The organism is Pseudomonas sp. GW821-FHT09D08 (genome assembly GCF_059416305.1).
This window is the reverse complement of sequence record NZ_JBWKOX010000003.1, coordinates 1-57671: the sequence shown is the minus strand read 5'-3', so window position 1 is coordinate 57671 and position 57671 is coordinate 1. Positions and strand designations below refer to the sequence as shown.

Here is a 57671-nt window from a genome sequence, read left to right as displayed (position 1 = left end):
TCCATGAAGAATCACCGTTTGCTTTTGATGATGGTGCCCAGGCCTTGCAGGTAGGCCACCAATGCGTCCATTTCGGTCTTGCCCTTCACGGCTGCGGCTGCACCGGCGATGTCTTCGTCGGTGTAGGGCACGCCCAGGGTGCGCAGGACTTCCATCTTCTTCGCGGTGTCCTTGCCGTCGAGCTTGTTTTCCACGAGGAACGGATACGCCGGCATTTTCGACTCAGGCACCACGTTGCGCGGGTTGTACAAGTGCGCACGTTGCCAGTCATCGGAGTAACGCCCGCCGACACGGGCCAGGTCCGGGCCGGTGCGCTTGGAACCCCACAGGAACGGGTGGTCCCACACGCTTTCACCGGCGACCGAGTAGTGGCCGTAGCGTTCGGTTTCGGCACGGAACGGGCGGATCATCTGCGAGTGGCAGCCGACACAGCCGTTGGCGATGTAGACGTCGCGGCCTTCCAGTTCAAGGGCGGTGCGTGGCTTCATGCCTTCGACCGGCTTGTTGGTCACGTCCTGGAAGAACAGCGGAACGATCTGGGTCAGGCCACCGATGCTCACGGCGATGACCATGAAGAAGGCCAGCAGGCCGATATTCTTCTCGACGACTTCATGCTTCATCAGTGGGCTCCCACAACGGCGATCTTGGCGGCGGCTTCGGCTTCTGCCGGGTCCGAGGCACGCACGGTGCGCCAGACGTTGTAGGCCATTAACAGCATGCCGCTGGCGAAGAACGCACCCCCCAGGGCGCGGACGATGAAACCAGGGTGGCTGGCTTGCAGCGCTTCGACGAAGGAGTAGGTGAGGGTGCCGTCATCGTTGATCGCACGCCACATCAGGCCCTGGGTGATGCCGTTGACCCACATCGAGGCGATGTAGAGCACGGTGCCGATGGTGGCCAGCCAGAAGTGCGCGTTGATCAGCCCGACACTGTGCATCTGCACACGGCCGAACAGTTTGGGGATCATGTGGTACAGGGCGCCGATGGAGATCATCGCTACCCAGCCGAGGGCGCCGGCGTGTACGTGGCCGATGGTCCAGTCGGTGTAGTGGGACAGCGAGTTGACGGTCTTGATCGCCATCATCGGCCCTTCGAAGGTCGACATGCCGTAGAACGCCAGGGACACCACCAAAAAGCGCAGGATCGGGTCGGTGCGCAGCTTATGCCAGGCGCCCGACAGGGTCATCATGCCGTTGATCATGCCGCCCCAGCTCGGGGCCAGCAGGATGATCGACATCGCCATGCCGAGGGACTGGGCCCAGTCCGGCAACGCGGTGTAGTGCAGGTGGTGCGGGCCGGCCCAGATGTACAGGGTGATCAGCGCCCAGAAGTGCACGATGGACAGGCGATACGAGTAAATAGGCCGTTCGGCCTGTTTCGGCACGAAGTAGTACATCATCCCCAGGAAACCGGTGGTGAGGAAGAAACCCACGGCGTTGTGGCCGTACCACCACTGGATCATCGCATCCGTCGCCCCGGCGTAGGCCGAGTAGGACTTGAACAGGCTGACCGGCAACGAGGCGTGGTTGACGATATGCAGCATCGCCGTCACCAGGATGAAGGCCCCGTAGAACCAGTTGCCCACATAGATGTGCTTGGTCTTGCGCTTGACGATGGTGCCGAAGAACACCACTGCGTAGGTCACCCAGACGATGGCCAGCAGAATCGCGATCGGCCATTCCAGCTCGGCGTATTCCTTGGTGGTGGTGTAGCCCAGCGGCAAGGTGACGATGGCGCCGACGATGACCGCTTGCCAACCCCAGAAGGTGAAGGCCGCGAGGCTGTCGGAGATGAGTCGCGTCTGGCAGGTTCGCTGCACGACATAGTAGGAGGTGGCAAACAATGCACATCCGCCGAAGGCGAAGATCACCAGGTTGGTGTGCAGCGGGCGCAGGCGGCCGAAGGTTGTCCATGGCAGACCGAAATTCAATTCCGGCCAAACCAGTTGCGAGGCGATGAACACCCCGAGCCCCATGCCAAGGATCCCCCAGACCACCGTCATGATGGCGAACTGGCGGACTACCTTATAGTTATAAGCAGTCGGACTGATTGCTGTGCTCATTCTAAGGTTCCACGGTTTAGGTTTTTTTATAGGTAAAATTCGGCCGCAAGTATGTAGAAAGCAAGGGGCCATTGCAACGCAAGGCTGACCTGTGTCAATGCGTTCCACGCCAGATTCTGCGCCCTTTCCATGTTTGGCGTAAGGATAAAATCCGAAATAGAAAGCTGATCGAGTGGACAGGAAATTTCGGGGGTCGCAACGACTGTCGTCGCGTACGCCAGGATCGGTCCGCTGTGCAAGCAAGCGTAGACCCGAATGGCAGGAGGGGAAAGGTGTGCTTTGGAAGGGTGCGACACTTGGTCGCGTAGCGCGGTAGAGCTGCCGCCCCAGATTGGGGCGGCAGTCAGGTGTTACTGGGCTGGGCTTTCTGGCGTTGCGCCATCAGCGTTATGGGACAGGCTGTAAACGTAGGCGGCGAGCAGGTGCACTTTGTCGTTGCCCTGCAGCACTTCCTGGGCAGGCATCTGGCCTTGGCGGCCGTGGCGAATGGTCTGCTGCAACTGTGCGAGGCTGGTGCCGTAGATGTAGCCGGCGGGCAGGGTCAGGTTCGGCGCGCCCATGGCTTCCATGCCGTGGCCCTGCGGACCATGGCAGGCCACGCAGGTGGTGTTGAATGCGGCTTGCCCTGCGGCCAGGTCGGCGGTGCTGTCGGCCGGCAATGGCAACTTGGCCAGGTCGTGGCGCACATAGGCGGCGACGTTTTTCACGCCGTCGTCGCCGAGCATGTCACCCCAGGCCGGCATCGCCGCGTGGCGACCGTTCATGATGGTGGTCTTGATCGCTTCGGCCGAACCGCCCCAACGCCAGATGTTGTCAGCCAGGTTTGGAAAGCCGAATGCGCCCTTGGCATCCGAGCCGTGGCACACCGCGCAGTTGGAGGCGAACAGACGGCCGCCCATTTTCAGTGCCTGCGGGTCTTTGGCGACTTCTTCCACGGGCATGGCCGAGAATTTGGCGAAGATCGGTCCGAACTTGGTGTCGGCCTTGGCCATCTCCTTGTCCCACTCCTTGGCCGAGGTCCAGCCGTCTTCATAGCCCGGCAACACGCCTTTCCAGTTGCCCAGGCCCGGGTAGAGGACCAGGTAGCCGACCGCAAACACCAGGGTGCCGGCGAACAACATGAACCACCACTGGGGCAGGGGGTTGTCGTATTCCTCGATACCGTCGAAGGCGTGGCCCATGGTCTGGTCGACACTGCCCTTGGTCTCGCCCTTGCGGGTACCGATCAACAGCCAGGTCAGGCCGATCAGGCTGCCGAGGGTCAGTACGCAGATCCATGTACTCCAAAAGGTAGTCATGGCCGGTTGCTCCTTGTTACAGGCTCTTCTTGAGCGTCGGTTGGAGAGGGTTCATCGGCGAAGGGCAGCAGGCGCGCCTGCTCGAATTCCGCATTGCGCCGGTTGTTGAATACCCACAGCGACAGGCCGATAAAGGCGATGGCGACCACCAGCGTGCCAAGGCCGCGGATGGTGCCCGCATCGAATTCAAATCCCATGGCTCACCTCTTGCTCTTGATGGCAGTGCCGAGTACTTGCAGGTACGAAACCAGCGCGTCCATTTCGGTCTTACCCTTGAGGCTGGCCACGGCGCCACTGATGTCGTCGTCGGTGTACGGCACGCCGAGGGTGCGCATCACGTTCAATTTGGTCTCGGTGTGGCTGCTGTCGACCGCCGCCGTGACCAACCACGGGTAGGCCGGCATTTTCGACTCAGGCACGACGTTGCGCGGGTTGTACAAGTGCGCGCGGTGCCAGTCGTCCGAGTAGCGTGCGCCGACGCGGGCCAGGTCAGGCCCGGTGCGCTTGGAGCCCCACAGGAACGGGTGGTCCCACACGCTTTCACCGGCCACCGAGTAGTGGCCGTAGCGCTCGGTCTCGGCGCGGAACGGGCGGATCATCTGCGAGTGGCACTGTACGCAACCTTCGCGGATGTAGATGTCGCGGCCTTCCAGTTGCAGCGCGGTGTAGGGCTTCATGCCTTCGACCGGCTTGTTGGTCACGTCCTGGAAGAACAGCGGGACGATCTGGGTCAGGCCGCCGATGCTCACGGCGAGCACCATGAGCAGCATCAGCAGGCCGACGTTCTTTTCAATCGTTTCGTGTTTCATCACTGACTCCTCAGGCCATCTGCGCGGCAGGTGCGGCTTCGACAGGTTGTGCCGAGCGCACGGTGCGCCATGTGTTGTAAGCCATCAGGAACATGCCGCTGAGGAACACCGCACCGCCCACCAGCCGCACGATGAAGCCTGGGTGGCTGGCCACCAGGGTTTCGACGAAGGAGTAGGTCAAGGTGCCGTCTTCGTTGATCGCACGCCACATCAGGCCCTGGGCGATGCCGTTGACCCACATCGAGGCGATGTAGAGCACGGTGCCGATGGTGGCCAGCCAGAAGTGCGCGTTGATCAGGCCGAGGCTGTACATCTGCTCGCGACCGAAGACTTTCGGGATCATGTGGTACAGCGCGCCGATGGAGATCATCGCTACCCAGCCGAGGGCGCCGGCGTGTACGTGGCCGATGGTCCAGTCGGTGTAGTGGGAGAGGGCGTTGACGGTCTTGATCGCCATCATCGGACCTTCGAAGGTCGACATGCCGTAGAACGCCAGGGACACCACCAAAAAGCGCAGGATCGGGTCGCTGCGCAACTTATGCCAGGCGCCCGACAGGGTCATCATGCCGTTGATCATGCCGCCCCAGCTTGGCGCCAGCAGTACCAGCGACATCACCATGCCCAGGGACTGTGCCCAGTCCGGCAGCGCGGTGTAGTGCAGGTGGTGAGGACCGGCCCAGATGTACAGGGTGATCAGTGCCCAGAAGTGCACGATGGACAGGCGATAGGAGTACACCGGGCGCTCGGCCTGTTTCGGCACGAAGTAGTACATCATCCCGAGGAAGCCGGCGGTGAGGAAAAAGCCTACCGCGTTATGCCCGTACCACCACTGCACCATGGCATCCGTCGCACCGCCATACAGCGAGTAGGACTTGGTCAGGCTGACCGGGATTTCCAGGTTGTTGACGATGTGCAGGATCGCCACGGTGATGATGAACGCACCGAAGAACCAGTTACCGACGTAGATGTGCTTGGTGTTGCGCTTCATCACCGTGCCGAAGAACACGATGGCGTAGGCCACCCAGACGATGGTGATCAGGATGTCGATCGGCCATTCCAGCTCGGCGTATTCCTTGGAACTGGTGTAGCCCAGAGGCAAGCTGATCGCGGCCAGAAGGATGACAAGTTGCCAGCCCCAGAAGCAGAACGCGGCGATTTTCGGCGCGAACAGCTGGGTTTGGCAGGTACGCTGCACCGAGTAGAAGGAGCTGGCGAACAGCGCACAGCCACCGAACGCGAAGATCACCGCGTTGGTGTGCAATGGGCGCAGGCGGCCGAAGCTGGTCCAGGGCAAGTCGAAGTTGAGCGCGGGCCAAACCAATTGGGCGGCGAGAAAAACCCCGAGCCCCATGCCGACGATGCCCCACACCACCGTCATAATGGCGAATTGGCGGACCACCTTGTAGTTATAGGCGGTACTTAAAGTAGTGTTCATGGTTCCCCATCCACGGTTCAACCCAAGCAAATGCGGCACTTGGGCTGGAGTTATAGGCAGACTGAATAGCGAGGCAAGCATGGGCAAAGAGCACAAGGCCAGTATTGACGGGGATCAATGGGCGCAGTGTGTGCGGGAACACGGTTGGCTTTGGGATGTCGCGTCGGACCGTGCTTCGGGTGATTGCGTGACGTTGATCCTGGCCCATGGCGCCGGCGCACCGATGGACTCATCCTTCATGAACGACATGGCTGCACGCCTTGCCGGGCATGGCGTCAACGTGTTGCGCTTCGAGTTTCCCTACATGGCCCAGCGCCGACTGGACGGTGGCAAACGCCCGCCCAACCCGGCGCCAAGACTGCTGGAAGCCTGGCGCGGGGTGTATGCCGAGGTGCGACGTCATGTCGCTGGGAAACTGGCCATTGGCGGCAAGTCCATGGGCGGGCGCATGGCGAGTCTGTTGGCGGACGAATTGGCCGCCGACGGGCTGGTGTGCCTGGGGTATCCGTTCTATGCGGTGGGGAAACCGGAGAAACCACGGGTCGAGCATTTGTCCGGGCTGAGCACGCCGACGCTGATCGTGCAGGGCGAACGGGATGCCCTGGGCAATCGAGGAGCAGTGGAGGGCTATGATTTGTCGCCGAGCATCGAAGTGATGTGGCTGGTGGCGGGAGATCATGATTTGAAGCCGTTGAAGGCTTCGGGGTTTACGCATGAGCAGCATTTGGAGGCTGCGGCCGTGCAGGTGACTGAGTTTCTCAGCGCCTGTTAGGGCCAATCGGGAGCAAGCCCCCTCCCACATTCGACCGCATTCCAAGGGATGTACGCGGTTAACTGTGGGAGGGGGCTTGCTCCCGATAGCGGTCTACCGGTTGAAACGCTCGACCAACGAATACTGGGTATTCGCCGTATGCGTCAGCTCTTCACTCAACTGTGCCGAGTTCATTGCCTGTTCCGAGGTCTGGTCCGCCAACAGCGCAATGGTGCTGATATTGCGGCTGATCTCTTCGGCCACCGAGCTTTGCTCTTCGGTGGCGGCTGCGATCTGGGTGGTCATGTCGGTGATATGCGCCACCGCTTCACTGATGCCCACCAATGCCTGGTCCGCCTCCATCACCCGCGCCACGCCTTCTTCGGCCTGGCGATGCCCGGTGTCCATGGTTTGCACGGCAGCGGCAGCGGTTTGCTGCAGCTTGGCGATCAGGGCATGGATCTGCCCGGTCGACTCAGCCGTGCGCTGCGCCAGTTGGCGCACTTCATCGGCGACCACCGCAAACCCACGGCCCATCTCACCGGCCCGCGCCGCTTCAATGGCGGCGTTGAGCGCCAGCAGGTTGGTCTGGTCGGCAATGCCTTTGATCACGTCGACTACGCCGCCGATCTCGTCGCTGTCCTTGGCCAGTTGGGTGACGGTAACGCCGGTCTCGCCCACGGCCACCGACAGACGCTGAATCGCCTCGCGGGTTTCCCCGGCAATATCGCGACCGCGACCGGTCAGGCGATTGGCTTCCTGGGTCGCATCGGCCGTGCGCTGCACATGGCTGGCCACTTCCTGGGTGGTCGCCGCCATCTGGTTGACCGCCGTGGCTACCTGCTCGGTTTCCACGCGCTGGCGTTCCAGGCCGCTGGAGCTGTTATGCGCCAGGGTATTGGACTGCGCCGCCTGGTCGTTGAGGTGCTCGGCAGTGTCCTGCAAGCGCGTCAGGCAGGTCTTCAGACGTGCCTCCTGGCTGAGGATCGACATCTCCAGGCGCGCCTGGGCACCACGGCTGTCGGTGTACATCTGCGCGATCAACGGGTCGGAGGTGGTCTGCTCGGCCAGGCGTAGCAGGCGCTTGAGGCCGCGCTGTTGCCAGCTCAGGCCCAGCAGCCCCAATGGCACCGACAAACCCGCCGCCAGGGCAAAGCCCCAGTGGGAGTTGAGCGACGCACCGATCATGAAGCTCAACTGGCTGATCAGGATAAACGGCAGCCAGTCCTGCAACACCGGCAGCCACTTGTCCCGCTGGGGGACGGCCGACTTGCCCTGGTTGATGCGTTGGTAGAGCGCTTCGGCACGACGGATCTGCTCGGCGGTGGGCTTGATGCGCACCGATTCGTAGCCGACCACCTGGTTGCCTTCGAAGACCGGCGTCACATAGGCGTTAACCCAGTAGTGATCGCCCGTCTTGCAACGGTTCTTAACGATGCCCATCCATGGCAAGCCTTGTTTGAGCGTGGTCCACATATGCCCGAACACGGCCGCTGGCACGTCCGGGTGACGCACCAGGTTGTGCGGGGCACGCACCAGTTCGTCGCGAGAGAACCCACTGATTTCGACAAACGCGTCGTTGCAGTAGGTAATCACGCCTTTGGCATCTGTGGTGGAGATCAACCGTTGCTGAGCGGGGAAGGTACGTTCGCGCTGGGTAACGGGCTGGTTATTACGCATGATTGTTCAATCCGCAAGGCTTTCATTGGGTATCGGCGGTAACGGGGGTTTATTTAACTTATTTTTGCAACAATCGCCCCGGAAGTTTCCAGCGTCACTATTTTCTGGGTTTTGCGGTATTGAGAATGTCGAAAGCCATACTTTGCTGAATCCTGCTCCGGGAATACTCACGTAAAAATGCCTCTCGGTCGGTGGCACCCAGATCAAGTCGGGCAAGTGCGGCAACGGCAGCGTCCGGGTTTCCGGGGGCAAACACGCAAGCATTGGGAATATGGTTAAGTGTGAACGCCTTTGAGTAGCCTGCCAGTCCCGCAAGTATTGGCTTTCCGGTGGCTGCATATTCAAACAGCTTGGAAGGAATGACCTTCAAGAATGCATTGAAACTATTGAGGTGCAAAAAAAGCACATCAGCTTGTTGATAGTAATGAATCAGCCCATGGCGAGGCATGGGAGGAATAAGCTCGACATTCTTTATGTTTCTGTTGATCAGCGCCTCGCTCAGTTTTTTCATCGTATTGCCATCACCAATGACATAGAAAAAGGCCCTGTTTGCCAGCCGTTCGGCCAGGGGGGGCAGGATTTTTTCCAGGCCTTGGCCGGTGCCGATATTGCCAGCGTAGACGATCTTCAGAGCGCGTGTCGGTTCGTCAGGCGGGTCGGTATGGAAGGGGGTTTCAAGAAATAGATCATCTACACCGTTGGTGTAGGTTGAGAAGGTCTTGTGTGGATAACGAGGCGAGAAGTAACTCAGGAAACCGGGGGATACCAGGTTTACCCGCGTCGCATACTCGAGGGTGATTTTTTCCAGGCGGGAAAACATGCATGCCAGGAGCTTGCCGAGAAAACCGGGGAAAAGCTCGGGCAGGACGTCGACAAAGATATCGCGAATATCCAGATAGAGAGGCGCGTGTTTTCTGCGCGCGATGGCGGCGCCCAGTGCGGCCGTCATCAGCCGCGAAGAGGTGGCCACGATCACGTCATACTGCTTACCCTTCACCGCCTGAAGGACGCCGCAGGCATAGTGGGCAAATCCCCAGGCCTGACCCCATGCGCTGAATCTGTGCGCGGGGAGGTCGATGCGGGTGACGGACAGCTTCGGCTGATGCGCGGTGTGGGCAGGGCCAGCCTCATATGACGGATAGCGGTTTGGTTGGGTGGTCAGTACGTCGATTTCTATTTCACCGTTACCGTGGGTGAACAAGGCATTGACTAACGCCTCGGCGCGAAATGCCGACAAATCGGGCGGAAAGTAATAGCTCAATATGAGAATGCGCTTGGTCATACGCGCACCTCGGTTTTACGCCGCAGTACACGCTCGTACAGCGCCACCAGCGTGCTTTCCTGCCGTTCCCAATTTAAATGCAGCGCGGCATTTTTTGCGTTTTGCGCCAGTGCCTGACGCAATAACGGCTCATCGATCAGGCGCTGCAGTGCGGTGCGCAGTGATTGCTCCGAGCCTGCCGGTACCAAAAGTCCTATGGAGTAGGCCCGGACAATCTTGCGAATCTCCGGAAAGTCCGTGGCCACCACGGGCAGCCCGGCGATGACATATTCAAATAATTTGTTCGAGTCGGTGGTGAAGTGGTTCAGGCAGGTATTTTCGATCGGCTGCACACCGATATCGGCTGATGCGGTATAGCTGGGCAAATCCGCCAGTGCAACGGTCGGGATAAAGTGCACTCGGTCTGTCAGGCCAAGTTCCGTGCGCAATGCCATCAAGGCAGGGGTAAGTCTGCCGCTCCCGATCAATACAAGGTAAGCGCCTTGCAACGACGCTGCCACGCGCAGCAAGCGTTCCAGCCCGCGCCCCTGTTGAAGGCCGCCCTGATAGACAACGATGGGCCAGGGGTGTTGCAAGCCCAACTCAAGGCGAATCCTCTGGCTGGACGAGGTGGCGCTCAGGCAGGGACGATTTTGCAGCACCAGCGGGCGGGCGATTCCATAGGCCCTGGCAAAAAACCTGGCCCGGCTTTGCGTGGTGGTAATGATGCCTTCGGCCCTGGGCATCAGGGTTTTTTCGACCCAACCCACCCAGCTGCGAAAGCGCGCATACCCCTCGCGGCTGGTGCTGATTTCGTGGGCGTCATACACCAGCCTGGCGCCGCTGAGCCGGGCCGCCAGCCAGGCGGTGGGCAGGGTATTGACGTCGTGGGCATGCACCACCGCAGCGCGATGCAGGGCGATGCGTAGCAGCAGCCCTGCATGTACCCAAAGCCGCGAAAGAATGCGTCGCAACGGCATCGATTGTTCGGCCGCGAACGGGCCTGGCGATTGGTGGGATCCGGCGTTGGCCGCACCCCAGCGCAAGCTGCGCGCTACGCGTACCACGCGGATGCCTTCGGCCAGCACCTCCTTGCGATGTGTTAAGCCGGGCGCATGCAGGGCGAACACGGTGACTTGGTAACCGGCTGCCTGGAGTGTCCGGGCTTGCTTCAATACGCGGGCGTCGTTGCGAAACTCATTCCAGACGATCATGGCGATACGGGGCACGGGAGATTCCTGTTGATGTGGATTGGGTTCAGCGGGTCGGGTGGAGGGCGAGAAACATCCGGTTGATGCTCGGGGCGTGGGTGTTCAGGTAAAGAATGTCCTGGGTCAGGACCTTCAGTCTGCTGAGGCTTTGACGTATCAGGATCAGCGCTATCAACGCGATGTACAGGTGGGGAGGCGTCAGGCAGAGAAAGTCGACAATGATGAAGGCGAATGCCGCCAGAAAGCCCATTGAGTAAAACGCATCGGCCACCGTGAGTGGGTGACGGCAGAGTACCGCCTGCACACGTTGGCTACGGTTGTTCAAGCCAATCAGCACAGCCGCAGCGAGCACGGAATAAGCCAGGCCGATCGCCAGGAGGGACGGGTAGAGGTAGAGCAGCACGCAGAAGACGATCAGGGTAAACATGGCGTCGGATAAACCCCGCGCAAACCTGGAAAATGTCCTGGCTGCCAGGGCCAATTGGGTTTTTAGCCGCGCAGGTTCGGCACCGCCGTCTATCAGGGCGCGTGCCCCCGCCCTTGAGTAACGGGAGGCCATGAACCCGGCGCCCAGGTAAAAAGCGTAAAGGATAACCGTCAACAGACCGAGCCCGATGATCAGGGCGGTTTGATCGAGGCCTTTCAACGGGGCTGGCAAATAGGCGGGGACCGTCTCTGAACCGAGCAGGATGACAATCTTGATCGGCAGGAAGTACGTCGTTATCAACAACACTTGTGCGCAGAAATGTGCGGTATGGGCCATCAACACCGCACGTGGAGCGATGCTCATGAGGTTCTGGCCCAGGCATACGCACCACAGGAGTGCCGACAGGATACGGTATTGCAATGCCTTAACGTCTCGGCTCACCGTGGGGTTCCCGTATCAGGCTTAGTTCGGCCGCGGTGATCAAATGCATAGCGCTCTGCGCAAGCACGCGTTGCCTGGCGTTGAATGATTTCGCCCTGAATATTTCCGGGTTGAAAAACAGTGTTTCTATCCCTTCGGCGAGCCCGGTGAAACTCTCGGGGGCCGATAGAAAACCGCAGTCGTCGTCAACAAACTCAGGGATGGCCCCGATCCGATTAGTCAAAGGGACCAGGCCCGACGCCATGGCTTCGTCACGCGATACCCCTTGTGTGTCCATGCGGCTGGGGCACAGAAACACGCCATAGTGTTTGTGCAGGTCGGCGATCTCGGATTGTTTCAAATAGCGTTTTTCGAGGGTGACGTTCGGGTACTGACGCAGCGGTGCGAGGGTTTCTTCAAACAAAGGTCCGTCACCGACCATCAGGAACTCAAGTTCGTTGAACCATGGCTTGGTCGCCAGCAGTTGAATGGTTTTGACGCTCAGGTCGTTGGCGTAGGTGCGTGACACATAGGGGCGGATCGAGAGGATTTTCTTGCGCTGCTCAGGCGGTTTTTCCTGATAGGCAAACAGCCGCGTATTGATGGGGTTGTGGATCACCCGGTATTGACCCCTCGGCAACTTGAACCCCAGGTCTTCCATGACGTCTTCGGCAAACTGGCGGGAGACGAATACCAGTTGCAGATTGGGCGGCATGGGTTGCAAAAGGCTGAGCCAGAAGCCCATGCGTCGCTCACTGTCGAGCTTGGCCAGTTGCAACAGTGTTTCGTCGCCATAGTTGTAAGCCCGGCGCCACCAAGGTTGGATTTCCGCGCCGTGTACCCAGGCAATCACCCGGAGGCGGGGCAAGTAGGGGCACACTATTTCCCACATCTGCGGATCCAGGAAGTGCACCAGCAGTGTCGTGTACTGTCCGCTGTCCAGCATGCTTGCCAGGGCGCTGCCCGGGCCGGTCACCACGTCGACATTTTCAAATTCGTGATAACTGATCGACTCGTCGGGGCGCAGACGAAAGACATCTACCGCCAGGCCCTGTTCCTGATAGGCCATGACACGGGTATGAATAAAGCCATTACGGTACAGGTCGTCATAGGCCGGGTAGTGGTTGGTCAGCAGCAGGTGCGCGGCCTTGGCGAGGAGGTGGGAGGGTTGGATTTCCCGGTGTCCTTGAACCAATGCCTTGATCGTCGTGCTGCCGCTGCCGTGGGCCCGCAGGCCCAGGCGCAGGTACGCTGTTTCGGGCGGTATACCCCAGGCCTGATTGCGATTGGCCTGCTGCATGACATGACTGATCCGTTGTTTTTGTGCATCCAGATACAGCACGACCAGTTGCAGGTTCAGGCCCGGCGTGGCATCGAGCTGCAATCTCAAGGTGTCGTCGGCCTGCTTCAACTGGGCAACGTTCAACTCGTACCTGGCGTAGTGATATTCATGTTTTCCGTCCGCGAGGGAGGAGTCGATATGCCAGGTGCCGCCTTCGACCTGCGCGCGCAGATACTTGCTGCGCAGCGGGCCGAACAGTTCGGCCAGGTCCCGGCCGTTGCTCAGCGGGCCAGTAGTCTCTGCACTCAATGGCGGGATCGCTTCACTGCTGCGCTGGAGATGCTGGAGGCTGATTCCGCTGTTCAGATCAAGGTCATCCACCACCGCAACGACGCGCTGTCGATCGATGCCCGCGGCGTTTTCGCAGTAGTTGAACGCATCGATCGCGAGGGATCGAGGGTGGGTGTAGGTGAGCGCCGGGAGGCTTTCCAGCCAGGCTCGGGCGGGCTGTTGTGCCAGCACTTCTGTCTTGATCAAGGCCCGACGTGCCGCTATCACGGTGGCACAGCGGTATTCCTGGCCTGGGTTGATCAGGCGTATATCCCGTTCGTGCGCGGCATGGTGCGCCATCTTGCCGATCACCCGGGCCTTGCTGTAGCGCGTGGCCAAGGCCAGGTCGAGCAAGTAGTGAGGGCCGTAGTAGTCCACGGCAAGCATGGCGCCAAACCAGTCGGCGCCGCCTGCCAGCTCGCCAAGGGTGAGCTTGTCCAGCTGTTTGCGCTCAATCAGCTGCAAGCGCGGGTCAACGGTGGCGGGCTGCCTTGCCGGCGCGTCGCTTACCGCGACATACAGCTTGACGCGGGGGTAGTGCTGACGCCGCAGATGCTCAATGAGCGCCTGCAATTGAGCCTCGTCGGCCGCGTCAGCGACCAGGCAAATCGCCGGCAGTGGCAGGTCATGCACGCGATGGGTCACCTTGCTCATCACGTACATCAAACGGTGGGCATAGGTGTGTTCCAGCATCACCTTTCGCAGCCCTGCCAACCGCAGCCTGGCGTGTCCAGCGGATGTGTCGAGGCGACGCAAGACCTCCTGGCCGTTGTCGCTGCAGATGACCAGGTCGCCCATCAGCACACGCAGGCCGCGAGAAAAATTGCTGACGGTCAGGGTGTTGGAACCCAGCAATTCAAAGGCACGACGGGCGAACATGGATTGCGACTGTTTGACCGAATTGAGATTGATCGCATACCGGTAGCCCTTGTAAGCCAGGTCTATCTGCGTCGCGTCAAGCGTACCGGCAATGTAACCCCGATATCGGGCCGGAAACTGATAGTTGGCTTCTGGCTGGCCGAAGTTGCGATCGTAGATTTCCAGCGGACGAAAGCCTGGCAGGGCATTGACGAAGTGCTCGAGGTCCCGCGCCCGTTCGGGATACCGGCAGTAGTAGGCGCCGGCGAAACAGAACGCATCCTTGCGCTCATACAACTCGATCGGGTTGTGCATCGCCGGTTGGCAGGCGAAGGGCAGCAGGTAGACGCGCTCATGCCCCAGCGCGCTTTTATAGCGATGAATACAGTCGATATCCGTGGTGAACACCAGGTCGAACTGTGTGGCGGTACCCAGGAACGTCTCGAAGTGCACCGGATCTTCCTTGTTCCAGAACACCGTTGGCACCTTGTGTTCCCGGCACCACTGCAAGATCTGGCGCAGCTCTGTGCCGTTCTGGGCGATCTTGTTATGCCAGCGGCCATCCTGGCCGCGCCATGCGGATTCGATAAACAACAGGTCGGGTTGGAACGATTGCAGTTCGGCCAGGCCCTGGTCCGGTGTCAGTTGCAACAGCTCGCATTCATACCGGTAGGCCTCATGGGTAAAGGTGTCCATCACACAAGCCATTTTGAAGGGCTTGGCCGTGTCATGGGGGGCGAGCAACAGCTCGCTGCGCACATGCTCTGCATCCGCCAGCGGAGTGGGGGGCGGCGTTACAAGGAAAGCGGCGGTGCCAGGCAGCGCCGGGGGGATCGCATCAGCGCCAGGGGATGCCGTGGGTGCGTTGCCTTTGCGACGTGCGCGGGCTTGTTGATACAGCTTGAGCAGGGCGCCAGGCAAAAGCAGGCATTCACGTAGCGAGCCCACCCCCACACGCAGTTGATACCCCAACTGATAAGTGGTGCTGGCCCGCGTCTTGATCAAGCGATTTTCCAGCAGGTGGCACCTGGCGTTTGCGCGCTGCAGATTGACGGTCAGGACTTCTATTTGCCCTTGCTGCCGGGTATTGCACTCGGTTGAGTACGCCAGTTCGTTCTTGAGTTGCTGAATGCGCTCAGTCGCTTCACGGTATTTCTGATTGACCTGTTCCCGCTGTTGGCGACCCGCAGCTATCTGGCCAAGCAGGTTGCGCTCGACGGACTCGAACGCCGCTTCCAGTTGGCGTAGATGCTCGACACCCAGCGAACAGCCCTCGGGTTCTGTTTTGATGGCGACCATTCCCACCCACTTGCCCAGCATTTCGACCTGGATGACCTGCAGGTACGCACTCAACAGCCGAAAGGGCTCCAGCAGGTAGAACGTGTGCTTGTGGTCAAGGAAGTCATTCACCCCGAACGGCACGGTGATGATCAGCCGGCCACGCGGCTTGAGCATCGATGCGGCTTTTTCGACGAAGGCTGCCGGGTGGATAAGGTGCTCAAGCACTTCACTGATCACGATGCTGTCAGGTTCCATGCCCTGGGTGTCCAGCGACATAAAGTCTGCATTCAAGTAGCGGACGTTGCGCTGCACGTGATCGGGTTCGGCCCTCAGGTAATCTTTGGCCTGCTCGAACGCCCTGGGGTCGTTATCCACGCCCGTGACCCTGTGGCCTTCACGGGCCAGCAACACGGGGATAATGCCCTGGGAGCAACCTACGTCGAGTACTGTCCTGCCGGTGACCTGTGCGCAGATCCAATGGATCCGCGCACGGGTTTCCTGCATGAAGTGTTCGCCCAGCTTGCCGTAATAGGCTTCCATGACGCGATCATGGGTATCGGCAAGTGGCTGTGGATTATTCATCGTCAGTTCACCAGTACGCCGGCAGCATCAATCACCACGCCGTTGCTATGTCGCGCTGACATGGATCTGAACTCGCGATGCCCGACCAGCAACACATGGATATGGGCGCTGTCCCAGGCACAGGCCACGTCGGTCAGGGAATGGCCAGTCAGGTCGTCGGGCAGTGCATCGATATTGGGCTCGACCAGCAGCAGCGTTATCCCCAGTTCGTTGGCCAACTGGCGGGCAATGCCAAGTGCCGGGCTTTCGCGCAGGTCGTCGATGTCTGCCTTGAATGCCAGGCCATAGCAGGCAATTCGCACGTTGTGCGCGCACAGCCCGGGGTGCTTGAACAAAAGGTTGGCCACCGCCACCTTGACTTGCTGGATGACCCACTGGGGTTTACTGTCGTTGACCAGGCGCGCGGTGCGGATCAACAGCGCCAGGTCCGGTGTTTTACTGACGATGAACCACGGGTCCACCGCTATACAGTGCCCACCGACGCCAGGCCCGGGCTGCAGGATATTCACACGCGGATGATGGTTGGCCAGGCGGATCAGCTCCCATGGGTCGATCTTCAACTGTGCGCAGATCATCGAGAGTTCGTTGGCGAAGGCGATATTGACGTCGCGGAAACTGTTTTCGGTCAGCTTGCACATTTCCGCGGTGCGTGTGTCAGTGACAATGCACTGGCCTTCGACAAACTGCTGGTAAAGCCGTACTGCTGCGGCTGAGCAGGCATCGGTCATGCCCCCGATGATGCGGTCATTGCTGACCAATTCCCTCAAGACATGCCCTGGCAGTACCCGTTCGGGGCAGTGGGCCACGCGGATGTCACTGGCTTGCTGATGGGTGGTGGGAAAGGTCAGGTCCGGACGCACACTGGCCAGCCATTTCACCATCAGTTCGGTGGTACCGACCGGAGAAGTCGACTCCAGAATCACGAGGTCGTGCTTTTTCAGCACCGGGGCGATGGCGCGGCAGGCCGCTTCTATATAGCTCAGGTCTGGCTCGCGGTTTTCCAGGAATGGGGTGGGCACGGCGATCAGGAAGGCATCCGCCGGCTCCGGCTGGGTTGTCGCCCGCAGGTAGCCGTGGCTGACCGCCGAGCGGACCAATCGGTCCAGGTCGGGCTCTATGATATGCACTTGGCCGAGATTGATGAGGTCCACGACATGCGGGTTTATATCGACGCCAATGACTGTTCGTTGCGGTGAGGCAAACAGCGCGGCGGTGGGCAAGCCGATATAACCCAGGCCCAGGACGCAGAGTGTCGGCACGCTCATGCTGCCGCCTCGTTTTTCCGCCAGGTTGTGATCAGAACTTCGCGAATGCGTGTGCAGGCGTTGCCGTCACCGTAGGGGTTGTGGGCATTGCTCATCTCCCGGTAGGCCGCTTCATCGCTGAGCAACTCCCTGAGGTGATGAGTAATGCTTGCGATCTCTGTGCCCACCAGCCGGACCGTCCCGGCATCGACTGCCTCGGGGCGTTCAGTCGTTTCCCGCATTACCAGCACCGGTTTGCCCAGTGCAGGTGCTTCCTCCTGGATACCGCCCGAGTCCGTGAGAATCAGATACGCCCGGGTCATCAGGTAGACAAACGGCAGGTAATCCAGGGGCTTGATCAGATGTACATTCCTGATGCTCGCCAGCCACCGTCGCACGGGTTCCTGCACATTGGGATTCAGGTGCACGGGGTAAACGAAGGTCACCGCGGGGAAACGCGCGGCGGTTTCAGCCAGGGCCTGGCAGATACGTTCAAGACCGTCACCAAAGTTTTCCCGGCGATGGCCTGTCACCAGGATCATCCGCTGGTCTTGGGGCAGAAAGGCAAATTGCCGGTCAAGGCGGCCGCGCAGGGGGGATGTCGGGGCGTGAAGTTTCTCTACAACACTGAGCAGTGCATCGATCACTGTATTGCCCGTGACATGAATGCATTCGGCGGCCACCCCCTCATTGATCAGGTTCTGCCGCGAGGTTTGGGTGGGGGCGAAATGCATCGAGGCAAGGCTGCCGGTCAGGCGTCGGTTGCCCTCCTCGGGCCAGGGGGAATAGAGGTTGTGGGTACGCAGCCCGGCTTCGATATGGGCAACGGGTATCTGTTGGTAATAGGCCGCCAGACTGGCTGCAAAAGTGGTCGCCGTATCCCCGTGGACGAGGATCACATCGGGTTTGAAGTCTTCCAGGACAGCTTGCAGCCCTTGGATGATTGCCGTCGTCACATCCGTCAGGTTCTGATCCGGCTTCATGATGTTCAAGTCGTAGTCAGGTACCAATCCAAACAGCTCAAGCACTTGGTCCAGCATCTCTCGGTGCTGCGCCGTGACACACACTCTCGAGTGGAAACGGTCGTCATTGGCGAGATTGATCACCATCGGCGCCATTTTGATGGCTTCCGGGCGCGTGCCGAAGATAGACAGTGTCTTGAGAGGCATGGGGATGGCTTCTTGTATGGAGGGTGAGTAAAAGCTGGGCCTGAAACGCGGGTGCACAGCTGCCTTCAACGCAGTGCCAGGCGTGTCAGCGCGTAGGGACCGGGTTGTGCGGAGTGGGGCGATAACGAAGGGGGATTCTGCCCAAAGGGCACGCGGCCGACTACTGACCGTTCGGCTGGTTACGAGGTGTTACCAATGTCGTAAAAGTACCAGGGCAGCGCCGAAGGCAGTCATCAGCCTGCCAGCATCGGATAGGTAAACAACCCGAAGTGAAGCAGATTCAAGCCAAAGTGCGTGGCAATCGCCGCACCCAGCCCGCCAAACCGATACGCCAGGCCATAACCGACCCCGGCGATGCCCGCCAGCAGCACCCATTGCCACCCCGCACCCACGTGCACCAGGCCGAACAGCAGCGATGCCAGCAGCAGTGCGAGGTTTTCGCCGTAGGGCAACTGTTTGAAGCGTCGGCTCAAGCCGCCTTGAATGTAGCCACGGAACAGGGCTTCTTCCACCAGGGTCACCAGCAACAGGTTGTTGAGTACCCACAGCCAGGCCTGGTCCGGCCATTTCGGCGCCCAACTGATCACGCCCAGCAAGGCTGCGCCACCGAGCGCGACGATGGCGGTAAGGGTCAGTGCCAACGCGGTGACGCAGATCGACAGGCGCAACGAACGCCGCGCCACAATCCACGGGCAGGCCAGCAGCAACCAGAAACCAATCAACGGCTTGTCCAGGTTCAGGTACATCGAGAACGGCACGGCATCGGGGGTGAAGCGCTGCGGGGCAATGCCGCGACCGTTATAGAACCCCGGCAGCCAGTGCATCGCCAGGCCTAGCGCCAACACGATAAACAGCCCGTGACCCAGGTAACGCGCCCACGGCGTGCGCTGCTGGCGTACGGCATAGCCGGCGATCAACAGCAGGGCGACGGACACCAGCGCCAGTACGCCCAATTGCCCGTAGGCCAAGGCCAGCACATAGCCGATGGAAAGAAGCGCCAGGTACAGCCAGGGCAGTGCGAGCATGGGGGAATCCTTGGAAAAAACCGGTCGGCATTATAGCGACGGCCCGCGCGCCGAAACGTGAAAACGCCTCCCCGCAAAAGGGCTTGGGCGAGTGATTGCAAAACATGTCATCGGCTGGTTATAGTCCTTGCGTCCTTATCCCGTCAAAAAGATCAGCACATGCCAGCTTCCCTGCGCATAGCGGTAGTCGATTCAGCGGTCAACGCTGTGCGCGTGCCGTGCGCGAACAAGCAGCCTGCGCAGATCAGTCACTACCCCCCACCTGTCAGTAGCACGCCGGTGTACGCAGTCGTATCACCGCCGGGTGTTGGCATTTCGGGCTGATCGGCACGTTGCTGTGCCCGCTCTGCCTGCCCGAAAAAAAACTACTGAATTTCAGCCTCTGCGGCTGAATCGGCTTTTTTTGCCTGATTACAGGTGGTAACCATGTCCGTTCTTTCGAAACACTCCGTGGCCGCGGCGGCCTCGACGAGCCTGTTTGTCCTGCTGTGGAGCAGTGGGGCGATCTTCTCCAAACTGGGCCTGGCCCATGCTTCGCCCTTCGCCTTCCTGCTGATCCGTTTTGCCATCGCCCTGGCGGGGCTGGTGATCCTGGTGCCGGTCCTGCGGTTGAAACTGCCGCGTCCCGGCAAGCCCCTGTTGTACGCGGCGGCAACCGGGTTGGTATTGCTGGGGGCCTATCAGATTTTCTATCTGTTGGCCCTGGACCTCAGCGTCACCCCCGGCGTCATGGCGACCATCATGGGGGTGCAGCCGATCCTCACCGTGGTGCTGATGGAGCGCCAGCGATCCTGGCGCCGGATGTTCGGCCTGAGTCTGGGCTTGGCCGGGCTGATCATGGTGGTCTACCAAGGCATCGGGCTGGCGGGTATGTCCCTGGCCGGGATGCTGTTCGGGCTGCTGGCCCTGGCAAGCATGACCTTCGGCTCGATCATGCAAAAGCGCATCACCGACAACCCCCTCGGCACCCTGCCGGTGCAGTACCTGGCGGGGCTGCTGTTGTGTTTGGTGTTTGTGCCGTTCCAGCCGTTCCACGTTGAACACAACGCCGGCTTTTACCTGCCGGTGCTGTGGATGGGCCTGGTGGTGTCGTTGCTGGCAACGCTGTTGCTGTACCGCCTGATCGCCCGGGGCAACCTGGTGAATGTCACCAGCCTGTTCTACCTGGTGCCGGCGGTGACGGCGGTGATGGATTACCTGATCTTCGGCAACAAGCCCGCCATGCTGAGTCTGCTGGGGATGGGCTTGATTGTCGTTGGGTTGGTGTTGGTGTTTCGTAAAGGCTAGGTGTTCTTGCCTCCCTCCTTCGTCGTCGTGGGCGCAGGAGGGGGGCGCTGCCCACAGGCTACTGGCCAGTGACAGCGGTTGTCAGCGTGTCTGCCATGTGTTTCACGTATTCGCGTAATTCCGGTACTGCCGTAGCTTCCCAGTCACGCGTCTGAAGGAAGGGGCCGACGTAATACAGCCAGCGTGATTCTGTTCCGTCGCAACCGAGGAGCGCCCCTGAAGGTGCTATTTGCATGCCTGTTCCAAGTGTATCTGGCACCAGCAAGCCGCCAGTTCGTAGCGAGATCAGCAATGGATCATTCAATTGCCGGAGATCTAATGCGGGGGTCGTACAGTTGATCACAGCACCGACTTTAATGTGTTCCTCGCTCTTGGCACCGCGACGTTTGAGAAGTACGTTTACATGGTTCTTATCGGATTCGTAGCCTGTTACTCGCCCTGCGAAGAGTTTGAGTTTGCCGCTGTCGATCTCGGCCTGCATGACTGCTCCCGGTTGTGGGGCGCAGCGGTGGCGATGAGTGTCCCAATACGGACGCACGTGACGCAAAAAGCGCCGCCGCTCTAGTATGGGGAGTGCGTGCCAGAGTTGTGCTGTAGTTGATCTGAGTCCGCCGATCACATCCCTCCAGTCCCCGCCTGTACGGGCATGGAGCTTTACGGCGTCACGAACTGTGCGCACATAGTGACGGATCGTACAGTTTTCCAACATGAGTTGGGGCAGTTGGGCATCGTAGGACGGGAGTGCATTCAGCACTCGATGAGGTTGGGGGGCCAAGCCTCGACGAGACACTGCATAAATCACTCCCTGATGACCACGGTCCCGTAGGTCAAGTACCACATCCAGCATCGTCAGTCCGCTTCCGATCAGGAGGATAGGATCACCTGGGCCGACATTGCTGAGCGCGTCGGTCTTCCATGGGTCATGTACATAGCGCGGGTCTGAGTAAAATAGCTGATGCTCCGCATTAATGGAGGGGTGTTGGCGAGTGCAATTGCCGATACTCAAGACGACCTTGTCGACGTCAAAATGCCTTGCGTCTTTCATGATCAGGCGAGCCCCGTAGCCAGTTGCATGGGGGATTACGTCCACTACTTCGCCTGTGACATTGCACAATTCGCAACCTTCCGCTGCGTTTTCCACGGCGTCATTCAGCAATGCTTCCAGGTAATCACCATAGAGCCTTCTTTGTACAAAGGACCCTGAGGTAGCGTCGGGATCATGGTTTTTTGCAAAATCATGGAAACTGTCTTCATTGTCACTCAGAGCATTCATTCTGCCCGCGGGGACGTTGAGCAAATGCGTGTACGAGCGGGTTCCATAGGCAACGCCTCGAGCTACAGCGCCCGGCCGGCTGATCAATACTATTTTCTGGTACATGGCGGATGTATTGCGCAGTAAACGTACGGCTAACGTCGAGCCGCAAAAGCCTGCGCCAATAATCGCGATAGTCTGGGTCTTCATCCTTGCTCCAGTTTGAACGTGGTGACTTTGCAATGGACACCTTATTAGGTTCTTCAACCTCGGTGGGGTCTGCGGGAGCATGAACGCACCTGCTGTGAGTGCATAGTGGAGTGGATGAGGATGGCATTCCAGTACATGTTTTACGGGGTTCGACATTTATTGATCTGAACCACGGTTTTTCAGTCAAGGGTGGCTATATGAGTGATACCTAAGCGCGATTTAAGCAGTGGTAGAGAAGTCACTTCGACGATCATTGCTGTAGCCAACTCGTTCCGGACACCTCAATAGGTGGTTTCTATGCCATTGCCCGTTTGTAAACTTTCGGTGGCAGATATCCCAGTTTTGAGTGCAGCCGCTCGTTGTTGTTAAAGCCAACGATGTATTCAGCGATGCGTTTGCCAGTCATAAAAACTCCTCCATAGATGCATTTTTCATCTATCAAGATGTTGGGGGATTAGAATGCGAAAAATTAGTGAACTTATTTATAGGGTAAGTGTCTTCGCGCCGCATTTTGTATGCGGCACTACGAGTCATCGACATAAAAATTCTCATAAGAGTAATGCAGTGGTAATAGGGAGGCGGTTACTCGTATATGGGGTAGGAACAGTATTCAGGGCTGCGGGGCTCTAGCTCAAGGGGCTTGGCATGCGACGCAGCAGGTTTGACGCTGCGCGTCATTGGTACGCCTGACCATTGGTCACGAAGATTGTGCCTTCTGAACATAACTGCAATAATTCTTTTTTCTTAGGGCACATACCCCTGATTCCTACAGGACGTGAGTGCATCACCGCGAGATATTTGTGTCTATTAATACATTGCATAGTCCTTCTCGCCTTCAGCCGCACGCTATTTGCGCAGCAAAAGTTGTCGTACTGATGTGCACGTACAACGGCCAATCATTTCTGGGTGAGCAGCTTGAGTCGCTTGAGCGACAGACTCATACCAACTGGAGTTTGGTGGTGTCAGACGACGGTTCGCAAGACGGAACTCTTTCGCTGCTGAAGGATTTCGGTAGCCGTTGGGGTCATGCTCGCCTGGGAATAATGATGGGACCTCGCAGGGGGTATGCTGCCAATTTCCTCTCGTTGACCTCCAGTGTGGATGTGGATGATGCGGATTTTTTTGCCTGGTCGGATCAAGATGACATCTGGAACGAAGACAAGCTGGAAGTGGCGCTGGCTTGGTTGCAGACTGTGCCTGCAGATACCCCTGCGCTTTATTGCGGCCGTACCCAGTTGATCAGCGAAACGGGCGAGCATCTTGGATATTCGCCGTGTTTTCGCCTCGCCCCAGGCTTTAGCAATGCGCTGGTTCAAAGTATTGCCGGGGGTAACACCATGGTCTTTAACAACGCTGCTCGTGCGCTGTTGCGCGAGGCGGGCAACACCCTGAGTGTGCCAGCTCACGACTGGTGGCTATACCAGTTGGTTTCAGGAGCGGGCGGGCGCATTCACTACGACCCACAGCCTAGGATAAAATATCGTCAGCACGCTGAGAATGTGGTTGGCAGCAACATTGGGTGGGCGGCTCGATTGATTCGACTGCGGATGGTTTTTCAAGGACGGTTTCACGAATGGAATGACCAGAATATTCGGGGCCTCGACTCCATGCATCATCGTCTTTGCAAAAAAAATCAAGACACGCTTGCATATTTTAAAGCTGCTCGAACGCAGACGGTTTTTCGCAGAGTTTCAGGCATATGGTTGGCAGGGCTCTATCGGCAAACCCTTTTAGGGAATTTAGGGCTTTTGCTTGCGGCCATAATGAAAAAAATTTGACTTTAGCAGGTGCATGCAGGACGCCGATCTGCCCAGTGGGCTCAAATGCGTGGATGAGTATCCTCTCGTATGAGTCATTCGTAGGTGGCTTTCGAACTCATATCATTCTGTTCGTTTATGATCATCCTTAAAGCTGCTGATTGCATAAACGATCACTGCCTCCAGCAGTTTTTTTGTTATCCAACACTAGAGTTTCGATAATGTATCCAGTTGGCGTGAATAAAAATGTAGTGATCGTTCTGGGTATGCATCGCAGTGGCACCAGTGCCATCGCTGCTGGGCTTGAGCAGCTAGGTTTGACCATGGGCAGCTCCCTGTATCAAGGTGATGAATGGAATCCCAAAGGCTATTTTGAAGAGCGCCAGGTAGTCGAATTCAATAACAGGCTGCTCACCTCGCTCGACCGTCGCTGGGACTCTCCCTTGCCACCAGAACTGGTAGGCGGGGACCGGTGGCAAGAATATATCGATGAAGCGGTCGAGTTGGTTCAGGGCTTATTTGGCGAAGCTCCAGCCTGGGGGTTCAAGGATCCAAGGATGTGCCAGTTGGCACCTTTTTGGGGTGAGGTTTTCGTTCAATTGGAAGTCAAGCCTCAACTGATGATGGTGGTGCGCGATCCGGCCGAGGTGGCCCATTCACTGGCTCGGCGCGATGGTATTTCCGTTGACCGTGCAGCCTGGCTCTGGATGACACACCTGCTCGGGGCTTTGGAGTATTTGGATATTAGTGAGGACATGCGATTTTTCGCGTTTGATGACCTGCTTTTTCAACCTGCCGCCTTTTTATCAGGTGTTGCGCACTGGCTGAAGTTGACACCAGATCAAGACACGGTTGACCGCTTTGCACGAGACTTCATCGCTCCAACTCTCTCACATGGTTCCGGTGCCCGTCAGATAAGTCTTCCATCGCTCGTCGTGAGAGCTTATGACTGTGTGCGTAGCGCCATAGAGCATGGAGTGAGCCCCAGTGACTTTCGCAAGAGCGTTCAATGGGTGAGCATAACGACTGAATATCAACGTGATATCATCCCGGCACTCCTGTCAATTCAAGAGTTTTACAAGAATGACCGACAGCTCTCGGTCATGGAGTCACGAATTAGTGCTTTGACCAAAGGATTGGCAGTCGCCGAAAAGTTGGCAGTTGAGCGTCTTGACGAGATGCAGAAGCTCAATGCTCAACTTATCCGGACCAGTGATGCGCTGTTCCGTGCCGAGCAGATCGTGTTAGAACGGCAGTCTTTGATCAACCACGCAAGCGAGCAGAGGGAAAAGTCTGCGTGGTCGGATGCTGCTGTTACGCGTCTGCGCCAATCCGAGGCGCTGGCAGTCGAGCGTCTGGAGCAAATTCAAAAACTTGATGCTCAATTGAATCAATCCAGTGCAGCACTCGCTCGGGCCGAGCAGATCGTCTTGGATCAACAGGGCATGCTTGCGCGCCAAGATGAGGTCTATTCTTTGTTCCGTGAGGCCGAGTTGATTGCAGTAGAACGTTTGAACCACATGCAGAAATTGGATTCTCAATTGATTGAATTGAGCGCCGCACTTTCCCACGCGGAAAGCATCGTGGCTGAGCAACGATTGGAGCTCATGCGCAGAGATGAGGTGCAGGCACGTTTTCAGGAGACGCAGATGCTTGCATTCGAGCGTCTGGCAGAAATGCAAAAGCTAAACGCTCAGCTTATTCAGACCTCCGATGCTCTGGCTCACGCTGAGCGAATCGTATTGGAACAGCAGGAAGCGTTGGCGCGTGCAAATTCACTGGCGCCATGCGTGGAGGCGAACACGGCGCATGCGACGGAGTCATTGCAAGAAGCAAGTCTGGATACTCAAATTAAGTAGGGGGCTTTGGCGAATGTCGAAGAACCTTGGCAGTGAGACGATATTGGAACCGATATGCATGGATGTAGTTGATCCCGGCCTGCAGTGTTGCAGCGAAAAAGAAACACGATTGACAACGTTAATCTGCCAAATTGATCATTTGGTTCGTCATCCCCATGGCCTTTTCGGTTTCGGGTGGGCATTGGATCTTGAGCATGTAATTGTAAAAGCTCATCTTCAAATGCACTTTCCCGGTGGGCGAGTGGAGCGAGTTGCCGCTTCCTTGGGGCGGGCGCGTGAAGACGTTGCTGCTGCGTATCCTCATCATGATCAGGCGGGCAACTCAGGTTTTATGGTGATCGCTGGATGGAAGGAAGACTTCCCAGAGAGGATCGAACTAGTGTTTGAGATGCAGGCTGGCCTGACAGGTTGTCATGAACTTGCTTTGCCCGAACTCAACGCAACGTCTAAAGCTGAGGTTTCACGACACCTTTACCTCGCTAAAAGGGCGTGGGCCTATCTACGCCGAGGAAGTATCAAGACGCTGGTCAAAAAGTGCCTCAGGTATCGGGGGAGTAACCCTACACTTTCGAGCCCGGATGAAGATTCTCTTGTGGCACGCCTGAAAAATGGCCCATGCCGCTTATTGATTGATCATTCAATGGGGGGCGGAGCCAATCTTTTTCGCGAGCGCGTGGCTTCTGATTGGCGATCAGCGGGCGATACGGTGATATTGCTCAGTTTTCGTGTGTCCTCTATGCAGACTTTTGTGGAGGTGCGAGACCGCAACGGGACCTATTCATGCGTATTGCCTGACTTGAACAGTTTTGTCGATTTGTTGGTGCAAGCGGATCTGAAAGAGGTCTTTTTCAACTGCGCTGTGTCTTTTCCACATCCGCAGAGCCTTAGAGCGTTCATGCTGGCATTGAAGCAGCGAACCCGTGCCAGTTTAGTGGTGGCAATCCATGAGTACTTCCTCGTTTGTCCGTCGCATTTCTTACTCGACAATAAAGGGCAGTATTGCGGTATACCCTCCATATCACGGTGTAACACCTGTTTGAGTGATCACCCGGATGGATTTGTCTCTCTGACCGGAGAGCGGTCGATCGTACGCTGGCGTGAAATGTGGGGGGAGTTGCTACATGCTGCCGATGAAGTTCGCTGTTTCTCAAAGTCTTCTTGTACGCTACTTGAACGCGCTTACCCTGGCATGGGCGCCCGCGCCAAGCTTTCTCCTCATTATATGACTCCATTGCGCGAAGTCCGCATCCCCAAACAACCGCAGCAGTACCTTACAATCGGCGTAATAGGCTCTATCTCCCATCACAAGGGGGCTGGGGTGTTGAGTAGCCTGGCTGAGGCAATTCATCAAGTGGGCGCGCCGGTTCGAATTGTAGTTATCGGTAATGTCGATGCGCCCTGCCATAGCGAGGTGGTGACTGAAACAGGTCCGTATGAACAAGACGACTTACCCAAAATCGTCGAAAAGCATGGCATCAGTATTGCTTTTCTGCCATCCATTTGCCCTGAAACGTTTTCCTTTGTCGCGCACGAGATCCTTTCGATGAAGCTACCGCTTATATGCCTGGACCTGGGGGCTCAAGCTGACCTGGTACGGAGCCTTGACGCGGGTTATATCGCAACGCGACAGGATGGCCCAAGCTTGCTTGAGGATATCCTGGCTTTTGATCGCTCTCTTCATCCTTTAAGCCTTAAGGTCATTTCTTGAAAAAAATACATGTTTATACCAGCGCTGCCTGTAACTACATCCCAAAAGTTCGAGCATTGGTTGAGTCGATCAAAAAATATCACCCTGATTGGGTGGTGCATTTGGCGTTGTCGGATGAAATGCCGCCCGGTCTGGATCTTTCGGCAGAGCCATTTGACGAAATTCATCCTATCAGCAGCCTCGATATACCCGATGCAAACGGCTGGGCGTTTTGTCACACCATCGTAGAGTTATCGACAGCCATCAAGCCGTTCCTTTTGGCTCGTCTGCTTGATCGTCCAGACTGCGGCGGGGTGATCTACCTCGACCCGGATACAGTACTGTTCTCGCCTTTGAATGATGTATTGGAGGCCATCCAGCATTCAAATATTGCGCTGACGCCTCACCAGGTCACTCCAGAGCCGACGTTGGCCGCCATCATGGACAACGAGATATCCAGCCTTAAGCACGGCATTTACAACCTGGGTTTCCTTGCTGTCGCGCCTACGGAAACAGGCAAGCAGTTTGCTCGGTGGTGGTCGGATCGTCTCTATTACTTCTGTCGCGCTGAAATTCACAACGGTTTGTTCACCGATCAGCGTTGGATCGATCTGGTGCCTGCGTTTTTCGAGGGCGTGTGTATCCTGCGAACGTCGCGTTTGAACGTGGCTCCCTGGAACATTACTACTCGGCAGATTACTGGAGAATTGCCAGATAACGTGATGGTGGACGGCCAGCCTCTCGGTTTCTATCACTTCACTGGTTTTGACAGTGGCGCTCACCGGACCATGGCCTGGAAAAACGCGGCGAACCAGCCAACTGCACACGCATTGATCAAATGGTATGCGGACACTATTGCTGACTTGGGGAAGGATCCTTTAAGCCAAGTGCCATGGGCGTTTTCACGTTTCGCCGACGGTACAGTTATTCCCAAGGCTGCACGGCTCATTTATCGAGAGCGACTGGATCTGCAGCAAGCGTTTCCTGACCCTTTTGCGACTGAAGGCGGCGGTTACCTGGCCTGGTGGGAGTCTCAAGGGCGCGTAGAGTTTCCGGCCCTTTTTGATTCCCAATCCGCGGCAGCTGAGATGCTTCGTGTGACATCTGCGTTGACTCCAGGTTATCAAGCGGGTGGGGTACCGGCTGTCTTTAGTTCCAGTCGTGTTCGTGAGCATCTGGGCCAGGTACTTGACGATCCACGGCACGGTGTATTGTTGGCCAAGCGCGCTTGGGAAGTCCTTCGTACAGAAGGTATCTCTGGTATCGCCAAGCGCGTTTCACGATGACTCCGATTGCTTGAACAGGACTTTATGCAATGCCAGTAATGGATGTTGATCAACAGCGAACAGGTGCAAGTGAACGTAAGGTTTTATCTGCATTGTTGGCTGTGAATTCCAGCTATGTCAGTTACCTGGTGATCTTGCTCACCTTTGTACTCGCATGTGCTGCAATTGCGATACATGCCCCTGGGCAGATGTCGATGGACACGAGTATACAACTCTACGAGGCCAGTATAGGGCAGTCTGTTAGTTGGGGGCCTCCCTTTATGTCGGCCCTGCTAAGGTGGCTCGGGGGAGGGGAGTTGTCTGCTGCCCTGTTTGTATTGATAAATGTGATTCTTCTCTATGGCGCCTTTGCAGTTGTTGCACTCACCCTGTTGCAAGGACGTGCTGCGCGGGGCATTAGTGAAGTTCCTACGTGGCGGGTGGCACTTGCGTTATTACTGATGATGAACCCAATTATCTTCATTTATGCAGGCATTGTCTGGAAAGATGTGCTTTTCGCGTCTTTGTTAACCGCTGCTTGCGCATGTGCTGTGGCGGGGACCTTAGGCTCATCTTTGCGTCGTTATTGCTGCATTGCAGGGGGGGTAATCCTGTTAGGTGCGGCCTATCAAACTCGTCAGCAAGGCGTATTCATGGCGCCGGTCCTATTAGTGACGTTGATGATCGTGATGTATTCCCTTAAACCCGCAAAAAAAATTCTGGCCACGTTCGCGATTGCTGTTTCGTTCGTAATTGTCGTTTTGGGGATTCAGCATCAGGTCAGCTCCACGGTAAAAGGCGCCGGTGACCGCGCCAGTTCCGTTGGTTTTCGCAGCATCATACAGTTTGATCTGGCTGGTATTATCAGCAACTCAAAGCTACCGCCTAACGAACTTGCTCTTCCTGTGACTGGCGAGCAACTGTCGGCCATCAAGTCTGCGTACGATCCGAGCAGAATTGATTTCCTTGACCTGAACCCGGTTGTTCGTACTTGGTTCGCTACAATACCCAGTGAAATGCTCCGTCACGAATGGTGGGAAATGGTCAAGCAGAACCCAGGTGCTTACTTGAAACACCGTGTGACGACCTATGCGACGTTGCTAGGGCTGCGAGGCTTGACTGGCACGCTACCTGTTTTTGTGGGAGTAGAAGGCAATCAGGAGTATTTGGTTGCTGCAGGCGTTCGACAGGGTACCGGTGCAAGAGCCCAAAAAATATATGATATGGCAGTTTCATTTTTCAATTGGCCAATTTATCGCCATGTTTTTTGGATGGGCGCGCTTGTCGTAATTGTTGTTATAGGGGGGCGAAAAAAACTCCCTGGTTCTGTTAGATCCATCGGCGCTGTCATTGCACTCGCAACCGCCCTGATGTATGGCTCTTTTCTACCCACTAGTATCGCTTCGGATTTTAGATATCTTTTTGCGACAATACCGTTAGTCATGGTGTTGGGTTTAATTCTGCTGTTAGGTGTCGAAGAGCGTAAACATGCAAGAAGTGAGTGAAAGAGATCAGTGATGCTTCGTTGATCAAACTTCGAAGCAGATGGTCGCTAGGTATAGGCTGGGCTCTAATGGTTTCATACAGGTGTATTGTCATGTTCCTTCCGGTAATTTCTTCCGGTCAACGAAACCACTGGCCTATCAAAGAAAATAGTGTCCGCTTTTTATGTGTATTAACGCCATGACCGTTTATTTACATTGTACTCGGAGACGGCATAAGTCAGGTTTTAGGAGAGCGGTTATCATTAGTTATATTGTTTTTGACCTTTTGAGATACTCGGGAGGGAAGCTATGAACCCGCATGCCCCTCAGCCTATTGGCATTACATCAATATTACGTAGTTTTTGGGTGAACCGCCAACTCATTGGTCAGATGACGAAGCGCGAAGTGGTGGGTCGTTACAAAGGATCATTTCTTGGGTTGGGATGGTCGTTTCTCAACCCATTGCTGATGCTTGCGGTATACACCTTTGTTTTTTCCGTGGTATTTCGCTCGCGTTGGGGGATGGCAGAGGGGGGCGGGGAAGAAAGCAAAGCCATGTTCGCTATCGTTTTATTTATCGGTATGATCGTATATGGCCTGTTTGCGGAAATCCTAAACCGTGCTCCCAGTTTAATCGTGGGGAATGTCAACTATGTGAAAAAAGTTGTTTTTCCACTTGAGATTCTACCGGTTGTTTCCGCTTGTGCTGCGCTATTTCACTCATTTGTTAGTCTGGTGGTCTGGCTTATAGCATATACCCTACTCATTGGTGTGCCCCATTGGCACGTGCTGTTCCTTCCTTTTGTGCTCTTTCCGTTATTGATTCTTGCGCTAGGGCTTGCATGGTTTCTTGCGTCTTTGGGTGTTTTTCTACGGGATGTTGGACAAACAGTAACAATAATTACCACCATGATGATGTTTCTGGCGCCTGTGTTTTTTCCTGTAAAAAACTTACCGCCGGAATTTCAACCGCTCATTATGGCCAATCCTCTGACGTTTATAATTGAACAAGCTCGTGATGTTTTGATTTGGGGGAAAATGCCAGATTTCATTGGGTTGCTTAATTATTTTATTATTGCGTTGATCGTTTTCTGGGCGGGGTTTGTAGCGTTTCAGAAAATGCGAAAAGGGTTTTCTGATGTGCTCTGATATTGCAATAAAAGTAAATGGTGTCAACAAGTGTTTCCATATTTATGACAGCCCGCGTGATCGTTTTTTGCAAATGTTTAATGGTCGAAGAAAAAAATACTTCAGAGAGTTTTGGGCGCTGCGGGATATTTCATTTGTCGTAAAAAAGGGCGAGACGGTAGGTATTATTGGGCGCAATGGCAGTGGTAAATCGACACTATTGCAAATTATTTGTGGAACCTTAACGCCTACAGCAGGAGAAGTTCTAACGTCTGGCCGAGTAGCCGCATTGCTTGAGTTAGGTTCAGGTTTTAATCCGGACTTCAGTGGGCGTGAAAATGTATATATGAACGCGGCAGTGCTGGGATTATCGCGGGAGGAAACAGATTCTCGGTTTTCCGAAATCGAAGCCTTCGCAGAAATAGGTGATTTTATTGACCAGCCGGTCAAAAGTTATTCAAGCGGTATGATGGTGCGCCTCGCTTTTGCCGTGGCAATCAATGTGGATCCGCAAATTCTTATTGTCGACGAGGCATTATCTGTCGGTGATGAACTATTTCAGCGTAAGTGTTTCGCACGCATTGAAGCCATTAAGGCTAATGGCGCCACAATTCTTTTTGTATCGCACTCAGGTAGTACAATTGTCGAGCTATGTGATCGTGCCATTCTTTTGGATAATGGTGATAAGCTCACGGAAGGTGCTCCGAAAAATGTTATCGGAAAATATCAAAAGCTGCTTTATGCGCCCGCCGATAAGGTAGAGAGTATTCGTGCCATAGTCAGTGCGGAGGGGGATGTAGCCCTGACGACGTTGAACGTAATGGCGGGCTCCAGTCAACATACGCTTTCGAAAAATAATATTGCAGAGATCGAAGATTTTTACGATCCTCATTTGAAATCACAAAGCGAACTCTCCTACGAATCCCATGGCGCAGTCATCGACTCACCACAGATCGTGAACCTTGCTGGCGAACCTGTGAACTGCCTGACGCGAGGGAGAACGTATCGTTACACCTATAAGGTTAATTTTTCAGTTGCTGCTACTGGATTGCGTTTCGGTATGATGATCAAAACGTTGGCTGGCGTCGAGCTGGGGGGAGCTGTGACTGCCATGAGCCCTCAAGACGCTATCAGTTACGTATCACCCGGGACTGTAGTTCAGGTTGAGTTTGCCTTTGAGTGCAGTCTAAATCCGGGAACGTATTTTGTGAATGCGGGGGCGCTGGGCTCAGTCAGAGGAGATGAAACATATCTGCATCGCCTTTTAGATGCCTGCTTGTTCCGAGTGCTGCCGGTAAGTGAACAATTGGCAACAGGAGTCGTGGATTTTAAATGTGTCCCTGATGTACTAATTTCCAGCCGTGAAAATACTTAACACTCGAACCATCAAATTCCCATGAGCGCGGTGTAATGATCAACAACTTAGTATTTCAAAAACATAGCGTAAGTGCGCATGCCAGGGCAACCTTGAAAGGACAGAAACCACTTGTGCTGTGGTTGACCGGGCTAAGCGGTGCTGGAAAAACCACTGTTGCCAATGCGATTGAACTGGCCTTGGTTGAACGAGGTCGACATACATACTTGATCGATGGCGACAATGTTCGCATGGGGCTATGCCGAGATCTGGGCTTCACCGATGCTGACCGTGAGGAAAATATACGACGCGTTGCAGAAGTTTCACGGTTATTCGTCGACGCGGGACTTATTGTAATCACGTCATTTATTTCGCCGTTCGAACGAGATCGAGCACTTGCACGGGAGGTTATTGGTGCGGAAATGTTTAAAGAGGTTTTTATTGACGCGCCACTTTCCGAGTGTGAACGCCGGGACCCCAAAGGACTGTATGTTAAAGCCCGTAAAGGACTGATAAAAAAGTTTACGGGCATTGACTCTATTTACGAACCTCCACGTGCCCCCGATATTCATCTCAATACATTAGACGACGATGTATCAACAGTGGTTTCGAAGGTCATGGAATATCTGGACGCGCGCGCGTTGGTATAATCATCGCGCTCGTCACATCAAGACTTCACGATAACGGTGATACCTAGCATGATAATAGCAACGCCAACGAAATATTGTGGATGAAAGCGTTCTCCAAAAACGAAATGGCTACCTACTGGGACCAGCACGAACGCTAGAGCCATTAATGGGTATGCTTTGCCTAAGTCGATTTTTTGTAGTACCCATATCCAAGCTATTGTGGTTACTCCGTACAAGGCGAAAGCCGAAAACAAGGTAATCAGCGTTTTAATATCAAACCAACTGCCACTTTGATGAAGAGAAACGGCACTGAGTTTAAAAAGAATTTGCCCGGTTGCGATACCAATAACACAGGCAAATGCTATCAGGTAAGTCATTAACGCAGGTCCTTTTTATGTAGTATGTGTCTCTTGCGCAGCACGTGGAAGGCTTGGCGCGGCGAAGTCGAGATGTCATGCCCAATAAAGGCAAGTAGAAGCTGGATTCCGATGATGACAGGTAGTGCGGACAGCATTACGGTACCGGCAGGGGTTGGTACATTTTGCTGTAAGGACTCAATCCAATGACTAATCCCGAATATCGATCCCGCTGTCAGTAATATCAGGCCGAGTGGCAACTCTATCGATGCCAGTGACATGCCTCTAAGATAATAATTGTAGAAGATACGCTTTCCAAAGTTTCGAATATGTTTAATTAAAAACTCTCCAATTACTTTTGAAACCTTAAGATTGCTAACTTCATCTTCATACTTGGCGTCCATGGGGATATCAATTACAACGGCGCTCAGTGTGTTAAGGCGAAAAAGCATATCGGTTTCAAAGAAATAGCGCTGGCTTATTTTGTCAAGGGGAAGGTGTTTGGCTATTTCGCTATGAATGGCGGTATAACCGTTTGTTGGATCGAACAACTCCCAATATCCTGAGGATAGCTTCGTCATAAACGACAATACAGCGTTTCCGAAAAGCCGAATTTTAGGCATTTCCGATATTTTTTCTAAATTGAAAAATCGATTGCCTTTCGTGTAGTCCGCATTGCCTGAAATGATGGGGGAGACAAAGTCACTGATCAGGCTCGGGTCCATTTGTCCGTCACCGTCAATTTTGACAATAATATCCATTCCATCCGCAATAGCGGCTTTGTACCCTGTCATCACAGCTCCGCCAACCCCCAGATTGACAGGGTTACGCAGCACGACTACCCGCTCATCGGTGCAGTGTTGAATGACGAAGTCGCCCGAGGCTTCCGGGCAGCAGTCGTCAACCACGTAGATTTTACAAACTTCCGGTCCGATCAGCCGGATAACTTCCAATATGTGGTTCTTTACCTTATAGCTGGGGATCAAAACCGCTATATTTATCGCTTGATCTGACACGCGAGTGCTCCATCTCTCATGCAAAAATTAAATTAAGATTAGCATATTCACTAGTAATCAAGAACCGTTGAATCGAATTAAAATTTGTAGCCTTTGACGCTATCTTCGATTCAAAAAAAACGATTCTGTTCATTTTAAAAAAACAATGCATTTGCGTCCTTTGCCTGACCACCTGGCATTCATGCTTCTTGCTGGTGTTTTCTGCGAGTGATGAGTGAGGAATGCTGACGATCTACCTGAATGGCTGCATCGTCGAGGAGCTTGCTGGGACGATTTCGTGGCAGTGGTATGGCCGGGACCAGGTTTTGCGAGCGAAAAACCTGGTCGCTGTTGCATGAGAAATACGTTGAGGCTGAAGCCGTTCTCGCAAAAAATTTGAGATTTTGTTATCTCGTTCATCCCTCGGGGTTGTCGGGGAGCGCACCCTGGATAACAGGGCGTCATGCTTTAAGTTGTATGAGCTTGCAAGTAGGTCAGATGTGAGGTTAGTTATGAACGAGGTTGCTGCGGTTCTGATAGTTTCTGATGAAGTTGCTCTATGGCAACGCACATGCTAGGCCAGTCAAGAAATCCGCGTTTTTCGTAATAAAGAGGCTGTTGATGCGGCGGATATTTTAAACGATCTTTTTTGACTGCTTGTAAGGATTGAATGCCGTAGCATAAATAGTGCCCCCCTACAAACGGGAATAAACCTAGCCAACTGCGCCATTGGGATGGATAAGAAAGACAAAGTTTTATATAGCGAAACCGAGCTCTCCAGGTGATCGATTGCAGTTCAGCTGGACCATTTTCTGGAATTGGTGACAATACACGGAATAACGGGCCTGCGCAGTTTCGAGCATTGTAAAGCGGATATTGCCAGATCATGGCTGGGTGTGAGCGTGCTGCCATTACTTCAACAACAATGGCGTGAAGCACATCGTGGTCAGGATGGCCGCCCTCCCAAGCAGGCACAAAGCAAGTCTGAAGAGTTGGATGCTCATTGAGAAATTTATCAAGCCAGTCGACAAGAACGTTTATGTGCTGATGCAGATGACCATCTGTAATTGATAATTCTCGACCCACAAAAAGGATGTCATCTTTGCTAAGGCCGAGTTTGCTCAGAACTGCACGCGATTCACTGTCTCGGCGATCAGGATCAGCAGTGGCGGAGCCATCGGTTACGTAAATGCAGCGCACCCTCCGGTCAGCAGCTAATTCCTGTTCGATTTGATGGAATAAACCAAACTCGTCATCTTGGTGAGGCATAAAAAATACAGAAACTGGCTTCATTTAAAGGGGCTCCGAAATCAAGGTATATCAATGGTGTCGAGATTAAGATGTGCAATCTTTTTAAGAAATACATTGTTTTTTGCCGCGTTTTCGGTAAGGAGTTTATAGCCAAAGTTTCTTGGTTCGAAAAGGAAGTCAGGTACCTTAATAAAAAAAGGTCCCGGGCGATAAGCTGATAGCGTTATTACCGCTCCGACATTAGCAGAGTACAAACCCTCTGGGCCGAGAAGATTGACAAACAATGGTTTCTCCCTCGTGAACCAACCACCTTTGGGTCTTGTCGCTTTCCATAAAAGAACGTTTTTGTTTGAATTTCTAAAAAACCGCCAAAGAAAGGGAATGCCTATATATAAATACAAATGTCCATTTAAAGTCCACCCCAAACCCCTTTCGCGTATTTTTCTTATGTTTTTATTGGGGTAGCCACAAACGATTTCTATATTGTCCTCGATAAGGAACTTATAAAGGCGTTTTCCAAGAATGATTGATGAACCTTTCTGAGTTCCGTCAGACATAGTGTCGGTCGAAAGGAATACATAGGCGTCCTCGTGCCGCAGTTTTAAACCGCAATATGCGGCCACCATGATTCCATCTTTAATTGAGTAGCAGATTCTGGAGTCGTTTAATAGGTATTTTTGAAAAACATATACTGCGTTTTTTTCGGTTCCTCCAAAACATCTTTGAAATAGACGAGACCATAGTGTAGTGAATGTATGGTTGAGGTCGTCGCGCTTGACTATGTGAATTCCGTCATCAAATAAACTGTTCATTATTAAGTTGCGCTCCTTGTTAATTTCGATAACGTATAACTGATTGAATGTCGTAATTTTTATGCGTCAGCATCATGGTCAGTGATGCGTCGCGGATTGGGAAATTGTAAATGGTTAGCCGAAAACCTACAAATAGTTTAATCAGGCGATCTTTCTTCAAGGTCGGTGCGGAGAATCAATCGGCAAGCATGTATCCGATATTTTAGTTCGGTCCGATCGATACCGCGGGGAAGCGACGCGTAGGGCAATTTGCGTTTCGCTGAGGAAATTGACTGGCCCGTAGGGCAGAAGCCTTTGTGAGTTTTGGCAAAATAGTGGCCATGGGTCTCACTGCGACGAGTGAAATTCGGATTTTGGCTGGCAAATTTGTTGAATTATCGCAAGTTTATGGTAGATTTCGCAAAAATTACAAAGGACGAAAAATAAATGGTCTTTAGCTCAGTGGTATTTATTTTTTACTTTCTACCAGTTTTTCTATTGTTTTATTATTTAACTGGCATCAGGAATGGAGTGTTGCTGACTGCGAGCGCAGTATTTTATGTTTGGGGGGAGGGGCTTTATTTATTGCTTTTAATGGCTTTGTTGTTGATTAATTACAGTGCGGCAAAGTTAATCGATGTTGCGACTGGGTCAAGTCGTAAGTGGGCGTTAGGTGTTAGTGTTGTCGTGAATTTCCTAGTGCTTGGGATTTTTAAATACAGTCAGTTTTTAATTGATATAGTGTCTGGGCTTATGGGTGTTGAATCACTCCATCTCGATATGCATCTACCGCTGGGTATTTCTTTTTTTATTTTTCAGTTGGTATCTTATCTTGTTGAGGTTTACAGGCGGACAATCAGCTCGGAAAATAGTATTGTTCGCTTGTCTACGTATGTGATGATGTTTCCGCATTTAGTTGCAGGGCCGATCGTCCGGTACACGGATATCGAGTCCGAGCTGCGTAGTCGAACGGTAGGGTTGGAGAAAGTTGGGCTGGGCATACAATATTTTATTATAGGGCTGTGTCAGAAAGTAATGATTGCCAATTCAGTCGCTCCGGCGGCTGATCATTTGTTTGGTCTTGATGCGTCGAGTGTAACATCTGTAGTTGCCTGGATAGGTTCAATTGCTTATACCGTGCAGATTTATTTTGATTTTTGCGGTTATTCCAATATGGCAATTGGTTTAGCTTTTATGTTGGGCTTCCGGTTTCCTAAGAATTTTGATTACCCCTATTCGTCAAAGTCGATTACTGAATTTTGGCGGCGCTGGCATATGTCTCTTTCTTTTTGGTTTCGTGATTATGTTTATATACCGCTAGGTGGTAGTCGAGGTGGGGAAGTTTCGACTGTTCGAAATCTGTTAATTGTGTTCTTTGTTACGGGACTCTGGCATGGCGCGGCATGGACCTTTATTTTTTGGGGAATGTATCATGGCTTGTTTGTCATTTTAGAGAGGCTTTTTTTGAAGGGCGTACTTGAGGCTGTTCCTGTCGTTTTGGCGCGCATCTACACTTTACTTGTCGTTATGGTGGGTTGGGTATATTTCAGGGCTGACAGTTTTGATCAGGCATGGATTATTATCAAAGCGCTGGCAGGAGTAGACAGTCCCCAAAAAAATTGGATCCCCATGATGGTTTGGATGACGCCTGAAACAATAGTTGCGCTGATCGCAGGAGTTGCTCTGTCTTTTCCCATCATTCCGTGGCTGTGTACACGACTAAAGTTTACTAGGGTCAATGGGTCTACAGAGCCGGGTATGCATGGTCGAGATGCAGCGGATGTTCATGCGCTACCTGCTTTTTTACTGGTGGGCGGACTGGTCTGTTGTTTAGTTCTACTGGCAAGCAGCTCCCTTAACCCGTTTTTATATTTCCGATTCTGAGGCGCCAAAATGAACCACAGTACCGAAAATAACGAACGGTCAAGGGTGATTGCACGTACTTATCATTGGTGGTCTTTGATCGCGGGTGTAGTTACGGTAGTTATGGTCGTTCACCTGTTTCCTTTATTCAAGGTGAGTGAGCCCGAGTTGTCTGAGAATAGAGTGCTTGCGAGTGCTCCGTTGCTGCCGAAGAGTTTTTCTGATTGGGCAGTATTGCCGAAAAAATTGGACGCCTTCGCGATCGATCAGTTTCCACTTCGTACACATATGATTACGTTTTTGAACTATGTTCGATACACGCTCGGATATTCGGGTTCGAAGAAGATTATTGTAGGGCAAAATGGCTGGCTTTTTTACGATGATGGTAATCATCTGGTGTTAATGTCTGGCGAATTGATCCTGGACAAGGCGAGTATTAACGCTTGGGTCAGTGGATTTAGTCAGCGCGTAGAGTACCTGAATAGGAAGAATGTTAAGTTTTACTTTATGGTGGCTCCGGTGAAGGAGGATATCTATCCCGAATATCGACCCCGCTGGATGCCTGAGCAGCGAGTCAATACGGAGGTTGATGAGATCATCAGTGCTTCGAAAAGTGCCGGGTTCGATCAAATTATTGATCCTCGTGAGGCTATCTTCCAGGAGCGACATAATCAGAAGCTCTATGATGAGTACGACACGCACTGGACTGGCTTGGGTGCTTACATTGCCTATACGCAGCTGATAGGCAGAATGTCTAAGGATTTTCCCGGTATGCAGCCGTCGCCATTAGCGGCTTTTACACCCGTAACCCCCCCCAAGGGAGGAGTGCCCAGAGACTTGTCATTGATGCTTGGCATCGCAGATTTTGTCCCGCACGATCGTATTTCATTCGCAGGCATGTTGCCCCATCCCGTCGAAAAAACGACTTTTTTGAGTGACAACCATAGTTGGGTTGCACCCCAAGTTCTTCATACAGATACGAAAAACGGAAAGACGCTTATTTTACTGAGGGACTCATTTTCAACTGAGTTACTGCCATTTCTAAAAGATCACTTTGAGACCATCGTCATGGCGCATGTGCAGGATGGTTTTTTTAGAGCCGACCTGATTGAGAGGTTCAAGCCTGACGCTGTTGCAATTGTCATTATCGAAACGGGGGTGCGGCATACAATGGGTATGATGCCTAGTCTGGAGGGGCAGTGACGAACCTCTTTTTATAAATAGACGCTTATAGCTTTCATAAGGGCATCCCTACAGATGCCTTGTTGCTGTCAGGCCTGCTTCAGGGCTTTGCAATATGAGCACGGTACCGAAGCAGGCCTGTAATCTATCGATGAGCTCTTGGTTGCGTGGCTCATCAGACCTCTGGTGGATTAAAACTAATACCTATTTCAAGCAGTAGAACGTATCTCGCCACCCTTCGCTGTAGTCCACCATTGAACTTTTAACGTCTGGGTTTTCTGAAAGGTACGTGTTCCAGTCAAACGTCTCTGTCACGTACCCGAAGTGTTTAGCGATGAAGCGTACTGCACTCCTTGATGGGCGTCCGACGAGGGTCTGGCCATTTCGAGTCAGTGAGTCGGGATAGGCCATTTGTTGGTCATCCACTGGGTCAAGCAGAAGTTGAACGCCATAGGGGTTGGCGAACACTGCACGGGGATCATCGTTTTCGACTTCCGGTAATTCATCGACCACCGGAGTCACCTCGGTGTCAATTACCACAAGTTTTGCTCCGGTACGTTCGATCAGGTCAAATAATTCGGCATGTCGAATGGTGTGATAATAAAATCCCAGGCAAAATACGACATCGAATTCTTTGTTGCTGAGGTGATCAAATACATCCCCGCACAAGAATTCAAATCTTGATGGCTCAATGCCGTATTCGTTAAATGTATTAATAGCGCTATTGATCAACTCTTGCCTGGGTTCAATACCCGTGACATGGGCCGCTCCAGCCTGTAGGGCTGCAAATGACCAGCGTCCGTCGTGACTGGCTATATCGAGAACACGCTTGCCTTTGATGAGCTGAGAATTTTGCTCCATTATTGCGCAATGCCGCGAGTTCAGACGGTATGGGAATGGACTGGTTTGGCTGGTTTTATAAAATCTGGGGAAATTGTCAAAAAAGCCCATATGGCTCCCATATACGCAACTCGGAGAGAGTTCGCTTCAAATTGAACAGATCTACGATAGTACACGACACTTCTCTTAACGGAATACTGAGCTCGGATTTATTCATTCCAGGGAAGCTTTTCTGAGTGTGCTGTCTTCACGGCAATAAAGGTGGCGACCTGGTGCTCTCATGATTTCCCCATCCGCAATACCAACCACAACGCCCCCCCAATTAACACCCCTCCATACACATGCGCCATCGATAACGGCTCGTCGAGCAACAACGCCCCCCACAACACGCCGAACGGCGGGATCAGGAAGGTGGTGGTCATCGACCTCACCGGCCCAATCGCGGTGAGCAGCCGGAAGTACAACACGTACGCAAACGCCGTACACACCAGCCCCAACCCCAGCAGCGACGACCAGACCTGCCACCCACCCCAACTCGCCGGCGGATGGTTGATCGCGCTGTAGGCAAACAACGGCAGCAGAAACAGCGTCGCGCCCAGCATGCTGCCCAGGGCCGCGAGGCGACTGTCCAGCCCGCCGCGCTGGTCCAGCCAGCGCCTGGCGAGGAACCCGGCAAAGCCATAACAGGTGGTGGCCAACAGGCAAGCCAGTGCGCCCATCAATAATTCCAGGTCAAACGCCACCGGTCCCGCACGGGTCAGCACGCCTACACCGAACAGACCCAGGCACACCCCGACGATTTTCGACGGGGTGAGGCGTTCGCTGAAAAACAGCCCGCCAATCAACACCCCCATCAACGGCGTGGTGGCATTGAAGATCGCCGAGTAACCCGCCGGCAGTACCTGGGCGGCCACCGAATACATGGTCGCCGGGATCCCCGAGTTGATCACCCCCAGCAACAGGACCGTCTTGAACTTGCCCTGGAAATCCCAGTTCACCCGCGCCATCGCCAGGATCACCAATAGCCCGGCGGCGGCAATCGATACGCGGAAAAATGCGGTCGGCACCGTGCCGATTTCCGGCGCGATAATGCGCATGAACAGAAAGCTCGCGCCCCAGATGGCGGCGAGCCCCAGCAGGTAAAGGGTGTCAACGGGCCTCACGGAACACTCCTACATCAATAAGGCCGCGAGTGTTGCACGCCGCCTTCATTGATTACAGGACAAACCGCGTCACCAGCCCATTCAGGTCCACTGCCAGGCGCGACAGTTCCTGGCTGGCGGCCGAGGTCTGGGTGGCGCCGGCGGCGGTCTGGGTGGACAGGTCGCGGATGTTCACCAGGCTGCGGTCCACATCGCGCGCTACCAGCGCCTGTTGCTCGGCGGCGCTGGCGATCACCAGGTTGCGCTGGCTGATCTGCGAGATGGCGGCGGTGATTTTTTCCAGGGCGCTGCCGGCGCTGTTGGCTCGCTGCAAGGTCTGGCCGGCATGCTCGGCGCTGCTGTTCAGCGCCTCGACGGTGGCCTGGGTGCCTTGCTGGATACCGGTGATCATCTGTTCGATTTCTTCGGTGGAGTCCTGGGTGCGCTGTGCCAGCGAACGCACCTCGTCGGCGACGACCGCGAACCCACGCCCGGCTTCACCGGCACGCGCCGCTTCAATCGCGGCGTTGAGCGCCAGCAGGTTGGTTTGCCCGGCAATGCCGCGAATCACTTCCAGCACCTTGCTGATGTCCTGGGCTTGCAGCGCCAGGCCTTCGGCCTTGTTCGAGGCGCCGAGCACTTCGTCCACCAGGTTCTGGATCGAGCTGATGGTTTCGCTGATCTGGTAGTGGCCGTGCTTGCTGTCCTCATCGGAAGCCTGGGACGCCTCGGCGCTGGACACCGCATTACCCGCGACCTCGTCCACCGCCGTGCTCATCTCGGTCACGGCGGTGGCCGCCTGCTCGATTTCATCGTTCTGCGCCTGCAGGCCGCGCGTGCTTTGTTCCATCACCGCGCTCATTTCTTCCGCGGCGGAAGCCAGTTGCTGCGCCGATTCGCTGATGCCTCGGATGGTGGTCTGCAGCTGTGCTTGCATGGTCGCCAGGGCGCTCAGCAATTGCGCGGGTTCGTCATCGCCGCGCACCACGATCGGCTGGCTCAAGTCGCCGGCGGCGATGGTGCGCGCCACGTTCAGGGCCTGGCCGATCGGCGCGGTGATGCTGCGGGTCAGCAGCCAGGCCAGCAGCAAGGTGGCGATCAGGGCGACTGCGATAATTAGGCCGACAACCCACTGTGCGCTCGAATACATCCGTGCGGCCGAATCAGCCGCCGCTTCGACGCCGTTCTGGTTAAAGACGATCAGGTTTTCCAGGCTCTGGCTCAAGATCGTGCCCTGAGGGGCGAGGCGGCTGACGAGCAGGTCGAGGGCGTCTTGCTGTTGATCCTTCTCCACCAGCGCGACCATCTGCCCGACGATGGCCAGGTACGTCGCGACATTGGCCTTGAGGGTTTTCAGCAGTTCGCGCTCTTCGTCATTGCTCAGCAAGGTTTCATGACGATCGAGCAGGGCTTGCAGTTCGCTGCTGGTGCGGCTGATCAGGCCTCTGCTGGTGTCACGCACGCGAGATTCGTCGGTGCTCACCAGGCGCAGGGACTCCAGGCGGACAGTGGCCACCAAGGCTGCGCTGTCATGGATATTCTCGATGCTCGGCATCCAGGTGTGTTCAATGACCAGCGCGCTTTCTCGCAGCTTGGCCATCTGGCCCAGGCCAAACATTCCCACAATCACCAGCAAGCTGGCCAAAACCCCAAAACTCAGACTGGCACGCAGACCGATCCTCATATTCCTCAATGACATCTCAATGCTCCTTGGGCGATTAGAACCTGCTCCCGGATCGGTCTTCGGACCTTGTTAGGGTGGGAGAGGGCGCGCTATATATCAAAGTGCCATCAAGGTAGTAATCGGGGTTTCCCTTAGTTGGATCCAAAGCCCTATGGAGGACCGGCGGCCGTTCTGGTTGGCGGTTTTTCGGCTTCTACCTGCCAGGCCACGGCGCTCAAGGCGTGTGGATCAAACGCGGATCGACTGTGAGGTGCGTTTATTGACCGGATGGTCGAATTAAAAAATTGAAAATAAATGTACGAAATGAACAGAGCTGTACAAGTCAGTGCAAAAAATGACCCTTCTCCTGCCTGCGTACACTGGCTAAGCTCAGGGCTTCCAGATGCCCGCTCGAGGTTTCCCGCATGTCGCTATCCACGCCTGCCCTCGCTATCGCCCGCACCATCCTCGAAGGCTTCGACGATTACCGCGAACACTTTCGCCAGATCACCGATGGCGCCCGCGAGCGTTTCGAAAAGGCCCAGTGGCAACAGGGGCAGGCGGCGTCAGCGGCGCGGATCAACCTGTACGAAGACAAGGTCGGTGAAGTCAGCGCGCGCCTTCGTGCGAACTTCGAGGGCAGCGCATTGCTCGACATTGACCTGTGGCCGCTGGTGAAAAGCGCCTATATCGGCCTGATCGACCTGCGTTTTGACGATGAGCTGTCCGAGACCTGGTACAACTCGATCTTCTGCGGCCTGTTCAGCCATGACCTGATCAGCGACGGCTGCATGTTCATCCACACCACGCGGCCGAGCCTGCGCCGGGCGCGGGCGGCACAAACCCGTATCTACGCGCCCGCCGGTCAGATTCCCGAAATGCTCGCGCAGATTTTTGCCGACTATCGTTTCAGCGAGCCCTACGCCGATCTGGCAGCCGATCTGCATCGCCTCGAAGCCCAACTGCGGGAAAACCTGCCGGACTGGGTGTGCAAGGACCCGGACCTTAAGGTCGAGCTGTTTTCCTCGGTGCTCTACCGCAACAAAGGTGCCTACCTCGTCGGGCGCATCTACACCCGCGACGAACAATGGCCCCTGGTGATCCCGCTGCTGCACCGCGAAGGCCAGGGCATCCAGATCGATGCGCTGATCACCGACGAGGCCGAGGTGTCGATCATCTTTTCGTTCACCCGTTCCTACTTCATGGTCGACGTGCCGGTGCCGGCGGAATTCATCGGCTTTCTCAAACGCATCCTGCCGGGCAAGCACATCGCCGAGCTGTACACCTCGATTGGTTTCTATAAACACGGCAAGTCGGAGTTCTACCGCGCGCTGATCAACCACCTGGCCACCACCGACGATCAATTCATCATGGCCCCTGGCGTGCGTGGCATGGTCATGAGCGTGTTCACGCTGCCGGGCTTCAACACCGTGTTCAAGATCATCAAGGACCGTTTTTCACCGTCGAAAAACGTCAACCGCGCCACGGTGATCGAGAAGTACCGCCTGGTCAAAAGCGTCGACCGCGTCGGGCGCATGGCCGATACCCAGGAGTTTGCCGACTTCCGCTTTCCCCTGGGCAAGTTCGAGCCCGAGTGCCTGGCTGAACTGCTGGACGTCGCTGCCGGCACCGTCGAAGTGGAAGGCGATACGGTACTGATCCGCCACTGCTGGACCGAACGGCGCATGACCCCGCTCAACCTCTACCTGGAAAACGCCAACCCCGCCCAGGTGCGCGAAGCCCTGGAAGACTACGGCCTGGCGATCAAGCAACTGGCGGCAGCGAACATCTTCCCCGGCGACATGCTGCTGAAGAACTTCGGCGTCACCCGTCACGGGCGCGTAGTGTTTTATGACTATGACGAAATCTGCTTTCTCACCGAAGCCAACTTCCGCCACATCCCCGCGCCGCGTACGCCCGAGGACGAAATGGCGTCCGAGCCCTGGTATTCCATCGGCCCGCTGGATGTATTCCCGGAAGAATTCCCGCCGTTCCTGTTCGCCGATGCCGGCCAACGCAAGTTGTTCGATGAGCTGCACGGCGAGTTGTATAACGCCGATTACTGGAAAGGTTTGCAGGACGCTATTCGCGCGGGGAAGGTGATTGATGTGTTTCCGTATCGACGCAAATAGCGTGATCACTCATAAAAACGGGCGAAGGTTTTACAACCATCCGCCCGCAGCAGTTTTGGTATGTGCAACTTTAGCGCTTATGGGCATCTGACTTATTCGTTGGTAACAACATAAGAGCAGAGCGTGTGGATGTTCAGGAAGGCTCCTTAAATTTTAAAACCGGTGGTATTTCCTCCCTGGCTTCTGAAGTTAACGCCCTTCTCTTTGCGATTCTCAGCACTTATAGCCTTAAACCAGGGCTGGTCACGACCCATCGTCGTCAGTTCGTCGGTGAGATTGCTTGCACGGTTTCTCTCGGTTGGGTTGGTGCCATTGGACTGAACATCGCGAGCTTGTTTATATAATGCTCCCATTTCCTTGTTAAATTCTTTGTCAGTTTTTTTACTCTCCCGGTAATCACTGAATTTTTGCAGTGGACTTTTGCTTTGAGGGGTAGCCTCGAGCTTTTTGATTCGCTGCTCCAGCAAGGTGATAGGGGGTGCATAAGCCTCTTTGGGCATGCTCCTTATCGGGAAATCAACCGGTAGTTTTTTCAGCTTGTCTGTGGTTGTCCTGGCTTGCTCAAGCTGTTTTTGCTGGGACGAACTCAACGCGAAATAGGGCTTTTTGTCCACCAGCGGCTGCGATGTATCGGCGTGGCTGGACGTCTGGAGCCAGGAGCCTTGTGTTGAAGGGTTTTCAGGCGCGATGTTCTGGTGTTTGTCGGAGTATCGGTTCTGATAGTTATAGGAGCCGCTGCTCGGGTTAGAGTTAGAATCAATAGGCATAAAATATCCTTTAAAACTGATGTACAGGACGTCTCAGTGTTTTCTTGGGGAGGCGGCGTCGCTCAACCGAGCTGATATTTTACAAGTTACTCATGAAGTTCATTCCTCGATTGGCCCGGCTTATGGAATGAAACTCCGAGATTCTATTCGCCGTCAGGTTTGTTGGCCGCTCCGATGAAGCTTGGCTGTTGGTTGATGTTGACGACGGCCTTATTACGGTATAGGCCGGAGCAAACTCGTAGCGCGTGGTGGCAGGGTATCTGCCGAGCATGGTTGGGACCGCATGGACTCTTGGTAGCTCGGCGGCTGGCGCGGCGTGACGGAATCGATTGGCATATTAAGCTCCGTATTCAATGGGGAATATTTTGATTTGCTTGAGATATCTGGCAACTCATTGAAGCCTGCATACCTTACCCATCAAATCGGACTTTCTCTTTTTAACAGTGTGACGGGCGCCCAAAGTCCTGTAGTACAAGTCGCTATTGGGGGCAGCCCTCATTTTAAACTTTGGACAATATGAACATCCCGAGTGTTGCCAGTCTGCTTGTAGCGCTGTTTGCGCTTCGATTCTCCGTCAGGTTGGTGGCCGGCTCGGCTGGAGTACGGCTATTACTGGTCGAAGGCTGCGTACCTGTTGCTTGCGCATAGCTCGGAGGGGGCTCATTGGGCGGCAGGTTCCGAGAACTCATTGCTTCATCGTATGAGGGCGGGTTGTCTGAGCGTGGAGGGGACGGCATGATCGGCATGGAAGCTCCGTTTCACGTTAGGTGGGTGTCTGGAAGTCTCATTGAACCATTCACATGCCATCCATCCCATCGGACTGCTGCTATTGAAACTACCGAATGGTCCACTCCGTGTCGTAGTAAATATCGTCGCCGGCGGTAAGTCAGCGCAGTCCTGATTGACTGACCGTCTCCATACGGGTCGAAATCTGCGACAATCCCGTCCTCTCTGATGACTTACGCTGCGCAGGCCTCACCTGCCTCACCCAAAAGACCCTTGCCGCCCTGATGACTGACCAAGCGCCCGCTATCGACCAACTGCTGAAAAACCTCGACCACGCCATGCTCGCCGACCGTCACCGCTTGCGGCGGCAACTGCTTGAGCTGCGCAAGAAGCCCGACGAGGAGAAGCTGGCGCAGTGGGTGGAGCGCATGCAGGCGTCCTGCGCCCAGGTCACGGCACGGCGCGCCAGCCTGCCGGTGATTCGTTACGACGACAGTTTGCCGATCGCGGCCAAGCGCGATGAGATCAAGGACGCGCTGCTCAAGCATCAGGTGCTGATCATTGCCGGCGAAACCGGCTCGGGCAAGACCACCCAGTTGCCGAAAATCTGCCTGGAGATCGGCCGCGGCCAATATGGCCTGATCGGCCATACCCAGCCACGCCGGATCGCTGCGCGCAGCGTCGCCAGCCGCGTCGCCGAAGAGTTGGCCACGCCGCTGGGCGCGTTGGTCGGCTATCAGGTGCGCTTCGAAGACCAGAGCGATGCCAACACCCTGATCAAGCTGATGACCGACGGCATCCTGCTGGCGGAAACCCAGAACGACCGTTACCTGGAACGCTACGACACGATCATCGTCGACGAAGCCCACGAACGCAGCCTGAACATCGACTTCCTGCTGGGTTACCTGAAAACCCTGCTGCCGCGTCGTCCCGACCTGAAAGTCATCATCACCTCGGCGACCATCGACCTGGAGCGTTTTTCCAAGCACTTCGACGACGCACCGATTGTTGAGGTCTCGGGCCGCACCTTCCCGGTGGACACCTGGTACCGCCCGCTGACCCTGGAACAGGACGAGGAGGGCAACCGTGTCGAAGACGACCTGACCGTCGACCAGGCGATCCTCGCCACCCTTGATGAAATCGCCGCCTATGAGCGCAGCGAACGCCGCAGCCCTGGCGACGTGCTGGTATTTTTGCCCGGCGAGCGCGAGATTCGCGATGCAGCCGAGATGCTGCGCAAGGCCCAGCTCAAGCACACCGAGATCCTGCCGTTGTACGCGCGGCTGTCGCCGGCCGAACAGCAGCGCATTTTCCAGTCCCATCCAGGGCGCCGAGTGGTGCTGGCGACCAACGTCGCGGAAACCTCGCTGACGGTGCCGGGCATTCGTTATGTGATCGACAGCGGTACCGCACGCATCAGCCGCTACAGCTACCGCGCCAAGGTGCAACGCCTGCCGATCGAGGCGATTTCCCAGGCCAGTGCCAACCAGCGTAAAGGTCGTTGCGGCCGTGTGGAGCCGGGGATCTGTATTCGCTTGTACAGCGAAGAGGATTTTATCGGGCGTCCGGAATTTACCGACCCCGAGATTTTGCGCACCAACCTCGCGGCGGTGATCCTGCAGATGCTGCACCTGCGCCTGGGCGAAATCACCGATTTCCCGTTTATCGAACCGCCGGACGGCAAGGCCATCAGCGACGGTTTCAACCTGTTGCAGGAACTCTCGGCCGTCGACCGCAACAGCCAGCTCACGCCATTGGGTCGCCAGTTGGCGCGCCTGCCGGTGGACCCGCGCATGGGTCGCATGCTGCTCGAAGCCGCCAAGCTCGGCAGCTTGCAGGAAGTGTTGATCGTGGCCAGTGCCATGTCGATCCAGGACCCGCGCGAGCGCCCACCGGAGCGCCAGCAGGCCGCCGACCAGGCCCATGCACAGTGGAAAGATGCGGACTCGGACTTCGCCGGGCTGGTCAATCTGTGGCGTGGTTTTGAAGAGCAGCGCCAGGCACTCACCGCCAGCCCGCTGCGCAACTGGTGTCGCAAGAACTTCCTCAACTACCTGCGTCTGCGCGAGTGGCGCGACTCCCATCGTCAGTTGAGCCTGATCTGCCGCGACATGCAGTTGACCATCAACAAAGAACCGGCGGACTTCCCCAAGCTGCACAAGGCGGTGCTGTCCGGCCTGCTCAGCCAGATCGGCCAGAAGACCGAAGACGGCGATTACCTCGGCGCGCGTCAGCGACGCTTCTGGATCCACCCGTCCTCGGGTATCGGCAAGAAACGCCCGCAATGGCTGATGACCGCCGAACTGGTGGAAACCACCAAGCTGTATGCGCGCATGGTGGCGAAGATCGATGCCGACTGGATCGAACCGCTGGCCGGGCACCTGATCAAGAAAAACCACTTCGAACCCCACTGGGAGAAGAAGCGCGGCCAGGTGGTGGCGTTCGAGCAGATCACCCTGTTCGGGCTGATCGTGGTCGGGCGTCGGCCGGTGCATTACGGGCCGATTGACCCGGTGGTGTCGCGGGAGTTGTTTATTCGCGAAGGCTTGGTGCGTGGCGAGATCCAGTCCCGCGCCAAGTGCCTCACCGCCAACCAGCAACTGCTGGAGCAGCTCGACGAACTGGAAGCCAAGGCGCGCCGCCGCGATATCCTGGCCGATGAAGAAACCTTGTACGCGTTCTACGATGCACGGCTGCCGGCGGAGATCCACCAGACCGCCACCTTTGACAGCTGGTACAAGGTCAACAGCCAGAAAGACCCGCAGTTGCTGATCATGCGCGAGGAAGACGTGCTGGCCCGCGAGGCCAGTGAAGTCACTGCCGCCCATTACCCGGACACCCTGCACCTGGGCGATCTGGAACTGGCCCTGAGTTACCACTTCGAACCCAACCACCCCCGCGACGGCGTTACCCTGCGCGTACCGGCACCGCTGCTGCCGGCCTTGCCGCCGGAACGCCTGGAATGGCTGGTGCCGGGGCTGATCGAAGCCAAGTGCATCGCCCTGGTGCGCAACCTGCCCAAGGCCCTGCGCAAGAATTTCGTGCCGGTGCCGGACTTCGTCAAGGCGGCGCTGCAGCGCATCGAGTTTGGCCAGGGTTCGCTGCCCCAGGCATTGGGGCGCGAATTGCTGCGTATGACCGGGGCGCGGGTCAGCGATGAGGCCTGGGCCGAAGCGGCGCAGCAGGTGGAAAACCATCTGAAGATGAACCTGGAAGTGGTCGACGGCCAAGGCAAGTTCCTTGGCGAGGGCCGCGACCTGGCCGAACTGACTGCACGCTTTGCCGAAGCCAGCCAGGCCGCGCTGGCCGTGCCGCACACCGCGAAAAGCCAGCAGCCGGTGGAGGCCAAGGTGTTCGCGGCCGTGGCCGAGAAAACCCAGCAGAAGATCGCCGGGCTGTCGATGACGGTCTATCCGGCGCTGGTGGAAGAAAACGGCACCGTGAAAGAGGGACGTTTTTCCACCGCTGCCGAGGCTGAGTTCCAGCACCGCCGGGCGTTGCAGCGCCTGCTGATGCAGCAATTGGCGGAACCGGCGAAATTCCTGCGCGGCAAATTGCCCGGCCTCACTGAACTGGGCCTGATGTACCGCGAACTGGGGCGTATCGACGCCCTGGTGGAAGACATCCTGCTGGCCAGCCTCGACACCTGTGTGCTGGAAGGCGAAGCCAGCCTGCCCCGTGACGGTGCCGGCTTGGCGGCGCTGGCTGAACGCAAGCGTGGCAGTTGGACCGAACACGCCGAACGCCTGGCGCGCCTGACCCTGGACGTGCTGAAGCTCTGGCATGGCCTGCAAAAGCGCTTCAAGGGCAAGATCGACCTGGCCCAGGCCGTGGCCCTGAACGACATCAAGCAGCAATTGAGCAACCTGGTGTATCCCGGCTTTGTGCGCGAAACCCCGGCGCAGTGGTTCAAGGAATTGCCGCGTTTTCTCAAGGCCATCGAATTGCGCCTGGAGAAGCTGCCGAGCCAGGTGCAAAAGGATCGGGTATGGAGCAGCGAACTGGGCGGCCTGTGGGCGCAGTACCAGACCCGCTTGAACAAGCACGCCCAGGAAGGCAAGCGCGACCCGCAACTGGAGCTGTATCGCTGGTGGTTGGAGGAATACCGGGTGTCGTTGTTTGCCCAGCAGTTGGGGACCAAGGTGCCGATTTCCGACAAGCGCTTGAGCAAGCAGTGGAGCCTGGTCGAGGCCTGATCCTTTCTCGGTCACCCAGACCAGGCAGGTCCAAATGTGGGAGGGGGCTTGCCCCGATAGCGGTGTATCAGTCACAGAATCTTTGTCTGACACACCGCTATCGGGGAAAGCTCCCTCCCACATTGAAACTTGATGGTGTTTTGTTCAGGGTGTTTGTCCGGCATATGGCGCCAAACCCCAGGGTTTGTGGCAAACTTCGCGGTTATAAATGCCGGGATCGTCGCAAAAGTCTGCGGCGCGAAGGAATAAAGCGTTGCCAGTTTGATGTCCGCTGGGCGGAATAAAACTACTTAAAGTTTGGTACGACGGTACCAATATCATCTGCCTGACAGATTTAGAGGAACGACCGTGCATAACGTCGTCATCAGCGGCACTGGCCTTTACACCCCTGCCAATAGCATCAGCAACGAAGAACTGGTGCAGTCTTTCAATGCTTACGTGCACCAGTTCAATTCGGACAACGCCGCTGCCATCGAGCGCGGTGAAGTCCAGGCGCTGACGGAGTCGAGCGCTGCGTTCATCGAAAAAGCCTCGGGCATCAAGAGCCGCTTCGTGATGGACAAGGAGGGCATCCTTGACCCGCAGCGCATGGCGCCGCGCCTGCCTGAGCGCAGCAATGACGAGTGGTCGGTGCTTTGCCAGATGGCCATCGGTGCCGCCGAGCAGGCCCTGCAGCGCGCCGGCAAGACTGCCGCCGACATCGATGGTGTGATCGTCGCCTGTTCCAACCTGCAACGTGCCTACCCGGCCATCGCCATCGAAGTCCAGGAAGCCCTGGGCATCGCAGGCTTCGGTTTCGACATGAACGTGGCGTGTTCCTCGGCGACCTTCGGCATCCAGAACGCCGCCAACAGCATCCAGCTGGGCCAGGCCCGGGCGATCCTGATGGTCAACCCGGAAGTCTGCACCGGCCACTTGAACTTCCGCGACCGCGACAGCCACTTTATCTTCGGCGACGCCGCCACGGCGGTGGTCCTCGAGCGCGCCGACCTGGCGACCTCCGAGCATCAGTTCGACGTGGTGAGCACCAAGCTGCTGACCAAGTTCTCCAATAACATCCGCAACAACTTCGGCTTTCTCAACCGCGCAGCGGAAGAGGGCATCGGTGCGCCCGACAAACTGTTCGTGCAGGAAGGCCGCAAAGTCTTCCGCGATGTGTGCCCGATGGTCGCGGAACTGATCGGCGTGCACCTGGAAGAGAACCAGTTGAACGTGGCCGATGTGAAGCGCTTCTGGCTGCACCAGGCCAACCTGAGCATGAACCACCTGATTGTGAAGAAACTGCTGGGCCGTGAAGCCACGGTGGAAGAAGCACCGGTGATCCTCGATACTTACGCCAATACCAGCTCGGCGGGTTCGGTGATTGCGTTTCACACCTACCAGGACGATCTGCCCAAGGGCGCTGTTGCGGTACTCAGCTCGTTTGGCGCAGGCTATTCGATCGGTAGCGTGATCCTGCGCAAGCGTTAAGACAATCGAGGTCTTGAATGGCAGCAGCGGACGACGCGCACCTGCTTGAACGACTGCTCAAGGGCGAGCAACGGGCCTACAAGGAATTGGTCACCACGTACCAAAGCGCGATGCGGGCGGTGGCGTATGCCATCGCCGGCCAGCGCCATGCCGACGAAGTGGTGCAGGACGCCTGGCTGTCGGTGGTGCGCAACCTGGCCAAATTCGAAGGGCGCTCCAGCCTCAAGACCTGGCTGCTGACCATCACCGCCAACGCCGCCAAGGGGCGCTACAAGCAGAATCGCCGGGAAGTGCTGCTCGACGACTTGCCTTCGCCCCACGGCACCATCGGCGATGACCGTTTTACTGCCGATGATGGCCACTGGGCCGTCGCCCCGTATGCCTGGCACCAGGACACCCCGGAAGCCTTGCTGACCGAGGATGAACTGCGCAAGTGCCTGGAGCACACGTTGCTGAGTTTGTCCGAACTGCAAAGCAGCGTGCTGGTACTGCGTGAACGCCAGGGGCTGGAGCTGGAAGAGATCTGTAATCTTCTGACGCTCTCACTCTCCAATGTCCGCGTGCTGTTGCATCGAGCACGGCTTAAAGTCTTCGCCACGGTGGAGCATTTTGAGGAAACGGGCGAATGTTGACCTGTAAAGAACAAGTGGCACGTTCCAGTGACTATCTCGATGGGCAATTGACCTTTCGCGAACGTCTGCTGGTGCGTCATCACTTGATGTTCTGCCCCAACTGCCGACGGTTTATCCGCCAGATGCGCCTGCTGCAGGCGACGTTGCGGATGCTGCCGCAGGAACCGGTGAAGGATGTGGACGCCTTGGCGCAACGGCTGGCTGCCGAGCGGCTCAAGGAACGATAAGGCAGCTTCGAGCTGCAAATGAAAAGCGGCAAGTGACGCGCCTCTCCTTGAGGCGCGTCGCTTGCCGCTCAGTGCTGCTTTTTTAGAACTTGGCTTCTGCGTCCAGCTGCAGGGTGTTGGCGTTGGCGTCGCGATAGCCGGCGACGCTGGCGTAGTCGGCCTTGGTCAGGAAGTAAGTGGCGCCGATGGCAAAGTTCTTGTCGATGTCGTAACCCACCTTGAACTTGTGACCCCGTGCACCGGTGAAGCCCCCGGCGAAGTCCGAATCGGTGAAGGCGCCGACCACTGCGTAGCGTTGTACGTCGCGGTAGTTGTAGTCCAGGTTGAAGCCGAACACTTTGGACTTGGCACCCAGCAGCCAGGCGGTGTCCTGGTCTTTTTCAGTGGCTTCGTTGTTTTTCACGTATTGACCATAGAACGACAGCGGCACGGCCAGGCCGCCGATGTCGACTTGGCCGAAGCCTTCGTACAGGCGGTACTCGCTGGCGTTGCCGGCAGTGGTATTGGCGACGGTTTCGCCTGGGGTCAGGCAGCCAGGCGTGGTACCAGTGGTTGTCGGGCAACGGCTGTCTTCATCGTTCTGGAACGCGTAGACGCTGCCGCCCAGGGTCAACTTCAGGTTATCGGTCAGCGAGAAGCGAGACCCCAACTGGCCAGCCGTCATGCGCAGGTCATTGCGAAACTGCACGCCGTCGCCGTTCACGTTGTCCTTGAGGTTGTAGTTACCCAGGCTGCCGAACAGCTCGGCGCTGCCGCCCAGTGGGTATTTGTAGGTCACGGCCAGGCCTTCGGGGTTGATGTCGCTGTCCCAGATCACATCGCCCATGCTGACCCACGGTTGCAGCATCTTGCCGCCGATCACGTGCAGATTATTGATTTGAGTCGGGTGGTAGTCGATGTAACCCAGATCCAGCCAGATTGACTTCTTGTTGAAGTAACCGTCCAGGTCCTGGTTGGTGGAGCGAGCATCATCGTTGCTGCCGGTGGCGACGCGAATGCCGGTGTCGACTTGCGAGTTGATTTCGGTAAACGCACCCAGGCGGGCTCGGATGCGCTCGCGATCTTTGTCTTTACCGCCGTTGTTGGGGGTACCGTCGATCTTGATGGTCTCATGACGGAAACGCACATCGCCCTTGAGCTGGGTCTTGGCGGCCCAGGCCAGCTTCTGGTCGAAGCTGCTCAGCTCGTTGGTTTTCTTCGCGGTGGCCGCGATCTGTTCGTTGGTCTCTTGTTGAGCTTGCCGTGCGATCTGCTGTTCTTTCTGGTCTTTGGCCAACTCGTTTTGCAGTTCGGTGTACTGCGAAGCGGTGATCTGGCCGTTGGCCTTGAGCATGTCGAGCAATTTAGCGTCGACTGCAGCGCCGGCCGGAACGCTCAGGGCCAGTAACAGGCCACCGCACAGGGCCGCTGCAGTTTTAGTGGAAGCAAGACGCATATCAATCTCCGAAAGTGAGGAGGGATGGCAAACCATCCAGGACACAACCGACCGATGACGGACGGAAAAATAACCACCTGATAGAACCAGGCGCTCTAAAAACAGGCGTCAGTATCACGATCGTTTATGACGGCGCAGTGGCGAAGTGATGTCATGTAGATGACAAATTATTTAAGAATGGAACTATTGATTTAGAGCCTTGTCAGGCGATTCGGGGGTGTGCCCGGACCTGCGATAAGCGATACTCGCCAGGCTTTCATGCCATGACGTAGTGAGGATGCCAATGCCGCTGCAACGCCTGGACAACCTGTCCGAAATCGCTCCGCAGGCCTGGGACGCACTGGTGCCGGACGCCCAGCCCTTTGTGCGGCACGCCTTCCTCAGCGCGCTGGAAGACAGTGCCAGCCTGGGCCCTCAATCGGGCTGGCAACCCGAACATTTGTTGCATTGGGAAGGCGACCGCCTGGTGGCGGCATTGCCCAGTTATCGCAAATGGCATTCCTACGGCGAGTACGTGTTCGACCATGGTTGGGCCGATGCCTGCGAGCGTGCGGGCATTGATTACTACCCCAAGCTGCTGACGGCCGTACCGTTCAGCCCGGTCAGCGGCCCCCGCCTGTTAGCGGCCAGCGCCGACGATGGGTTCGAACTGCTGAAGAGCCTGCCGGGCTATCTGGAAATCGAAGGGCTCTCCAGTGCCCATATCAACTTCACCGACGGCTTGGCCGATGAGGCGTTAGCCCAACAACCGGGTTGGTTGCAGCGCCTGGGCTGTCAGTTTCACTGGCAGAATCGCGGCTACCGTGACTTCCAGGATTTCCTCGACGCCCTCAGTTCCCGCAAGCGCAAACAGATGCGCAAGGAGCGTGAACAAGTGGCGGGGCAGGGCATCGACTTCGAATGGTTGCAAGGCCACGAGTTGAGCGAGGCGCAGTGGGATTTTGTCTACGCCTGCTACGCCAATACCTACGCTGTACGCCGCCAGGCACCGTACCTGACCCGCGCGTTTTTCAGCCTGCTGGCCGAGCGCATGCCCGAAGCGATCCGTGTGGTGCTGGCCAGGCAAGGCACACGCCCGGTGGCCATGGCCTTCAGCCTGATCGGTGGCGACAGCTTCTACGGCCGCTACTGGGGTTGCCTGGCGGAGTTCGACCGGCTGCATTTCGAAACCTGCTTCTACCAGGGTATGGACTACGCCATCGCTCATGGCCTGCAACGCTTCGACGCCGGCGCCCAGGGCGAGCACAAATTGATTCGCGGGTTTGAACCGGTGATTACCCGGTCGTGGCACTACCTGCGCCACCCCGGGTTGAAGAATGCCGTCGAGGATTTCCTCAAGCGCGAGCGGGTGGGGATTGTGGCGTATGCCGAAGAGGCGAGGGCGGCCCTGCCTTACCGGCAGGGCTGAACCATCGGTCTGACAATGCTGGCAAGACACAATGGAGTCGATATTCTGTATGTACAAAAGTACATACAGGATGCGCCATGCATTTTGAGTGGGATGAGTCCAAGAACAAAGTCAATATTTCCAAGCACGGTATCGATTTCAACGACGTTCCGGATATCTTTCGGCATCCAATGCTGGCCTTGCGCGATGATCGAGCGGATTATGGCGAAGAGCGTTGGATCAGTATTGGCTGGATCAAATTGTTAATGGGTGTGGTCGTATACACCGAGCGGCACGGTGATGTGATCCGTATCATTTCCGCCCGAAAAGCAACCAAGAAGGAGGCCAAATATTATGACGCAAACATCGAAAACTGATTGGGAGCGCCTGGCCAAGATGAATGATGAAGAAGTTGATACCAGCGATATTCCTGAGTTGGACGCGGAATTTTTCCGGCGTGCAGAGTTGCGTGTGCCGGTGAAGCAGGCAGTTACGATTCGGCTGGATGCTGACGTTTTGGAGTGGTTTAAAGGTCAAGGTACGGGTTACCAGACGCGTATCAATCAATTGTTGCGCCAATACATGCAGGCTCATCAGGGTTGAGCATTTGCCCATTGAAATCAGCCCTGCTCTACCGGCAGGGCTGACCCTTTGCCTCAGACCGGCTCCTCCTTGCCCAGCCATCGATAGACAACACCGCCCGCCACCGCACCCAGGATCGGCGCGAGCCAGAACATCCACAACTGCTGGATCGCCCACCCGCCGACGATCAAGGCCGGGCCGGTACTGCGGGCCGGGTTGACCGAGGTGTTGGTCACGGGGATGGAGATCAGGTGGATCAAGGTGAGGGCCAGGCCAATGGCGATGGGCGCGAGGCCCTTCGGGGCACGGTGGTCGGTGGCGCCGAGGATGATCAGCACGAACATCGCTGTCATCACCAGCTCGCAGACAAACCCCGCTGCCATTGAATAGCCGCCCGGCGAATGCTCGCCATAGCCGTTGGAGGCCAGCCCGCCGGCCAGTTCAAAGCCCGGCCTGCCACTGGCGATGAAGTACAACAATGCGGCGGCGACTACCCCGCCGATGACTTGGGCCACGATGTACGCCGGTAACTCCCTGGCCGGAAACCTCCCGCCCACTACCAGCCCCACCGATACCGCCGGGTTGAGGTGACAACCGCTGATATGCCCGATGGCCACCGCCATGGTCAGCACCGTGAGCCCGAACGCCAGGGCCACACCCAGCAACCCGATCCCGACGGCGGGAAACGCGGCGGCCAACACCGCACTCCCGCAACCGCCCAACACCAGCCAAAACGTTCCCAACCCCTCTGTGACTGAACGCTTGAACAAAGACATGCAGCACGTCCTTGATAGATCGCTCTACCCAATCAGTAAATCAGTGATGCTCCCTGCAGATTTACTTCAGCGCCCGTCTGGGCACTGCACTGAGTACAGCACGGTTTTTACACAAATCCAGGCCACCCAATGTGGGAGGGGGCTTGCCAGTCAGTTAAGGCTTTTTGTAGGAGCGAGCTTGCTCGCGAAAAACTCACAGGCGCCGCGTTCATTCAGGAAGC

The 57671-nt window shown here is 55.9% G+C and carries 46 protein-coding genes (1 of these 46 running past the window's edge); 20 read left to right on the top strand and 26 right to left on the bottom strand.

The annotated features are described in order from the left end of the window. The 7 genes from AC07OP_RS06380 to ccoN (AC07OP_RS06350) all read right to left on the bottom strand — a co-directional run. Nucleotides 1-5 carry the beginning of a CcoQ/FixQ family Cbb3-type cytochrome c oxidase assembly chaperone gene (locus AC07OP_RS06380; protein ID WP_003193169.1) on the bottom strand. 181 nt of this gene lie to the left of the window's left edge, so 5 of the gene's 186 nt are visible here — the first part of the coding sequence; it begins with the start codon at nt 3-5; its stop codon lies off the left edge, out of view. A gap of 6 nt (nt 6-11) precedes the next feature. After that, nucleotides 12-620: a cytochrome-c oxidase, cbb3-type subunit II gene (gene ccoO / locus AC07OP_RS06375; protein WP_003193167.1), complete on the bottom strand. Its 609-nt coding sequence runs from the start codon at nt 618-620 to the stop codon at nt 12-14. Then, the gene (ccoN, locus tag AC07OP_RS06370) at nt 620-2062 is read right to left on the bottom strand and encodes a cytochrome-c oxidase, cbb3-type subunit I (protein ID WP_027603733.1); all 1443 of its coding nucleotides are present in this window, start codon (nt 2060-2062) and stop codon (nt 620-622) included. Before ccoN (AC07OP_RS06370) ends, ccoO (AC07OP_RS06375) begins: the two co-directional genes overlap by 1 nt. Nucleotides 2063-2412: 350 nt before the next feature. Continuing rightward, the gene (gene ccoP / locus AC07OP_RS06365) at nt 2413-3360 is read right to left on the bottom strand and encodes a cytochrome-c oxidase, cbb3-type subunit III (protein WP_115488440.1); all 948 of its coding nucleotides are present in this window, start codon (nt 3358-3360) and stop codon (nt 2413-2415) included. Further along, nucleotides 3357-3557, bottom strand: a complete 201-nt coding sequence (locus AC07OP_RS06360) for a cbb3-type cytochrome oxidase subunit 3 (protein WP_027603735.1) — start codon at nt 3555-3557, stop codon at nt 3357-3359. Before AC07OP_RS06360 ends, ccoP begins: the two co-directional genes overlap by 4 nt. Before the next feature lie 3 nt (nt 3558-3560). Continuing rightward, nucleotides 3561-4169: a cytochrome-c oxidase, cbb3-type subunit II gene (gene ccoO / locus AC07OP_RS06355; RefSeq protein ID WP_065873836.1), complete on the bottom strand. Its 609-nt coding sequence runs from the start codon at nt 4167-4169 to the stop codon at nt 3561-3563. A gap of 10 nt (nt 4170-4179) precedes the next feature. After that, nucleotides 4180-5604 (bottom strand): cytochrome-c oxidase, cbb3-type subunit I, encoded by a 1425-nt coding sequence (gene ccoN / locus AC07OP_RS06350; protein ID WP_065940644.1) that lies wholly within the window; start codon nt 5602-5604, stop codon nt 4180-4182. Nucleotides 5605-5683: 79 nt separating this feature from the next. On the opposite strand from ccoN (AC07OP_RS06350), the gene AC07OP_RS06345 reads away from it, so the two are divergent. Beyond that, nucleotides 5684-6376, top strand: a complete 693-nt coding sequence (locus AC07OP_RS06345; RefSeq protein WP_495100645.1) for an alpha/beta family hydrolase — start codon at nt 5684-5686, stop codon at nt 6374-6376. A gap of 93 nt (nt 6377-6469) precedes the next feature. Here the strand turns inward: AC07OP_RS06345 and AC07OP_RS06340 are convergent, their stop codons facing one another. From AC07OP_RS06340 to AC07OP_RS06305, 8 genes are all read right to left on the bottom strand, one after another. Further along, entirely contained in the window at nt 6470-8035 is a 1566-nt protein-coding gene (locus tag AC07OP_RS06340) for a methyl-accepting chemotaxis protein (protein ID WP_092355325.1), read from the bottom strand. Between the two features lie 97 nt (nt 8036-8132). Then, nucleotides 8133-9317, bottom strand: coding sequence for a glycosyltransferase family 4 protein (locus tag AC07OP_RS06335; protein WP_495100646.1), 1185 nt, complete (start codon nt 9315-9317; stop codon nt 8133-8135). Continuing rightward, on the bottom strand, nt 9314-10525 hold the full coding sequence (locus tag AC07OP_RS06330) for a glycosyltransferase family 4 protein (RefSeq protein WP_495100647.1): 1212 nt from the start codon (nt 10523-10525) through the stop codon (nt 9314-9316). Before AC07OP_RS06330 ends, AC07OP_RS06335 begins: the two co-directional genes overlap by 4 nt. Before the next feature lie 28 nt (nt 10526-10553). Beyond that, complete coding sequence (locus tag AC07OP_RS06325) at nt 10554-11375, bottom strand: hypothetical protein (RefSeq protein WP_495100648.1); 822 nt, start codon at nt 11373-11375, stop codon at nt 10554-10556. Further along, nucleotides 11359-15687, bottom strand: a complete 4329-nt coding sequence (locus tag AC07OP_RS06320; RefSeq protein WP_495100649.1) for a methyltransferase domain-containing protein — start codon at nt 15685-15687, stop codon at nt 11359-11361. The genes AC07OP_RS06325 and AC07OP_RS06320 overlap by 17 nt, the downstream gene beginning before the upstream one ends. Before the next feature lie 2 nt (nt 15688-15689). Then, entirely contained in the window at nt 15690-16952 is a 1263-nt protein-coding gene (gene wecC, locus AC07OP_RS06315; RefSeq protein WP_115488434.1) for a UDP-N-acetyl-D-mannosamine dehydrogenase, read from the bottom strand. Continuing rightward, the gene (gene wecB, locus AC07OP_RS06310; protein ID WP_495100650.1) at nt 16949-18100 is read right to left on the bottom strand and encodes a non-hydrolyzing UDP-N-acetylglucosamine 2-epimerase; all 1152 of its coding nucleotides are present in this window, start codon (nt 18098-18100) and stop codon (nt 16949-16951) included. Before wecB ends, wecC begins: the two co-directional genes overlap by 4 nt. Before the next feature lie 233 nt (nt 18101-18333). Further along, nucleotides 18334-19125 (bottom strand): CPBP family intramembrane glutamic endopeptidase, encoded by a 792-nt coding sequence (locus AC07OP_RS06305; protein WP_495100651.1) that lies wholly within the window; start codon nt 19123-19125, stop codon nt 18334-18336. Between the two features lie 426 nt (nt 19126-19551). Between AC07OP_RS06305 and AC07OP_RS06300 the strand changes: the two genes are divergently transcribed. Then, nucleotides 19552-20412, top strand: coding sequence for a DMT family transporter (locus tag AC07OP_RS06300; protein WP_495100652.1), 861 nt, complete (start codon nt 19552-19554; stop codon nt 20410-20412). Between the two features lie 58 nt (nt 20413-20470). Here the strand turns inward: AC07OP_RS06300 and AC07OP_RS06295 are convergent, their stop codons facing one another. After that, on the bottom strand, nt 20471-21874 hold the full coding sequence (locus AC07OP_RS06295) for an FAD/NAD(P)-binding protein (protein WP_495100653.1): 1404 nt from the start codon (nt 21872-21874) through the stop codon (nt 20471-20473). An 800-nt stretch (nt 21875-22674) separates the two neighbouring features. Here AC07OP_RS06295 and AC07OP_RS06290 point away from each other — a divergent pair. The 8 genes from AC07OP_RS06290 (at nt 22675) to cysC (ending at nt 33058) form a co-directional block, all read left to right on the top strand. After that, nucleotides 22675-23652 (top strand): glycosyltransferase family 2 protein, encoded by a 978-nt coding sequence (locus AC07OP_RS06290; RefSeq protein ID WP_227451574.1) that lies wholly within the window; start codon nt 22675-22677, stop codon nt 23650-23652. 200 nt (nt 23653-23852) lie between these two features. Next, nucleotides 23853-25490: a hypothetical protein gene (locus AC07OP_RS06285; protein ID WP_193603591.1), complete on the top strand. Its 1638-nt coding sequence runs from the start codon at nt 23853-23855 to the stop codon at nt 25488-25490. Between the two features lie 58 nt (nt 25491-25548). Further along, complete coding sequence (locus tag AC07OP_RS06280; RefSeq protein ID WP_495100654.1) at nt 25549-27198, top strand: glycosyltransferase; 1650 nt, start codon at nt 25549-25551, stop codon at nt 27196-27198. Beyond that, nucleotides 27195-28463: a glycosyl transferase gene (locus AC07OP_RS06275; protein WP_495100655.1), complete on the top strand. Its 1269-nt coding sequence runs from the start codon at nt 27195-27197 to the stop codon at nt 28461-28463. The genes AC07OP_RS06280 and AC07OP_RS06275 overlap by 4 nt, the downstream gene beginning before the upstream one ends. Before the next feature lie 29 nt (nt 28464-28492). After that, nucleotides 28493-29947, top strand: a complete 1455-nt coding sequence (locus tag AC07OP_RS06270; RefSeq protein WP_115488425.1) for a hypothetical protein — start codon at nt 28493-28495, stop codon at nt 29945-29947. Between the two features lie 288 nt (nt 29948-30235). Further along, nucleotides 30236-31075, top strand: a complete 840-nt coding sequence (locus AC07OP_RS06265; RefSeq protein WP_115488424.1) for an ABC transporter permease — start codon at nt 30236-30238, stop codon at nt 31073-31075. Beyond that, a complete protein-coding gene (locus AC07OP_RS06260; protein ID WP_193603589.1) occupies nt 31065-32429 on the top strand; it encodes an ABC transporter ATP-binding protein in 1365 nt (454 codons plus the stop codon). Before AC07OP_RS06265 ends, AC07OP_RS06260 begins: the two co-directional genes overlap by 11 nt. Before the next feature lie 35 nt (nt 32430-32464). Then, nucleotides 32465-33058: an adenylyl-sulfate kinase gene (gene cysC / locus AC07OP_RS06255; RefSeq protein ID WP_115488423.1), complete on the top strand. Its 594-nt coding sequence runs from the start codon at nt 32465-32467 to the stop codon at nt 33056-33058. 17 nt (nt 33059-33075) lie between these two features. On the opposite strand, the gene AC07OP_RS06250 is transcribed toward cysC, so the two are convergent. The 4 genes from AC07OP_RS06250 to AC07OP_RS06235 all read right to left on the bottom strand — a co-directional run bounded on the left by AC07OP_RS06250 (nt 33076) and on the right by AC07OP_RS06235 (nt 36451). After that, the gene (locus AC07OP_RS06250; protein ID WP_115488422.1) at nt 33076-33414 is read right to left on the bottom strand and encodes an EamA family transporter; all 339 of its coding nucleotides are present in this window, start codon (nt 33412-33414) and stop codon (nt 33076-33078) included. Then, a complete protein-coding gene (locus AC07OP_RS06245) occupies nt 33414-34409 on the bottom strand; it encodes a glycosyltransferase family 2 protein (RefSeq protein ID WP_115488421.1) in 996 nt (331 codons plus the stop codon). Before AC07OP_RS06245 ends, AC07OP_RS06250 begins: the two co-directional genes overlap by 1 nt. A 489-nt stretch (nt 34410-34898) precedes the next feature. Further along, nucleotides 34899-35681: a PIG-L deacetylase family protein gene (locus tag AC07OP_RS06240; protein ID WP_115488420.1), complete on the bottom strand. Its 783-nt coding sequence runs from the start codon at nt 35679-35681 to the stop codon at nt 34899-34901. 17 nt (nt 35682-35698) lie between these two features. Continuing rightward, nucleotides 35699-36451: a hypothetical protein gene (locus AC07OP_RS06235; RefSeq protein ID WP_495100656.1), complete on the bottom strand. Its 753-nt coding sequence runs from the start codon at nt 36449-36451 to the stop codon at nt 35699-35701. Between the two features lie 426 nt (nt 36452-36877). Between AC07OP_RS06235 and AC07OP_RS06230 the strand changes: the two genes are divergently transcribed. Then, nucleotides 36878-38314 carry an MBOAT family O-acyltransferase gene (locus tag AC07OP_RS06230; RefSeq protein ID WP_115488418.1) on the top strand — a complete coding sequence of 479 codons (1437 nt, stop codon included), beginning with the start codon at nt 36878-36880 and terminating at the stop codon, nt 38312-38314. Between the two features lie 9 nt (nt 38315-38323). After that, nucleotides 38324-39496 carry an alginate O-acetyltransferase AlgX-related protein gene (locus AC07OP_RS06225; RefSeq protein WP_495100657.1) on the top strand — a complete coding sequence of 391 codons (1173 nt, stop codon included), beginning with the start codon at nt 38324-38326 and terminating at the stop codon, nt 39494-39496. Nucleotides 39497-39679: 183 nt separating this feature from the next. Here the strand turns inward: AC07OP_RS06225 and AC07OP_RS06220 are convergent, their stop codons facing one another. From AC07OP_RS06220 to AC07OP_RS06210, 3 genes are all read right to left on the bottom strand, one after another. After that, nucleotides 39680-40426, bottom strand: a complete 747-nt coding sequence (locus AC07OP_RS06220) for a class I SAM-dependent methyltransferase (protein ID WP_495100658.1) — start codon at nt 40424-40426, stop codon at nt 39680-39682. A gap of 167 nt (nt 40427-40593) precedes the next feature. Continuing rightward, nucleotides 40594-41478, bottom strand: a complete 885-nt coding sequence (locus tag AC07OP_RS06215; protein WP_495100659.1) for a DMT family transporter — start codon at nt 41476-41478, stop codon at nt 40594-40596. Between the two features lie 52 nt (nt 41479-41530). Next, nucleotides 41531-43141 (bottom strand): methyl-accepting chemotaxis protein, encoded by a 1611-nt coding sequence (locus AC07OP_RS06210; protein WP_495109907.1) that lies wholly within the window; start codon nt 43139-43141, stop codon nt 41531-41533. 404 nt (nt 43142-43545) lie between these two features. Between AC07OP_RS06210 and aceK the strand changes: the two genes are divergently transcribed. After that, nucleotides 43546-45252, top strand: a complete 1707-nt coding sequence (gene aceK, locus AC07OP_RS06205) for a bifunctional isocitrate dehydrogenase kinase/phosphatase (protein WP_495100661.1) — start codon at nt 43546-43548, stop codon at nt 45250-45252. Between the two features lie 146 nt (nt 45253-45398). On the opposite strand, the gene AC07OP_RS06200 is transcribed toward aceK, so the two are convergent. Beyond that, a complete protein-coding gene (locus AC07OP_RS06200; protein ID WP_495100662.1) occupies nt 45399-46019 on the bottom strand; it encodes a hypothetical protein in 621 nt (206 codons plus the stop codon). 1010 nt (nt 46020-47029) lie between these two features. On the opposite strand from AC07OP_RS06200, the gene hrpA reads away from it, so the two are divergent. The 4 genes from hrpA (at nt 47030) to AC07OP_RS06180 (ending at nt 53270) form a co-directional block, all read left to right on the top strand. Further along, nucleotides 47030-50941 (top strand): ATP-dependent RNA helicase HrpA, encoded by a 3912-nt coding sequence (gene hrpA / locus AC07OP_RS06195; RefSeq protein WP_495100663.1) that lies wholly within the window; start codon nt 47030-47032, stop codon nt 50939-50941. Nucleotides 50942-51289: 348 nt separating this feature from the next. After that, complete coding sequence (locus AC07OP_RS06190; RefSeq protein WP_115488411.1) at nt 51290-52411, top strand: beta-ketoacyl-ACP synthase III; 1122 nt, start codon at nt 51290-51292, stop codon at nt 52409-52411. Nucleotides 52412-52428: 17 nt separating this feature from the next. After that, nucleotides 52429-53043: an RNA polymerase sigma factor gene (locus AC07OP_RS06185; protein ID WP_065940633.1), complete on the top strand. Its 615-nt coding sequence runs from the start codon at nt 52429-52431 to the stop codon at nt 53041-53043. Continuing rightward, complete coding sequence (locus tag AC07OP_RS06180) at nt 53037-53270, top strand: anti-sigma factor family protein (RefSeq protein WP_115488410.1); 234 nt, start codon at nt 53037-53039, stop codon at nt 53268-53270. The genes AC07OP_RS06185 and AC07OP_RS06180 overlap by 7 nt, the downstream gene beginning before the upstream one ends. Before the next feature lie 82 nt (nt 53271-53352). On the opposite strand, the gene AC07OP_RS06175 is transcribed toward AC07OP_RS06180, so the two are convergent. Further along, nucleotides 53353-54705, bottom strand: coding sequence for a putative porin (locus AC07OP_RS06175; protein ID WP_115488409.1), 1353 nt, complete (start codon nt 54703-54705; stop codon nt 53353-53355). Nucleotides 54706-54988: 283 nt separating this feature from the next. Here AC07OP_RS06175 and AC07OP_RS06170 point away from each other — a divergent pair, with 283 nt between their 5' ends. From AC07OP_RS06170 to AC07OP_RS06160, 3 genes are all read left to right on the top strand, one after another. Further along, nucleotides 54989-56113, top strand: a complete 1125-nt coding sequence (locus AC07OP_RS06170) for a GNAT family N-acetyltransferase (RefSeq protein ID WP_141155744.1) — start codon at nt 54989-54991, stop codon at nt 56111-56113. A 77-nt stretch (nt 56114-56190) separates the two neighbouring features. After that, complete coding sequence (locus AC07OP_RS06165) at nt 56191-56469, top strand: BrnT family toxin (RefSeq protein ID WP_065940630.1); 279 nt, start codon at nt 56191-56193, stop codon at nt 56467-56469. Next, nucleotides 56447-56695 carry a BrnA antitoxin family protein gene (locus tag AC07OP_RS06160; RefSeq protein ID WP_065940629.1) on the top strand — a complete coding sequence of 83 codons (249 nt, stop codon included), beginning with the start codon at nt 56447-56449 and terminating at the stop codon, nt 56693-56695. Before AC07OP_RS06165 ends, AC07OP_RS06160 begins: the two co-directional genes overlap by 23 nt. Before the next feature lie 53 nt (nt 56696-56748). Here the strand turns inward: AC07OP_RS06160 and aqpZ are convergent, their stop codons facing one another. Then, the gene (gene aqpZ / locus AC07OP_RS06155; protein WP_115488407.1) at nt 56749-57450 is read right to left on the bottom strand and encodes an aquaporin Z; all 702 of its coding nucleotides are present in this window, start codon (nt 57448-57450) and stop codon (nt 56749-56751) included. Nucleotides 57451-57671 lie beyond the last annotated feature (221 nt).

Coding starts and splice junctions, on each gene's coding strand:
- AC07OP_RS06360 (WP_027603735.1), bottom strand. CDS start 3,557: ATGGGATTTGAATTCGATGCGGGCACCATCCGCGGCCTTGGCACGCTG.
- AC07OP_RS06170 (WP_141155744.1), top strand. CDS start 54,989: ATGCCGCTGCAACGCCTGGACAACCTGTCCGAAATCGCTCCGCAGGCC.
- AC07OP_RS06200 (WP_495100662.1), bottom strand. CDS start 46,019: ATGCCTATTGATTCTAACTCTAACCCGAGCAGCGGCTCCTATAACTAT.
- AC07OP_RS06160 (WP_065940629.1), top strand. CDS start 56,447: ATGACGCAAACATCGAAAACTGATTGGGAGCGCCTGGCCAAGATGAAT.
- AC07OP_RS06235 (WP_495100656.1), bottom strand. CDS start 36,451: ATGAACAGTTTATTTGATGACGGAATTCACATAGTCAAGCGCGACGAC.
- cysC (WP_115488423.1), top strand. CDS start 32,465: ATGATCAACAACTTAGTATTTCAAAAACATAGCGTAAGTGCGCATGCC.
- hrpA (WP_495100663.1), top strand. CDS start 47,030: ATGACTGACCAAGCGCCCGCTATCGACCAACTGCTGAAAAACCTCGAC.
- ccoO (WP_003193167.1), bottom strand. CDS start 620: ATGAAGCATGAAGTCGTCGAGAAGAATATCGGCCTGCTGGCCTTCTTC.
- AC07OP_RS06230 (WP_115488418.1), top strand. CDS start 36,878: ATGGTCTTTAGCTCAGTGGTATTTATTTTTTACTTTCTACCAGTTTTT.
- AC07OP_RS06280 (WP_495100654.1), top strand. CDS start 25,549: ATGGATGTAGTTGATCCCGGCCTGCAGTGTTGCAGCGAAAAAGAAACA.
- AC07OP_RS06285 (WP_193603591.1), top strand. CDS start 23,853: ATGTATCCAGTTGGCGTGAATAAAAATGTAGTGATCGTTCTGGGTATG.
- AC07OP_RS06265 (WP_115488424.1), top strand. CDS start 30,236: ATGAACCCGCATGCCCCTCAGCCTATTGGCATTACATCAATATTACGT.
- AC07OP_RS06300 (WP_495100652.1), top strand. CDS start 19,552: ATGTCCGTTCTTTCGAAACACTCCGTGGCCGCGGCGGCCTCGACGAGC.
- AC07OP_RS06225 (WP_495100657.1), top strand. CDS start 38,324: ATGAACCACAGTACCGAAAATAACGAACGGTCAAGGGTGATTGCACGT.
- ccoN (WP_027603733.1), bottom strand. CDS start 2,062: ATGAGCACAGCAATCAGTCCGACTGCTTATAACTATAAGGTAGTCCGC.
- wecB (WP_495100650.1), bottom strand. CDS start 18,100: ATGCCTCTCAAGACACTGTCTATCTTCGGCACGCGCCCGGAAGCCATC.
- ccoN (WP_065940644.1), bottom strand. CDS start 5,604: ATGAACACTACTTTAAGTACCGCCTATAACTACAAGGTGGTCCGCCAA.
- aceK (WP_495100661.1), top strand. CDS start 43,546: ATGTCGCTATCCACGCCTGCCCTCGCTATCGCCCGCACCATCCTCGAA.
- ccoP (WP_115488440.1), bottom strand. CDS start 3,360: ATGACTACCTTTTGGAGTACATGGATCTGCGTACTGACCCTCGGCAGC.
- wecC (WP_115488434.1), bottom strand. CDS start 16,952: ATGAGCGTGCCGACACTCTGCGTCCTGGGCCTGGGTTATATCGGCTTG.
- AC07OP_RS06210 (WP_495109907.1), bottom strand. CDS start 43,141: ATGAGGATCGGTCTGCGTGCCAGTCTGAGTTTTGGGGTTTTGGCCAGC.
- AC07OP_RS06220 (WP_495100658.1), bottom strand. CDS start 40,426: ATGGGCTTTTTTGACAATTTCCCCAGATTTTATAAAACCAGCCAAACC.
- AC07OP_RS06345 (WP_495100645.1), top strand. CDS start 5,684: ATGGGCAAAGAGCACAAGGCCAGTATTGACGGGGATCAATGGGCGCAG.
- AC07OP_RS06340 (WP_092355325.1), bottom strand. CDS start 8,035: ATGCGTAATAACCAGCCCGTTACCCAGCGCGAACGTACCTTCCCCGCT.
- AC07OP_RS06240 (WP_115488420.1), bottom strand. CDS start 35,681: ATGAAGCCAGTTTCTGTATTTTTTATGCCTCACCAAGATGACGAGTTT.
- AC07OP_RS06260 (WP_193603589.1), top strand. CDS start 31,065: ATGTGCTCTGATATTGCAATAAAAGTAAATGGTGTCAACAAGTGTTTC.
- AC07OP_RS06305 (WP_495100651.1), bottom strand. CDS start 19,125: ATGCTCGCACTGCCCTGGCTGTACCTGGCGCTTCTTTCCATCGGCTAT.
- AC07OP_RS06270 (WP_115488425.1), top strand. CDS start 28,493: ATGCCAGTAATGGATGTTGATCAACAGCGAACAGGTGCAAGTGAACGT.
- AC07OP_RS06320 (WP_495100649.1), bottom strand. CDS start 15,687: ATGAATAATCCACAGCCACTTGCCGATACCCATGATCGCGTCATGGAA.
- aqpZ (WP_115488407.1), bottom strand. CDS start 57,450: ATGTCTTTGTTCAAGCGTTCAGTCACAGAGGGGTTGGGAACGTTTTGG.
- AC07OP_RS06180 (WP_115488410.1), top strand. CDS start 53,037: ATGTTGACCTGTAAAGAACAAGTGGCACGTTCCAGTGACTATCTCGAT.
- AC07OP_RS06165 (WP_065940630.1), top strand. CDS start 56,191: ATGCATTTTGAGTGGGATGAGTCCAAGAACAAAGTCAATATTTCCAAG.
- AC07OP_RS06335 (WP_495100646.1), bottom strand. CDS start 9,317: ATGACCAAGCGCATTCTCATATTGAGCTATTACTTTCCGCCCGATTTG.
- AC07OP_RS06185 (WP_065940633.1), top strand. CDS start 52,429: ATGGCAGCAGCGGACGACGCGCACCTGCTTGAACGACTGCTCAAGGGC.
- AC07OP_RS06175 (WP_115488409.1), bottom strand. CDS start 54,705: ATGCGTCTTGCTTCCACTAAAACTGCAGCGGCCCTGTGCGGTGGCCTG.
- AC07OP_RS06250 (WP_115488422.1), bottom strand. CDS start 33,414: ATGACTTACCTGATAGCATTTGCCTGTGTTATTGGTATCGCAACCGGG.
- AC07OP_RS06295 (WP_495100653.1), bottom strand. CDS start 21,874: ATGAAGACCCAGACTATCGCGATTATTGGCGCAGGCTTTTGCGGCTCG.
- ccoO (WP_065873836.1), bottom strand. CDS start 4,169: ATGAAACACGAAACGATTGAAAAGAACGTCGGCCTGCTGATGCTGCTC.